The sequence below is a fragment of the Streptomyces sp. NPDC031670 genome (assembly GCF_055580545.1).
Genome location: NZ_JBVILC010000021.1, coordinates 57,672 through 113,625 on the forward strand (window position 1 = coordinate 57,672; position 55,954 = coordinate 113,625).

Below are 55,954 nucleotides of genomic sequence, written 5' to 3' on the forward strand. Positions count from 1 at the left end.
CGTCCCGCTCCCGGGCAAGGGTATGTGCGGGGCGGCTACTGGACCGCGCCGTCCTCCTGGCTGCGGTTGGCCTCCAGGCGGGCCTTGGCCGACTCCACCTTGGTGACGATCTGCGCGGACATCTCGTCGCGCTGCTTGCGCAGCAGTACGAAGCTGAGCGGCGCGGACAGGACCAGCGCCAGCAGCACGACCCAGATCGCGTTGGCGTCCCCGAGGCCCGCGGGCATGATCTTGAAGTGGACCAGCAGGGCGACGAACACCATGCAGGCGACGAAGACGGCGACGCGCATCGCGGTGTACCGGACGGTGGCGCTCGGCTTGGCGATGTTCACGGCTGACCTTCTCTCTCGTACGGCGACCCTGCCCGACCAGTGAAGCACGTCCGTTATTGGATCAATTCAGCGGGAGCAGCATCGTGATGTCGTCGCGGTCGTCCCCGTCCGCGACGCGGATCGCCCCCGGCACCCGGCCGACCTCCCGGTAGCCGCAGGAGGCGTAGAAGCCCTCCAGGCCCAGACCGCCGCGGCAGGTCAGGCGGACCGCCTCGATCCCGTCCAGCGAGCGGGCGGCGCCGGCCAGCGCCGCCATGAGGTCGCGGCCGTGGCCGCGGCCCTGGCGGGCGGGGTGCACCATGACGGTGTACGCCCATATCCAGTGCCGCATCAGCCGGTGCGTGTTGCGCACCAGGAACGCGGTCGCGGCGACGGCCCCGTCCTCGTCGAGGCCGACCAGCAGCCGTATGCGCCCCTCGGCCATCCCCGCGAGATGGCGCACCAGCTCGGCCCGGACGTCCTCGACGGCCACCGGAGGCACGAACCCGACCGCGCCCCCGGCCTCCGACACGTCCACCCACAGCCCGAGGACCCCCTCGCGCAGCTCACGGGTGAGGGGCGGGTCGAGCGTGAAGGTCAGCGCCACGGAATCAGATCCGCATGGCCTGGGGCGACTCGCGCAGCGCCGGGTCCGGGCCGTCGTACTCGCGGATGATCTCGTAGCGCGTGTTGCGCTCCACCGGGCGGAACCCGGCCTCGCGGATCAGGTCGAGCAGGTCGTCACGGGTCAGCTTGTTGGGCGTGCCGTAGTTGTCCGCGTCGTGCGTGATCTTGTACTCGACGACCGAGCCGTCCATGTCGTCGGCGCCGAACTGGAGCGCGAGCTGCGTGGTCTGGACGCCGTGCATGACCCAGAAGCACTTCACGTGCGGCACGTTGTCGAAGAGCAGCCGCGAGACCGCGAAGGTCTTCAGGGCCTCCGCGCCGGTCGCCATCGTGGTGCGCGCCTGGAGCTTGTTGCGGACCTTGCCGTCCTGCATGTCCACGAAGTCGTGCTGGTAGCGCAGCGGGATGAAGACCTGGAAGCCGCCGGTCTCGTCCTGGAGCTCACGCAGCCGCAGCACGTGGTCGACCCGGTGCCGGGGCTCCTCGATGTGCCCGTACAGCATCGTCGCCGGGGTCTTGAGACCCTTCTCGTGGGCGAGCCGGTGGATGCGCGACCAGTCCTCCCAGTGGGTGGAGTGGTCGACGATGTGCTGACGGACCTCCCAGTCGAAGATCTCCGCGCCGCCGCCGGTGAGCGATTCGAGGCCCGCCTCGATCAGCTCGTCGAGGATCTCGGAGGCGGTCAGCCCCGAGATGGTCTCGAAGTGGTGGATCTCCGTCGCCGTGAACGCCTTCAGACCGACGTTCGGCAGGGCCTCCTTGAGGGCCTTGAGCGAACGCGGGTAGTAGCGCCAGGGCAGCGTCGGGTGGAGCCCGTTGACGATGTGCAGCTCGGTGAGGTTCTCGTTCTCCATCGCCTTGGCGAGGCGGACGGCCTCCTCGATGCGCATCGTGTACGCGTCCTTCTCGCCCGGCTTGCGCTGGAACGAGCAGTACGCGCAGGACGCGGTGCACACGTTCGTCATGTTGAGGTGCCGGTTGACGTTGAAGTGGACGACGTCACCGTTCTTGCGGGTGCGCACCTCGTGCGCGAGGCCGCCGAGCCAGGCGAGGTCGTCCGACTCGTAGAGAGCCACGCCGTCCTCACGGGACAGCCGCTCACCGGCTCGGACCTTCGCCTCCAGCTCGCGCTTGAAGCCCACATCCGTGATCGATGCGGTCATGCGGCGGCCTCCCAATGCCTTGCGTACAAAACCTCCACCACGGTACGCCCCCCGCTATTCCGGCAGCTCTCCGACCCGGTTCTCCCACTTGGTGGAGAGGACGATGGTCGTCCGGGTGCGCGAGACGCCCTTGGTGGAGCCCAGGCGCCGGATGGTCTTCTCCAGGCCGTCCACGTCGGAGGCACGGATCTTGAGCATGTACGAGTCGTCGCCGGCGATGAACCAGCAGTCCTCGATCTCCTCCAGGTCGCGCAGCCGGCGGGCGACGTCCTCGTGGTCGGCGGCGTCCGAGAGCGAGATGCCGATGAGGGCGGTCACGCCGAGGCCGAGCGAGGCGGCGTTGACGGTGGCGCGGTAACCGGTGATGACCCCCGCCGCCTCAAGGCGGTTGATGCGGTCGGTGACGCTGGGCCCGGAGAGACCGACGAGCCGGCCGAGTTCGGCGTACGAGGCCCTGCCGTTCTCCCGCAGAGCCTGGATGAGCTGCCTGTCCACGGCGTCCATATGCCTGAAGCCTTCCATTATTCAGCAGTACCGCGATTTTAGGTGTAAATCTAAGGCACACAGGGCCGACACCCTGCGATCCCTCAGCAAGACGTTCCCGGGGGCAGTCACGCGCTAACCGGGGCGGGAGCCTCCCCCGAGCTCTCCCTCCCACCGGCGGTACAGGCCGTGCGGCACACCCGCCGCGTCCAGCACCCGCCCGGCGACGAAGTCCACCAGATCCTGGATGTGCGTGGCCCCGGCGTAGAACGCCGGGGAGGCCGGCAGCACCACGGCCCCCGCCTCGTCCAGCGCCACCAGGTGCTTGAGGGTCTGCCCGTTCAGGGGCGTCTCGCGCACCGCGACCACCAGCGGGCGCCGCTCCTTGAGCGTCACGCTCGCGGCCCGCTGCAACAGGTCCTTCGACAGCCCCAGCGCCACCCCGGCCACACAGGCCGTGCTGGCCGGCACGATCAGCATCCCCTTGACCGGGTACGAGCCGGACGACGGCCCGGCGCCGAGATCCCCGGCGCTCCAGTGCCGTACGGCCTCCAGCGCGGCATCGGCCACGTCGAAGGTCCCGGGCTTGCCGTCCGCCCCCCGCGCCAGCCACTTCGCGAGGTCCTCGCGCCAGTGGGCGTCACGGAAGGCGATCCCCGTCTCGTCGAGCAGGGTGAGCCGCGAGGCCCGCGAGACCACCAGGTCGACGCTCTCCCCCGCCGCGAGCAGCCCGCGCAGCACGGCCGCCGCGTACGGCGTCCCGGACGCGCCGGAGACCCCGACGACCCAGGGCGTGCGCGGTCGCGGCGTATCGCGCCCGCTGTCTGCGTTCACCTGCTCCACGTGCCCGAGCCTATCCGGCCGCCCGGGGGCGGGAACCGTCACACCGAGAGCCCGCGCACCAGCAGGTCCAGGAGCGCGCAGACGAAGAGCGAGATCCCGATGAAACCGTTGGTGGTGAAGAACGCCCGGTTGAGTCGGGACAGGTCGTGCGGCTTGACGATGGTGTGCTCATAGACGAACGCCGCCGCCACGATCACCAGCCCGGTCCAGAACAGCGCCCCGGCGCCGGTGGCCAGCGCGTACCAGACGAGCAGCGCCGTGGTGACGGCGTGACAGGCGCGGGCGCCCCGGATCGCGTTCGGCACGCCGAACCGGGCCGGCACCGACAGCACCCCGCACTCGCGGTCGGACTCGACGTCCTGGCAGGCGTAGATCAGGTCGAAGCCGCCGATCCAGATGCCGACCGCGAGACCCAGGACCACCGCGTGCCACGACCACTCCCCGGTGATCGCGAGCCAGCCGCCCACCGGCCCCATGGCCTGCGCGAGCCCGAGGATCGCCTGCGGGAAGTTGGTGAACCTCTTGCCGTACGGATACACCACCATCGGGATCACCGCGATGGGGGCGAGGGCCAGACAGAGCGGGTTGAGCAGTCCGGCGGCGCCCAGGAAGACGACCAGCGCGATCAGCGCGCCGGTCCAGGCGGAGCGCACCGACACGGCGCCGGTGACCAGTTCCCGCTGGGCCGTGCGCGGATTGCGGGCGTCGAGCTCGCGGTCGATGATCCGGTTGCAGGCCATCGCGAAGGTGCGCAGCCCCACCATGGCCACGGTGACCAGGAGCAGCTTCACCCAGTGGATGTCCCCGTCCAGCCGGAACATCGCGGTCAGGGCGGCGATGTAGGCGAAGGGCAGCGCGAAGACCGAGTGCTCGATCATCACCAGCCGCAGGAAGGCCCTGGTCCGGCCGGGCTGCGGGACGGCGGCGGCAGCGGAGGCGCTCACAGTCCGTACTCCTTCCACCGTCGGGTCACCCGTTCGGATGTCTGCGGGTCCGACTCGACCATGTGCGGCCAGCCGCCGTCGCGGGTGTAGCCCTCCTCGGGCCACTTCGCGGTCGCGTCGATCCCGGCCTTGCCGCCCCAGAACTGCTGGTACGAGGCGTGGTCGAGGTGGTCGACCGGCCCCTCGACGACCGTGAGGTCACGGGCGTAGTCGGTGTTGCCGAGCGCCCGCCAGGACACGTCGTGCAGATCGTGGACGTCGCAGTCGGCGTCGACGACGACGATCAGCTTGGTGAGCGACATCATGTGCGCTCCCCAGATCGCGTGCATCACCTTCTGCGCGTGCTTGGGGTACTTCTTCTCGATCGAGACGATCGCGCAGTTGTGGAAGCCGCCCGACTCCGGCAGGTGGTAGTCGACGATGTCCGGCACGATGATCTTCAGAAGCGGCAGGAAGAACCGCTCGGTGGCGCGGCCCAGCGGTCCGTCCTCGGTGGGCGGGCGGCCCACGACGATGGACTGGAGCAGCGGGCGCCGGCGCATGGTCACGCAGTCGATGGTCAGCGCCGGGAACGGCTCCTGCGGCGTGTAGAAACCGGTGTGGTCGCCGAACGGCCCCTCGGGCAGCATCTCGCCGGGCTCCAGCCACCCCTCGATGACGACCTCGGCGTTGGCCGGGACCTGGAGCGGCACGGTCTTGCAGTCGACCATCTCGACGCGCTTGCCCTGGATGAACCCGGCGAGCATGTACTCGTCCATGTCCCCCGGCAGCGGAGCGGTCGAGGCGTAGGTGACGGCGGGCGGGCAGCCGAAGGCGATGGCGACGGGCAGCCGCTCACCGCGCCGGGCGGCCACCGCGTAGTGGTTGCGGCTGTCCTTGTGGATCTGCCAGTGCATCCCGATGGTGCGCTTGTCGTGGCGCTGGAGGCGGTAGAGCCCGAGGTTGCGCACGCCCGTCTCGGGGTGCTTGGTGTGGGTGAGACCCAGGTTGAAGAACGAGCCGCCGTCCTCGGGCCAGGTGAACAGCGCCGGCAGCCGGTCGAGGTCGACGTCGTCACCGGTCAGGACGACCTCCTGGACCGGGGCGTCCTTCACCTTCTTCGGCGGGACGTGGACCATCGAGCCGAGCTTGCCGAAGGCCTCGCGCACCCCGATGAAGCCCTGCGGCAGCTCGGGCTTGAGCAGCCCGCCGATCTTCTCGCTGATCTCGTCGTAGGAGGCGAGCCCGAGCGCCTTGAGCAGGCGCCGGTCGGTGCCGTACACGTTCATGGCCAGCGGCATGGCCGCGCCCTTGACGTTCTCGAAGAGGAGCGCGGGCCCACCGGCCTTGTTGACCCGGTCGACGATCTCCCCGATCTCCAGGTACGGGTCGACTTCGGCCTTGATGCGGATGAGGTCGCCCTCACGCTCCAGCGCCCTCAGGAGCGAGCGAAGATCGTCATAAGCCATGAGGTCAAGTATCGGGCACCGGTTACCCTGGGCCCGTCACCGGGGCTGCCACACACCCCGCCGCCGTTCCCTGGGGGGACCACCCGAACATGCTCAGGTATCTGCCGTTCCTGCTGGTCCTGGCGCTGTGGATCTACGCCTTCATCGACTGCCTGAACACCCCGGAGGAGGAGGTCCGCGGCCTCCCGAAGGTGGTGTGGGTCATCGTGATCCTGCTCTTCGGCGAGGTGCTGCTCGGGCCGGTCGCCTGGTTCTTCGCGGGCCGCCCGCGCCGCGTCGCCGGCCGCCGGGGCGGCTGGACCGCCCCGGACGACAACCCGGAGTTCCTGGCGAGCCTGAACCGGCCGAGGGACGACCCGCGGGACTAGGGCGCAGGTCATGCCCGGCGTTCGAGGACCACGTATCCGTACGCGACGCCGGTCATCGAGTACCGGGCGGACGGGTGCAGCTGACGCGCGTACTCCCGTGGGTCGCCCGCCCAGCCCGAGACGTTGTCGAGCGCGATGTAGTCCGGGGTCACCCGCCGGGCGTCGCCCACCCACAGGACCCGGCAGCGGGAGGTGAGCCGGGAGATCGGCCCGACGTTCGCCTCGACGGTGGCGCCGTCCGGGATCCGGTCCAGCAGCCGCTCGCGCGCGCTCACTTCGGCGCTCCTGGCGTATGTGGCCGGCTCGGTGAGCGCGGCCAGCGGCAGCGCGGTGGTCAGCGCGAGCGCGGCCGAGGCCGCGGCGGCGGGCAGCTGCCGGGTGTATGCGCGCAGCCACGGGCGCGGGCCGCGCCGGCCGCTGTCCACGGCGTCGGCGAGGGCGAGCGCCAGGACCGGCATCAGGACGGCGCTGTAGTGCCAGTCGGTCGACCAGTAGTGGTCGTCGTGGGACAGGAACCGCCAGCCGACCGTCGGCACGGCGGCGAGCACCAGCGGTGAGCGCAGCGCGAGCAGCCCGGTGGGGAGCAGCAGCCACAGCAGGGTGCGCAGCTTGGTGCCGGACGCGGCGAACGGCCCCGCTCCGCCGGTCTTGCTCCAGTAGTCGTACGCGCCGGTCGGGTTGAAGGCCGGTATCACCACCGTGAGGGTCACCACGGCGGCGGCGATCCCGAAGGCCGCGACCCCGGCCGCGTACGCGGCGGTGCGCGGCGAGGTCCGCCGGGCGCGCAGGGCGACCACGGCCGCGAGGGCCGCCAGTGTCAGCCCCAGGTCCTCCTTGACCAGGACGAGCGGCAGCGCCCAGCAGAGCGCGGCCCGCCAGCGCCGGGCGAGGACCGCTTCGAGGGAGAAGGCGATCAGCGGCACCGCGAAGCAGATCTCGTGGAAGTCGAAGTCGGCGGCCCGCTGCAGTCCCCAGGAGAGGCCGTGGGCGACGCCGATCGCCAGCCCGGCGCCCCGCCCGAGCAGCCGGGCGGCGGCCCGGGTCACCGGCACCGCCGAGAGCGCGAAGAGCGCGGACTGGGCGACAAGCAGCGTGACGGGGGTGGGGAAGAGCCGGTAGGCGGGGGCGAGCAGCGCGGTGGCCGGGCTGAAGTGGTCGCCCAGTATGTTCGTGCCCGGCCCCTTCAAGTCGGCGACGGGTGCCCGCAGACGGGCGTAGCCGCGGATGGCCTGTTCGAAGATCCCGAGGTCCCAGGAGAGCGTCTCCATCCGCCGGAACCGGAGCACGGAGACGGTCGCGTACGCGGCGAACAGCGCGGCGGCGAGGACGTACGGGTCGCAGGCGGCGGGTATGCGCAGGCGCCCTTTTGATCCCTTTTCGTCGGATATACGGGTGGGCCGGACCCGGTTTTCGGGCAGCGCGAGGAGAGCTCCGTGCACGGTGAGGTCCTTGAGTCAGCGGGTGCGGGTCAGCGGGTGCGGGTCAGCGGGTGCGGGTCGGGGTGGCGGTGGGGGTGCCCGTCGCGGTCCGGCCGGCCGAGCCGGCCAGGTCCGGTGGGGTGGTCGCCGGGGGCGGGCTGCTGCTCGGAGTGGCGCCGACGGGCCGGCCGCCCGGACCCGCCGGCGGCGGAACCGACGCGGACGGGCTGCCGTGGCCGGTCCCGCCGGACGCCGAGGCGGACAGGTCCGGGCTCGGGGACCCCGGCCGGTACGACTGCGACCAGGACGGTGACCCCGAGGGCGGCGCGGGCGACTGGGAGACGCGCCGGGTCGGGGTGGACGGGTCGGCCGGAACTGTCGCGTCCGGCCCGCTCTGGAGCCGCACCGCGGCCACCGCGCCGGTGCCCGCGACCACGCACACGACACAGGCGGCGGTCGCGGCCAGATTGCGCCGGCGCCTGCGCAGCCCGCGCTCGGCGACCCGGGCGGCCGGCTGCGGCACCACGCGCCGCCCGCCGTCGTCCGCCGCCCGCTTCAGAGCCCGGGCCAGTGCCGGATCGCTCTCGGGGCCGTCGCCGGGCGGGGCCGGCCTGTTCTCAGACACCTTGCTCCTCCTCGGAGGTGAGGCGGGGCCGCAGCGCGGCGCGCGCACGGGAGAGATGCGTCTTCACGGTGCCGGTGGACAGGCCGGTCTCGGCGGCCACCTGCTCGACGGTGAGATCGCAGACGTAGTGCAGGACGGCGACGCGCCGCTGGCGCTCGGAGAGCAGCCGCAGCGCGTCGACGAGGGCGACCGAGGAGGGGTCGGGGCCGAGCTCGGCCCCGGAACTGCCGCCGCTGTGCAGCAGCCAGGCCTCACCGGCCCGTTTGCCGCGCCGCCAGCGGCTCACCGCGAGCCGCCAGGCGACGGTGCGGATCCACGCCTCGGGGCCGGCCTCGCGCAGCAGCTTCGCGCGGCGCCCCCAGGCCCGTACGAACGCCTCCTGGACGACGTCCTGCGCCTCGTGGAGGTCGCCGGTCATGAGGTAGAGCTGCCCGACAAGCCGGGTGACCGAGTGAGCGTAGAACTCCTCGAACTCGTCGTCGGTCAAAGCGGCTCCCGTCGGCTGGACAGACCTGTCGGCGGACAGGTCTCACGGGATGTACGCCTGACGGCGGCCGTCCGGTTGACAGGCCGCCGTCATTTTTTCCAGGAAGTGTCCCGGGTGGGGTTCAGAGCCCGCTGTCGGCGTACTCCTTGCGCAGCTCCTGCCACCGCCGGGACGACCAGGTCGTCCAGTCCTTGGGGCGGCCCGCCAGCGCGTCGGCCAGGAACTCGAAGTGGTTGTGCCAGCCCGCCAGGCAGTCCAGGTGCAGGGCGTCGTCGCCGGGGAACTCGTTGGTGAAGCGCAGCACCGTGGCCGAGGGGCCCTCGGCCTCCAGATGGAAGCGGATCCGGCCGTGCAGGTCCACCGTGTACTCGGCGACCCGGTCGACGTCCCAGGCGGTGACATGGCCGTGGTGGATGCCCTCCGGCCCCGCGTTCAGCCAGCGCAGCGTCACCGCGCCGCCGAGCCGGGGCTCCAGGACGTCGGCCGCGCACAGCCACCCGGACAGGCCCTCGGGGGTGGCCACGGCCGCCCAGACCCGCTCCCGCGGGTGGGAGAGCGCGAGCTCGTAGCGGAGGAGCCGGGCGCCGTCGTGGGCCTCACCGGTGCCATGAGGGATCACATCCGTCATGGCACCAGTGTCACCCGAACGGGCGCGCGGCGCCCGCGCACGCCGTGGAGCGCGGGCGGGCGCGGGGTTACACGCCCGCGTACGAGTGCTTGCCGTTCACGAAGATGTTGACGCCGTAGTAGTTGAAGAGCCAGCAGCCGAAGGCCAGCAGGGCCAGCGTGGCGGCCTTGCGGCCCTTCCAGCCGGCCGTGGCGCGCGCGTGCAGGTAGCAGGCGTACGCGACCCAGGTGATGAAGGACCAGACCTCCTTGGGGTCCCAGCCCCAGTAGCGGCCCCACGCGTCGCCGGCCCAGATCGCGCCCGCGATGATCGTGAACGTCCAGAGCGGGAAGACCGCCGCGTTGACGCGGTAGGCGAACTTGTCCAGCGAGGCCGCGGCGGGCAGCCGCTCCAGGACCGAGGTGGCGAAGCTGCCCGGCCTGCCGCCCTCGGCGAGCTTGGCCTCGTAGCGGTCGCGGAAGAGGTAGAGCACGGTGGCGACGGCGCCCACGTAGAAGACCGCGCCGCAGAAGATCGCGGTGGAGACGTGGATCCACAGCCAGTACGAGTGCAGGGCGGGCACCAGCTGGTCGCTGGCGGTGTACAGGACGGTGACCGCGAGACCGAGGTCGAGCAGGACCGAGGTGACCAGCGGCAGGCCGAGCCAGCGCACGTTCTTCTTCAGCGCGAGGAGCGTGAGGTAGACGCCCACGGCGACGGTGGAGAAGGTGATGTTGAACTCGTACATGTTGCCCCACGGCGCCCGCTGCACGGACAGCGCGCGGGTGAGCACCCCGCCGGCCTCGACGAGGAAGGCGAGGACGGTGAAGGACACCGCGATGCGGCCGTAGAGGTCGCCCTTCACGTCTCCCGCCGCCGCGCCCGGGCCGTCCGGCACGTCACGGTTGCCGGCCGCGGAGCGGGTGACGACCTTGGGCCGCTCCAGGACGGCGGTGCCGCCGCCCTTCTTGGCGACCCGGACCTGCACCGTGCCCGCGCCGTCCTGTCCGGCGGCATCGGCGGTGAGGGCCGCCGCGGTACGGGCGACCTTGCTGCGGCTGCCGAGGATCCACTCGGCCATGTGCGCGAAGAAGGCCAGCAGATAGACCGCCATCGCCGAATAGATCAGGTAGTTGCTGGTGTGCGCCAGGCTCTCGTTGGTCGTGGCGGCGAGGATCACTTCTCGGCCCCTTCGGCTTCGGCGGGTTCTGCCACCTGGTCCCCGGCGGGCCCAGGTGCGGGATCGGGCGCGGTCGGCGCCTGCGGAATGAGCGTGACCGCGAGATCGGCCAGCTCCTCGGGGAGCTTCGCGGACTCGCTCCGCCCAAGCCCCGCCATCTCGACGACGGTCACGCCGTCCTTACCGGGCACGGCGCGGACCCATACCCGGCGCCGCTGGATGAACAGCGACCCGGCCAGGCCGGCGATCGCCAGGACCGAACCGGTCAGGGCCAGGTCGTTGCCCGGCTGCTGGGAGATCTGGAAGCTCGCCCACTGCTTGATCTCCTTGTCGAAGGTGATCGACCCGGCGCCCTCGGGAAGGTCCAGCGTCTCACCGGGCAGCAGGGTCTTCTTGAGGACCTTGCCCTGGTCGTCCTTGAACGGCTTCATCTTGTCGGTGTCGAGCTGGTACACGTTCTGCGGCAGCCCGGAGTTGACCCCGAGGCTGCCGTGGTACGCGCCGACGTTGAGGACGGGGAAGTCCAGCGCGGGGAACTGGGAGAACATCGTCCCGTTGCCCTTGCCGCCGTAGGTCGGCACGAAGAACGCGGCGAAGCCGAGCTGGTCCCACTTGCCCTTGGCGTCGGTGTAGCCGTCGTACACCTTGATCGCGCCGCTGGAGGAGATGTTGTTGTCGATGGGCAGCAGCGGCACCGCGCCGTGGAAGACGACCTTGCCCCGGCCGTCCTTGACGGTGACGGTCGGCGCGTAGCCGTGGGCCAGGAGGTAGACCTTGGAGCCGTCCACCACCAGCGGCTTGTTGACCTCGATGGCCTTCTTCTGCGGCTTGCCGTCGGCGCCCTCGGAGTAGGTGACGTGCGCTACGAACTCGCGGGCGGTGCCGCGGTTGGGCCCGTTGCGCTCGTAGGTGGCGTCGAAGCGGTCCAGGGTGAAGCTGAAGGGGGCGAGGTCGTCCGTCTTGAAGAGCGAGCCGGACTTGAAGTCGTCGTACTGGGTGAGGGTGTTGGAGAACCCGTCGCCCTGGACGATCAGCTTGCCGCCCTCGGACTTGAAGAGCTGGCCGACGGCGAACGCCACCAGGATCAGGATCAGCGAGACATGGAAGATCAGGTTCCCGGCCTCGCGGAGGTAGCCCTTCTCCGCCGCGACCGCGTCGCCCACCACCTGTGTACGGAAGCGGCGCTTCTTCAGCATCGCCGCCGCGGCCTCGCGCACCTGCTCGGGCTCGGCCTCGGTGCGCCAGGTGGTGTAGGCGGGCAGCCGGGTCAGCAGCCGGGGCGCGGCCGGCGGCCGGCCGCGCAGCTGCCCGACGAACTGCCAGGTACGCGGGACGATGCAGCCGATCAGGGAGACGAACAGCAGGATGTAGATCGCGGAGAACCACACCGAGCTGTACACGTGGAACATGCCGAGCTTCTCGTAGACCGGCGAGATCGTGTCGTGCCGCTTCTGGAAGTCGGCGACCTTCATCTCGTCCACATTGGTCTGCGGGATCAGCGAGCCGGGGATCGAGCCCAGGGAGAGCAGCAGCAGCAGGACGAGGGCGACCCGCATCGAGGTCAGCTGGCGCCAGAACCAGCGCACCCAGCCGAGCACACCGATGCCCACGGGCCCGTTCGACAGGTCCTCGGCCGGGGCCGTGGAGAGCTGGGAGCCGGCCGCGCCGAGGTCCCGCTCGTCGGCGGAGCGTTCCGCCGCCGTCCGCGGCGCCTCTTCGGGGGCCGCTTCGGTCTTGCTCATGTTCAGACACCCACCTGGAAGCCGTTGGACCACACCTGCACCTGCTGGATGAGCTCCGCCCAGGCCCCGGTGAGCAGCAGCAGACCGGTCGCGATCATCATCACGCCTCCGGTGCGCATCACCCACGCGTAGTGCCGCTTCACCCAGCCGAAGGCGCCGAGGGCCTTGCGGAAGGCGACCGCCGCCAAAACGAACGGCAGTCCGAGACCGACGCAGTAGGCGACGGTCAGGATGGCCCCGCGGCCCGCGCTCGCCTGGTCCATGGCCAGGACGTTCACCGAGGTGAGCGTAGGCCCCAGACACGGCGTCCAGCCGACGCCGAAGAGCGCGCCCAGTACCGGCGCCCCCGCGAGCCCGGTCACCGGCCGCTTGTGGAACCGGAACTCGCGCTGGGTGAGCCAGGGCATCAGGCCCATGAAGAAGACGCCCATCAGGATCATCAGCACGCCCAGGATCTTGGAGAGCGTGCCGTTGTAGTCCTGGAGCGTCTGGCCGAAGAAGCCGAACAGGGCCCCGCCGGAGACGAAGACGGCGGTGAACCCGAGGACGAACAGGCTCGCCCCGGCGACCATCCGGCCGCGCCTGGCCTCCGCGAGGTCGGTGCCGGTGACCCCCGTCACGTAACTGAGGTAGCCGGGCACCAGCGGCAGGACGCAGGGCGAGAAGAAGGAGATCAGCCCGCCGAGCACGGCCACCGGGAGGGCGACGAGCAGGGCACCGCTGAGGACCGTGTCGTTCACGCCGGACGTCGACTGGGCGGCGGCCAGAGCCGGGTGCGCGGCGGTGACGGTCAGGGTCGCGTCCACGACATCACTTCTCCGCGATCAGCGGGTCGATCATCTGGTGGAGCTTCTTGTCGTCGAGCGCCATCAGCGCCCGCGCCGCGATCTTCCCGTCCTTGTCGAGCACGATCGTCGACGGGATGGCCTGCGGATTCAGGCTTCCCTTGGGGAAGCGGAGGATCAGCTTGCCGATCGGGTCGTACAGGCTCGGGTAGTCCGCCTCGAATTGCTTCTCGAACGCGACAGCCGGGCCCTTGTCCGTGTCGCGGGTGTTTATCCCCACGAACTCGACGCCCTGCGCCCGGGTCTCCTTGGCGACCTTGCTGAGATAGGGCGCCTCGGCCCGGCAGGGCGCGCACCACGAGCCCCAGACGTTCAGCACGACGACCTTGCCCTTGAGGTCGGCGACATCGAGCTGCTTGCCGTCGACGGTCTCCCCGGAGAGCTTGGGCGCGGCGTGCCGGCCGCTCTTGGCGACGGTGGAGATGCCGCCGGTGCCGGTGACGAACTTGGTGTCGCCCGAGCCGCCGGAGGTACCGCCGGAGCCGCACGAGGTGAGGGTCAGCGCACCGGTGGCCGCGACTGCCGTGACCAGCAGGAAGGCGCGGCGGCGTGGAAGGGCAGGACTCACGGACATGTGAAAAGTTTCGCATGACCGTTTGGGGGATCTTGGGCACCCCCCTGAGTGCCCGTAAAGACCCTTGTCAAGGCCGTCTAAAGAGCCGCGCCGCCCGGACCTCACGCCTGCTGGAGGAACGCGTTCCAGCCGCCGGTGGGCTTCTGGCCGACGCCGAGCTTCCGCAGCTTGGCGAGCACCTTCGGGTCCTGGACGTCGAGCCAGTCGCAGTACTGCCGGAAGGAGACCAGGCGTACGTCCTTCTTGCCGGCCATCCCCTTGAGCGCCTCCTCGACGGCGTCCATGTAGATGCCGCCGTTCCACTGCTCGAAGTGGTTGCCTATGTAGAAGGGCGCGCGATTGGTCTCGTACGCGCGCGTGAAGCCCTTGAGGTACGCCTCGGTGGCCTGCTTGCGCCAGCCCGGGTAGTTCGCCGGCGGCGCCTTGGTGGAGTTCTTCGACTGGTTGGCGAGGATGTTGTAGTCCATCGACAGCACCTCGAAGGAGTGCCCGGGGAACGGGATCGCCTGGAGCGGCAGGTCCCACAGGCCGTGGCGCTTGACCGGCCAGACCTGGGTGCCGCCGGGCGAGGAGGCGTCGTAGCGCCAGCCGAGCTTCTGCGCGGTCGGCAGCAGGTTGTCCTGGCCGCGCAGACACGGGGTGCGGGCGCCCACGAGCTCGCGCTTGTAGTCGAAGGGCAGCGGGTCCTCGTCGGTCCAGCCGGTGTTCGTCTTCCAGTTGGTCACGAACGACATCGCCTGGTCGATCTCGCTCTGCCACTGGGCCGGGGTCCACTTGGCGACGTCGCCGTGGCCGGAGCAGAAGTGCCCGTTGAAGTGCGTGCCTATCTCGTGGCCCTCGTTCCAGGCCCGGCGCACATTGGTCAGGGTCGCCTTGACGTGGTCGTCGCTGAGGTAGCCGATGTCCGAGGCGCCGACCTTGTTGTTCGGCGGGTGGTAGAGCCGCTTCTTGGACTCGGGCAGCAGATAGAGCCCGGAGAGGAAGAAGGTCATCGACGCCCCGTGGTCCTTGGCGAGGTCGAGGAAGCGTGGGAAGAGGCCGTTGCCGACCTCGCCGGCGCCGTCCCAGGAGAAGACCACGAACTGCGGCGGGGTCTGACCGGGTTCGAGGGGGACGGGCTTGGGGGGCTGGTGCGGCTGCTTGCCGGTGTCGGCGGTCGAGCCGTCACCTATGAGCTTGGCGTCCGGCTTCTTGCCGGGGCCCTGGGTGCCCTTGCCGTTGCCGGAGCCGGCCTTGCCGCTGTCCGAACTGTCACCGCCACCGCAACCGGCCACACCGACCGCCGCCGCGGCCCCCAGTCCCAGCCCGAGCATTCCCCTTCGACTGATCCCACGCATACCGTTCGTCCCCATCGCATCGTCGTCCCCGGCGTCCACACCGGCCACAGCCCTGTGGACATCAGATGAGATGCCCGGGAGCCCTCGATGGTTCCGTACAGTCGCACAAAACTTCGCAAATCGTACGCGTCGTCAGTTTTGTTCTACGCAGGGCGACGAGGGGGGCGGGGCGGGAAGCGACGTTGCTCACGCCCGTCAGCCGTCCCCCCGCACCCCCGGATACCCAGGGGCGCGGGGAACCGCGCGACCAGCCCCCACCGGCCCGCAGCCAAAAAACAGCCCCCAGGCCCGAAGCCCTACGCCCCGAACCCCTTCGACTTCCCCTTCGCCGGCTTGGCGCCCGCCAGCAGGTGCGCCGGGACCAGGTCGCGGGCGGGCTCGCTGTAACCCACCGAGACGATCTTGTCGCCCCGGTAGGTGAACGAGGTGAGCGAGGCGAGCGTGCACTGCCGCTTGCGCGGGTCGTGCCACAGCCGCCGCCGCTCCACGAACGAGCGCACGGTCCAGATCGGCAGCTGGTGGCTGACCAGCACCGCCTCGTGGCCGCGGGCCGCGTCACGGGCCGCGTCCAGGGCGCCCATCATCCGTACGACCTGCTCGACGTACGGCTCGCCCCAGGACGGGCGGAACGGGTTGGTGAGGTGCTTCCAGTTGGCGGGCTTGCGCAGGGCGCCGTCGCCGACGCCGAAGGTCTTGCCCTCGAAGACGTTGCCCGCCTCGATCAGCCGGGCGTCGGTCCCGAGGTCCAGCCCGTGCGCCTTGGCGATCGGGGTGGCCGTCTCCTGGGCGCGCTCCAGCGGGGACGCCGCGACATGCGTGATGTCCCGGGCCGCCAGGTACTCCGCGACCCGGTCGGCCATCTGGCGGCCGAGCTCGGAGAGGTGGAAACCGGAGCGGCGGCCGTACAGGACGCCGTCGGGGTTGTGCACCTCGCCGTGGCGCATCAGGTGGACGACGGTGAACTCGCTGTCGGGGGTGCTGTCACTCATGCGGTGGCCTCCGCGGCGGCACGTGCGGCGGCGGGCAGCGCAGCCGCGACGCGCTCGATCGCGCGCTCGTCGTGGGCGGTCGAGACGAACCAGGACTCGAAGGCGGACGGCGGCAGGTAGACGCCGTTCGCCAGCATCGCGTGGAAGAAGGCGGTGAAGCGGAACGCTTCCTGCTTCTTCGCGTCCTCGTAGTCGCGTACCTCGTCGGGGGTGAAGAAGACGGAGAACATGTTGCTCGCCGTCTGGAGCCGGTGGGCGACGCCCTCCTTGCTGAGCGCGTCCGAGACCAGCTGCTGGATCTGGAGGGACACCGCGTCGACCTTCTCGTACGCGGCGTCGTCGAGCAGCCGCAGCTGGGCGAGGCCCGCGGCGGTGGCGACCGGGTTCCCGGACAGCGTGCCCGCCTGGTAGACGGGGCCGGCCGGGGCGAGGTGGGCCATCACGTCCGCGCGCCCGCCGAAGGCCGCGGCCGGGAAGCCGCCGCCCATGACCTTGCCGAAGGTCATCAGGTCCGGCTTGACGCCGTCGACGCCGTACCAGCCCGCCCTGCTGGTCCGGAAGCCGGTCATCACCTCGTCGGAGATGTAGAGCGCGCCGTTCTTTGCGCAGGCCGCCTTGAGCCCCGCGTTGAAGCCCTCGGCGGGCGGGACGACGCCCATGTTGCCGGGCGACGCCTCGGTGATCACACAGGCGATCTCGCCCGGGTGGGCGTGGAAGGCCGCGTGCACCGCGTCCAGGTCGTTGTAGGGGAGCACGATCGTGTCGCCGGCCTGGGCGCCGGTGACGCCCGGGGTGTCCGGCAGCGCGAACGTGGCCAGCCCGGAACCGGCGGCGGCCAGCAGCGCGTCGACATGACCGTGGTAGCACCCGGCGAACTTGATCACCTTGGCGCGGCCGGTGAAGCCGCGGGCGAGCCGGATCGCGGACATGGTCGCCTCGGTGCCGGACGACACCAGACGGACCTGCTCGACGGGCTCGATCCGCTCGACGATCTCCTCGGCGAGCGCGACCTCGCCCTCCCCCGGCGTACCGAAGGAGGTGCCGCGCGCGACCGCGGCCTGCACGGCCCCCACCACCTCGGGGTGCGCGTGCCCGAGGATCATCGGACCCCACGAACACACCAGGTCGACGTACTCGCGTCCGTCGGCGTCGGTCAGATAGGGCCCCGTACCCGACACCATGAACCGGGGCGTACCGCCCACGGCGCGGAAGGCACGGACGGGGGAGTTCACGCCGCCGGGCGTCACAAGGGACGCGCGGTCGAATAGCGTCTGCGAAACTGGGGCGTCGTATTCGTACGGATAGCTCACACAGCCATGGTGGCAGAGGCCCGGACGTTCTTGCGGACAGGTGTTTCACCGCACCCCGGTGGGGGAGGTCACTGACACGATGATCGGGTTGCGCGGCGGGGGTCGCGCCGTCTACAAAGCAGTCGGGCTACAAGCAATCGGGTGAAAGATATGCATCGCGGTGGCGGACTGGGCGAGGGGACCGATGACCGGGGTCCCGAACGCGCCCGTCGGCGGGGACGGCACCGGCGCGACGCGGAGGAACGGGTCGAACGGATCGAACGCATCGACCGCGTCACGGTTCCGGGAAACGGGAGTGGCCGAGTGGGGGTGACCTACAAGTACTTCGGCGCGCCCGACGGAGCCACCGCGGCCCGGGTGCCGATCTCGATGCGCCCCGAGGAGCTCGGCGGCGACGAGCTCGGCATGGGCGGCATGTTCACCAAGATCAAGCCGGAGACGGTCGCGGCGATGGTCCTCACGGGCATCCAGGGCATACCGCTGCACAAGGTCCCCCCGCTGGAACTGGTCGTCCTCCACCCCGACTACGCGGTGGTCAAGCTCCCGATGACGGTGGTGGACCCGCTGCGGGGCGTCGGCGAGGAGACGGTGGGCGCGGCGGCCTTCATCTGGTCCACGGTCCCGGACCGGGGCGGCCCGCGCGACGCGTTCAACGTGTACCAGCTGCTGCACGAGTGGCAGGACTTCTCGGTGCGGCTGCACGAGGCGGGGCATCAGCCGTACTGCCTTGTGTGGCCGTGACCGGCACGACCGGTTCCCGCTGACGATCCAGGACCTTTCCCAGGACGCCGTACGACGTCGACGCCGTGCGCACCCCGGCTTCCGCATGCCCCTGGCGCTTCCGCATGCCCCTGGAGCTTCCTCCATCCTCAGCCGCATCTGCGCCGTAGATAGCCCCAAAGCCCCTGTATCTGCGCCTTGAACTGGCCTATCTTGTGGCACATGCAGTCCTACACGATCGGCCAGGCCGCCCGTCTGCTCGGCGTCAGTGCCGACACCGCCCGCCGCTGGGCGGACGCGGGGCGCGTCGCCACCCACCGCGACGACAGCGGTCGCCGGGTCATCGACGGCCGCGACCTGGCCGCGTTCTCCGTCGAGGTCGCCCAGAGCGGCACCGACGAGGACGACACCTCGTACACCTCCGCCCGCAACGCCTTCCCCGGCATCGTCACCGCCGTGAAGCTCGGTGACGTCGCCGCCCAGGTCGAGATCCAGGCCGGACCCCACCGGCTGGTCTCGCTGCTCACCCGTGAGGCCGTCGAGGAACTGGGACTGGAGGTCGGCATGCGGGCGACCGCCCGTGTGAAGTCGACCAGCGTGCACATCGACCGCGTCTAGCCACCCGCTCGTACGCGCCTGCGCGTCCGTGTACCTCCGCCGATATCCCCGCACGTCCGTCTCCCAGCGGCGTCGCCGTCACCGGCGCGGCTCGGCACCGAAGGAGTTCCGTCCCATGACCCCCTTCCTGACCCGCCGCCGGACCACGGCTGCCGTCGTCGGCGTCGCCCTGCTCCTCCCCCTCACCGCCTGCGGCAAGGACGACGACAAGAGCGACCCGGGCGCCGCGACGGCGCCGGCGACGAAGCTGACCGTCCTCGCCGCCGCCTCGCTCACCGATGTGTTCAAGCGGGCGGGCGCCGCGTACGAGAAGGAGCACCCGGGCACCCGGGTGGCCTTCTCCTTCGCCGGGTCGCAGGAGCTGGCCGCCCAGGTCCGGCAGGGCGCCCCCGCCGACGCCCTGGTCACCGCGGACACCAGGACCATGGACGGCCTCAAGGCGGACACCGGCGCCCCGACCGTCATCGCCAGGAACCGGCTGGTCATCGCGACCGGCAAGGGCAACCCGAAGAAGGTGGGCGCGCTGGCGGACCTCGCCGACACCAAGCTGAAGGTCGTGCTCGCCGCGCCCGAGGTGCCGGTCGGCCGCTACAGCCAGAAGGTCCTGGACGCACAGAAGATCACGGTCAGACCGGTCTCGCAGGAGCCGAACGTACGGGCCGTCCTGACCAAGGTCGAGCTCGGCGAGGCCGACGCGGGCATCGTCTACCGGACGGACGCCGCCTCGGCCTCCGGCAAGGTCACCGCCGTGGAGATCCCGGACGCGCAGAACGCGGTCGCCCGGTACCCGGCCGCCACCCTGAAGTCCGCCGGGAACGCCGACGCGGCAAACGCCTTCGTACGGTGGCTCAGCGGCCCCGAGGCGCAGAAGATCCTCCAGGACGCCGGCTTCCAGAAGCCGTGACACCCCGTCCGGGGCGGCCCGTCGCGTACGGGGGCGCGACGGGCCGCCCCGCACTACCCCCAGGAAGCCGCGATGAAGATCAGCAGCCGGCCGCACCGCTGGAGCAGGAGTGCCCGAGCGGCCGGTCCGCGCGCCCCCGTCACGCTCCTGGTGCCCGCGCTGCTCGCCGTCGCGTTCCTGCTGATGCCGCTCGTCGGCGTCCTGGCCCGTACCTCCTGGAACGACCTCGGTACGCATCTGAGCAGCCCGGGCGTCACCGAGGCGCTGAAGCTGTCCCTACTCGTCTCGTTCTGGGCGCTCGGCCTGTCCCTCGTCCTCGGCGTGCCGCTGGCGTGGCTCCTCGCGCGCGTGGACTTCCCCGGCAAGGCGCTGGTGCGCTCGCTGGTGCTGCTGCCGATGGTGCTGCCGCCGACCGTCGGCGGGGTGGCGCTGCTGCTCTCCTTCGGGCGGCGCGGGCTGCTCGGGCCGTGGCTGGAGGACACGTTCGGCATCACGCTGCCCTTCCACACCTCCGGCGCGGTGGTGGCCGCCACCTTCGTGGCCATGCCGTTCCTGGTGATCAGCCTGGAGGGCGCGCTCGGCGGGCTGCGCCCCGGCTACGAGGAGACGGCGGCCTCGCTCGGCGCGTCCCCGTTCCGGGTCTTCCTCACCGTCACGCTGCCGATGGTCGCGCCCGGTCTGGCCGCCGGGGCCGCGCTGACATGGGCGCGCGCGCTGGGCGAGTTCGGCGCCACGATCACCTTCGCGGGCAACCTTCCCGGCACCACCCAGACCCTCCCCCTCCAGGTGTATCTGCTGCTCCAGAACTCCCCCGAGGCCGCGACCTCGGTCTCCCTGCTGCTCCTCGCCATCGCGATGGCGGTGCTGGTCGCGCTGCGGGGCCGGTGGACGGGCGGGGGAACGCGTTCCGGGACGGTACCTTCCGGGGCGGTACGTACCGGGGGGAGACGCACTGCCTCCGTACGGAGTGCCGAGGACAAGCGGGGCGAGGCGTACGAGTCCGAGCGGCCCGTGGCCGTCGACGCCCCCGCCTCCCCCGGCCCCTCCGCGAGATGGGCGCTGCACGCCGAGGTCACCGGGTACACCCGGCTGACCCTGGACGCGGCGCCCGGCACCACCATCGCCGTCGTCGGCGAGAACGGCGCGGGCAAGACCACGCTTCTGCGCGCCCTGCTCGGCCTCACCCCCCGCGCGCGTGCCGGACTGCGCCTGGGCGAGCAGGACGTCACCGGCCTACCCCAGCACCGGCGCGGGGTCGCCTGGGTGCCGCAGGACGGGGCCCTGTTCCCGCACATGACGGCCCTCGCCAACACGGCGTACGGGCTGCGCGCCCAGGGCGTCGCGCGCGCCGAGGCCCGGCGGCAGGCGCAGGCGTGGCTGGACCGGCTCGGCGTGGGGCGCCTCGCCCACCGCAGACCCGGCCAGCTCTCCGGCGGCCAGGCCCAGCGGGTCGCGCTCGCCCGGGCGCTCGCGGCCCGGCCCCGTCTGCTCCTGCTCGACGAGCCGCTCGCGGCCCTCGACCAGACGACCCGCGCCCACGTCCGGCACACCCTGCGCACCCATCTCGACGGCTTCGGCGGGGTCTGTCTGATCGTCACCCACGACCCCGTCGAGGCGGTGTCGCTGGCGGACCGCGTGCTCGTCCTGGAAGCCGGCCGTGCCCTCCAGGACGCGCCGCCCGCCGAGGTCACCCGCCATCCGCGCTCGCCGTGGGTGGCCCGGATGCTGGGCCGCAACGCCTGGCCGGGCGAGGCCGCCGCGGACGGGCTCACCCTGCCGGGCGGCGGACGGATCGTGGCGGCCGAGCAGCTGCCCGCCGGAAGCCGCGCGTTGGCGATCATCGCTCCGGAGTCGGTCTCGGTCCACCGCGACCGGCCCGGCGGCAGCCCGCGCAACACCTGGCCCGGCACGGTCCGCGAGGTCACCGCGTCCGGCAGCCGGCTGCGCGTCCTGATCGGCTCGCCCGACGCCCCCGACCTGGTCGCGGAGATCACCCCGCAGGCGGCGGCCGAGCTGCGGCTCGTGGAGGGTACGGCGGTCTGGTCGAGCGTGAAGGCGACGGAGGTCACGCTCGTACCGCTGTAGGACCCCGAAGACAGCACCGCGGCCCAGGTCAGGGGTGGTGTCAGTGGCCGCCCCTAGACTGGCCGCCTGAGTTCGTCGGGTACGTGACGTGATCGTGTACGTGACGTGATCGCGAGCGCGCGTGTACGGACGAGACCGGACAGGGGCATGGGCAGGAGGTGGCGGTGAAGAAGCTGACCGGTTCGTCGGGCGAGGCACCCGCCGACCCGTCCGCCGAGGTGCTCGGGGAGGCGGCCGGGGTCTTCGGGCTGCTCGCCTCGCCCGCGCGGCTGCACATCGTCTGGGCGCTCAGCCACGGCGAGTCGGACGTGACCGGGCTCGCCGAGCGCGTCGGCGGGGCGCTGCCCGCCGTCAGCCAGCACCTCGCCAAGCTCAAGCTCGCCGGTCTCGTCCGCTCCCGCCGCGAGGGCCGCCGGGTGGTCTATCTGGTGGCCGATCCGGAAGCCGCCGAGCTGGTGCGCTGGCTCGTGGCACGCCTCGGCGACCGGCTGGGGCCGGGTGCGCGTGCGACTCCGGGACTCGTCCGTGACCTGGGCGCCTGAGCGGCGCACCCCGCTACAGGTACTGCGCGCGCTCGACTCCGGGCCGCGCGGACTGCTGGAGGCCGAGGCCGACGCCCGCCTCGCGCGCGACGGCGAGAACATGCTGCCCACCCTGCGCACCCCCTCCTGGCCGGTCCGGCTCGTGCGGAGCCTGCGCGACCCGTTCACGGCGGTACTGGCGTCGCTAGCGGTGGTGTCCGCGCTGGTCGCGGCGTGGGGCACGGCCGCCGTGATCGCGGTGCTCGTGGCGGTGAGCTGCGTCCTGCGGGCGGCGGGCGAGTACCGGGCGGACCGCTCGGCGGCCGGGCTGCGCGAGCTGGTGGCGACCACGGCGACCGTGGTGCGCCGGGCGGGCCCGGACGCGGGCCCGGTGGCGCGCGAGATCCCGGTCGACCAGGTGGTGGTGGGCGATGTGGTCCGGCTGGGCCCCGGCGACCTGGTCCCGGCGGACCTGCGGCTGCTGCGCGCGACCGGTCTCACGATGCATCAGGCGGCGCTGACCGGCGAGTCCGCCCCCGTACGCAAGCACCCGGCCGAGGAGCCGTCCCCGCCGGGCCCGGACGGGACCGGCTTCGACCGGCCGGAGCTGTGCTTCCAGGGCAGCAGTGTGGCCTCCGGCAGCGGTACGGGAGTGGTCGTCGCGACGGGCGCGGACACGCGGTTCGCGGCGGCGCAGGGCGAGTGGGCGGACGACGGGGCGGGCGCCGGCGGGGCGGACGTTCGCGGGGCGGGCGGTTCCGGACCGGGCCGGGCCAGGCGGGTGCGTGGAGGCGACCGTCGCACGACCGCATTCGACCGTTCCGTGTACGGCATCTCCTGGATCCTGATCAGATTCATGCTGCTCACCCCGCCGCTGGTCCTGATGGCCAACGCGGCGCTGCGCGGACGGGGCCTGGAGACCCTGCCGTTCGCCGTGGCGGTGGCCGTCGGGCTCACCCCCGAGATGCTGCCGGTCATCGTCACCACGGCGCTGGCCCGGGGCGCGGCGACCCTGGCCCGTACGCACGGGGTGATCGTCAAACGGCTGCCCGCGCTGCACGATCTGGGCGCCGTGGACGTCGTGTGCGTCGACAAGACCGGCACCCTCACCCAGGACCGCCCGGTCCTCGACCGCGCCCTGGGCGCGTCCGGCGCCGAGGACCCGGAGGTGCTGCGCTGGGCCGCGGTCAACAGCCTGTGGACGCTCCAGCTCGCCGAGGTGCCCACCGCCGACGCCCTCGACGAGGCCCTCCTCGACGCCGCCGAGCAGCGGCTGCCGGGCGGCCTCGACGCACTGGAGCACGACCCGGTCGCCGCCCTCCCCTTCGACCCGGTCCGCCGGCTGTCCACCGCCGTCGTCCGCACCCCCGGCCGGCTCGGCACCCACACCCTGATCGTCAAGGGCGCGGTCGACGAGGTCCTGGAGCGGTGCGCGCTCGGCGCCGGGGAGCGCTCCCGTATCGGCGCGCTGGCCGCCGCCCACGCCGACGACGGGCTGCGGGTGCTGGCCGTGGCGCTCGCCGAGCGGCCCGCGCGGACGCGCGCGTACACGACGGCCGACGAGCGCGGACTCACCTTCGCCGGCCTGGTGGGGCTGCGCGACGCGACGGCCGAGACGGCCGCGGAGGCGCTGACCGCGCTGGCCCGTGGCGGCGTCGAGGTCAAGGTCCTCACCGGCGACCACCCCGGGACGGCCGCGCGCGCGTGCCGCGAGCTGGGGCTCGTGCCCGGCGAGGTGGTCACGGCCGACCGGACCGACGCCCTGACCGACCCCGAGCTGGCCGAACTCGCCGCCCGTACGACGGTGTTCGCCCGCTGCACACCGGGGCAGAAGGCCCGGATCGTCCGGGTGCTGCGCGAGCGCGGCCAGGTGACCGGGTTCCTCGGCGACGGCGTCAACGACCTGCCCGCACTGCGCGCCTCGGACGTCGGGGTCTGCCCGCGCGACGCGGTCGACGTCGCGCGCGAGGCGGCCGACGTGGTGCTCGCGGCGAAGGACCTGACGTCCCTGGCCCACGCGATCGCGGCGGGCCGCCGGGCCGGGGGCACGATAGCGGGCTACCTCCGCATCACGCTCTCCTCCAACCTCGGCAACGTCATAGCGATGCTGACGGCCGGGCTGCTGCTGCCCTTCCTGCCGATGCTCCCCGCGCAGGTCCTGGTGCAGAACCTGTGCTTCGACGCGGCGCAGTTGGCGTACGCGTACGACCGGCAGGACGGGGCCGTGCCGCTGCGACCGCTGCGGCTGCGGCCACGGGAGGTGCTGCGGTTCGTCACGGGCTTCGGGGTGCTCAACGCGGCGGCCGACCTCGCGACGTTCGCGGTGCTGGCATGGGTGCTGGGGGCGGGCGACCCGGGCGACCAGGCCGCCTTCCACGCGGGCTGGTTCACCGAGAACCTGCTGACCCAGGCCCTGGCGATGCTCCTGCTCCACACGGTCCGGACGGCGCGCCCCACGCCGGTCCCCCTGGCGGCGTCCGCGCTGGCGGCGACAGGCGTGCTGCTGCCTCTGACGCCGCTGGGCGCGGGACTGGGGATGGCGGCGCTGCCCGGGGTGTACTACGGGCTGGTGGGGGTGGTTCTGGTGCTGTACGCGGCGGGCCTGTTCCGGTACGGCCGGGCACACCGGGGCTCGGCCCCCGCCTAGAGTCGTTCCATGGACACCGCCGACACCCCCGACGCTCCCATCACCCTCACCCCCTGGTCCGCCGACGACCTCCCCCTCCTCCACCACTCCAACTCCCCCGCCATGACCGCCCACACCGGCGGCCCGGAGGACGAGGAGAAGCTGACGGCCCGCCAGCAGCGCTATGTCGCGCTGAGCGCGCGCGACGCCGCCGAGGGCCGGATGTTCCGGATCTCGCTCACGCAGAGCGGTGAGGCCGTCGGTTCCATCGGCTACTGGCCGCGCGAGTGGCAGGGCAAGGAGGTCTACGAGACGGGGTACGGGATCCTGCCCGAGTTCCAGGGTCGAGGGCTCGCCCTCGCCGCCCTCGTGGCCGTGGCGCAGGCCGCCCGGGAGGCCGGCGGTCCCCGGGAGTTGCACGCGTACCCGTCCGTCGACAACGCGAGCTCGAACAGCGTTCTGCGCAGGGCCGGTTTCCGCCTCCTGGGCGAGGTCGAGTTCGAGTACCCGCCGGGCCACCGGATGAGGTCGCACGACTGGTGCCTGGACCTGGCGGCGCCCCGGGCGTGAAGCGGCGCCCCGCACCCCGAGCCGCGCCGCTGCCCCTCAGTCCAGCTTCTTGTTGAAGTTGAACGCCGTGACCGCCATCCGCTCCCGGAAGTAGAAGCGGTGCGCGTCCGTCCGGTGCGTCCCGGAGTCCAGGTTCAGGGACGTGCAGCCGGCGGCGCGCGCGATCTCCTCCAGATGGGCCAGCAGCGCGTGGCCGACCCCCTGCGACCGTGCCGTCCCGGCCGTCACCAGGTCGTCCACGTACAGCTTGCGCACCGCGACCGTGGTGGCGACGATCCGCCACCCGGCCGCGCCCACGCACACCCCGTCCTCCCCGTACGCGGCGGAGAAGCGCAGGCCCTGCCCGCACCCCTCCGCGTAGATCTCGCCGAACAGGTCCTCCGTGAGGTGCGGGCGCAGCTCGCGCAGGACGGGCAGCAGGTCGTCCGCGAGGCGCGGATCGCCGGGCTCAAAATCGATGATCTCCATCAGCGCACTGTAGGCAGCCCGCTCCCCGGGTAGCCGGCGCCGCACCGGGCCCCCTCCCGGGCCCCGGAGACCGGGCCGCGCCCACAAGATCGGCCCTTGTTCCCGCCGCCCGGCACCGCCTAGAGTCCTAGCGGCCTCAGGGGAGTCGTACGGACAGCCATCAGCCCAACACCGGTCAGTCCAGGGGGATCACGTGCTGCTTGCCCAGATCAGCGATCTGCATCTCGACGGGGGCGCGCGAGCCGCAGAGCGCGCCGCGCGGGTCGTCACGTACATCAACGCGATGCACCGCCGCCCGGACGCCGTCCTCGTCACCGGCGACATCGCGGACCACGGCACCCCGGCCGAGTACGCCGAGGCGGCCGAACTGCTCGCCCGTATCGAAGCCCCGGTCCTGACCTGCCCCGGCAACCACGACGACCGCGCCGCGTACCGCAAGGGCCTGCTCGACCTGCCGGGCGGCCCGGGTGGCACGCCCCAGGACCCGTACGCGCCGGTCAACCGGCTGCACCGGGTGGGCGGTTACGCGATCCTGATGTGCGACTCGACGATCCCCGGCGAGGACGGGGGCTTCCTGGAGGACACCACCCTGGAGTGGATCGCCCGGACGCTCGACGGGCTCGGCGACACCCCGGCGCTGCTCGCCTTCCACCACCCGCCGACCGTGATCCACCACGAGTACCTGGACTCGATCAACCTCGGCAACGCCGACCGGCTGGCCGAACTCCTGGCGGGCCACGCTCACAAGCACGCCCAGGAGCACGCCCAGACGGCCACCGTCCCCGCCCCGCCACCCGTGACCGCCGGGGCCGCCGTGGCCGCCGTGCTCGTCGGCCACGCCCACACCTCCGGTGCGACCACCTTCGCCGGGCTGCCCCTGCTCGTCGCACCGGGGGTGACGTCGACGCTGCGGATGCCGTGGGAGGCGGGAGAAGGCCTGGTCAACATCGTCTCCCCGCCCGGCGTCGCCTTCCACTTCCTCGACGAGGACCGGCGGATCATGACGCACTTCCGGGTCGTGGAGCACCCGCACGACCACCACGCCGAGTAGGGCGGTCGGGAGGCCCACCGGAATCCGCTTGACCGGTGGGCCTTCTTCACGGATATTCATCTGCGTAACGCAGACTTTGCGCTACGCAGATCATACGCATGCGTGATCGCGCCCGGCGATCCGCGCGCTCTGCGCGCGTCGCCTCCCTCCCCCAGCCCCCAGCCCCCTCGAAGGAGAACCCCCATGACCGTCCTCGTCACCGGCAGCCGCGGCACCGTCGGCTCCACCCTCGCCTCCCGCCTGCACGCCGCCGGCACCCCCGTACGCGCGGCCTCCGCCGCCCCCGAGAAGCTGGACCTGCCCCCGGACATCGCGACCGTACGACTCGACCTCGACGACCCCGCCACCTTCCCGGCCGCCCTCACCGGGGCCCGCCAGGTCTTCCTGTACGCCAACCCCGCCCACATCGACGCCTTCCTCGACGAGGCCAGGACCGCCGGAGTGGAGCACATCGTGCTGCTCTCCTCCAGCTCCGTCCTGTACGCGGACGCGCGGGACAACCCGATCGCGCGCCGCCACCACGCCGTCGAACAGGCCCTGAAGGCCTCCGGCATCGACGCCACGCTGCTGCGGCCGGGTGCCTTCGCGGGCAACGCGATGGGCTGGGCCCGGTCGGTCAGGACCGCCGGCACCGTCGCCCACCCCTACCCCGGCACCCAGGCCAGCCCCATCCACGAGGCGGACGTGGCCGACGCCGCCCACGCGGTGCTCGCCGAGCCCCGGCTGCGCGGCGCCGCGTACCACCTGACCGGCCCGGACTCCCTCAGCGCCGCCGAACAGATAGCCGCGCTCGCCGCCGCGACCGGCCATGAGATCGCCGTCGAGGCGGTGAGCCCCGAGGCGTGGAAGGCGTCGATGGCCGCGTACATGGACAGCGCCGTCGCGGACGCGCTGCTCGCCTACTTCGCCGCCAACGACGGACGCCCCGACATCGTCACGCGCGGCGTCGAGGAGCTGACGGCCCGCCCGGCCCGTACCTTCGCGAGCTGGGCGGCGGAGAACGCCGAGTCGTTCCGGCCGTAGGCCGCGGGGGCGCCGGGGGCTGGTCGGTCGTCCAAATACGTGGCTCCCGTCCGCCACCCGATGGCATCCTGACCTCGTGAACGGACCGGAGATCCACTGTCGATTCGCCGCCGAGCTGCACCTCTTCGTCCCGGCGGCGCGCCGCGCGGGGAGCACGGCCGTCACCACGGACGGCTCCTCCACGCTCGGCCACGTCGTCGAGTCGCTCGGCGTCCCGCTGACCGAGGTCGGACGGCTGCTCGTGGACGGCCACGAGGTGCCGGTCTCACACATCCCGCGCGCGGACGAGAGCGTCGAGGTGTGCGCCGTCGACCGGCCCCAGCAGGTGCCCGGCGCCCCGCTCCGCTTCCTCCTCGACGTCCATCTGGGCACGCTGGCCCGCCGGTTGCGGCTCCTCGGCGTCGACGCGGCGTACGAGAGCGAGGACATCGGCGACCCCGCGCTCGCCACGCTCTCCGCGGCCGAACAGCGGGTGCTGCTCTCCCGGGACCGGGGGCTGCTGCGGCGCCGTGAGCTGTGGGCGGGCGCGTACGTCTACAGCCACCGCCCCGAGGACCAACTCCGCGACGTACTGGAGCGGTTCGCTCCCGTACTGGCCCCGTGGACCCGCTGCACCGCCTGCAACGCGCCGCTGCGCGAAGCGGACAAGGACTCCGTGCGCGAACTGCTGGAGCACGGGACGCGCAGCGCGTACGACGCCTTCGCGCAGTGCACGGCGTGCGAGCGCGTGTACTGGCGCGGCGCCCACCACGCCCGCCTGGAGGCGATCGTCGAGGAGGCGATGGCGGAGTTCGGCGGCGCGGCGGCGGCCCCGGGCCACTGACGTCCGGACCGACGTGCCGTCAGCGGGCGGGCGGGGTGCGGCGGTTCAAAGCCGCCCGCCCCTGAGCCGCTCGATCTGCGCGCCGGACAGTTCGACCGTCCGTCGCATATGGGCGACGAGCAGCTCGATCTCGCCGTCCTCGTACGCGTCGAACATCGCGAACCACGCCCCGTTCAGCTTCCCCCACACCGCCCCGAACTCGGCCATCCGCTCGGGGACCGCCTCCACCAGCACCTTGCGCCGGTCCTCGGTGTCGCGGCGCCGCGTGACGTATCCGGCCTTCTCCAGCCGGTCGACGAGCCGGGTGGCCGAGCCGGTGGTCAGCCCGGTCAGCTCCGCGATCCGCCCCGTGGTGACGGGCCCGGGCTCCAGACCCAGCAGGTTGAGGCACTGGAGGTCGGTGGGGTGCAGCCCCAGATGGTCCGCGAGCGCCTGGTTGAACAGGGCGTACGAGGCCATGTAGCGGCGGGACGCGACACCGAGCTCGGCCATGAGACGGGCCCGGTCCTCCTTCTTCTGCGGCATGCAGCAATTGTACGGCGCAGGGGCAGGCGCGGCCGGTGGGCGCCGGGGACGGGGACAGCGCACCAGCCGGGACGGGTGTTCAGTACGCGTACTTGTCCCCGGTGGCCGGTGCCAGCACCCGGTGGGTGTTGTTGTCCGGGTTGCGGTCGCCCGTCGTACCGCTCCAGGAGGTGTTGATGTTCACCACGACCTCGGCCGGGCTGCCGGCGATCGCCAGGTCCAGCGCGATCGGCGGCCCGGCCCCGGCCGCCCGCATCGGACCCGTGGAGCACAGCACCGTCTCCGCACTGCCCCGCAGGCACCCCGGGGGCAACGGTTCGGCGCCGGTGAGCGGCGAGGAGAACCGCAGCCGCACGGTGGCGTCCGGGACGGCGGTCGGCCCGTGGTTCGACGGCTCCACCCATACGCCCACCCGCCCGGACCAGAGGGAGATGTGCCCGTGGTAGGCGATATCGGCCTCGTTGCCGGGAGCGGCGGGGGCGACGGCGCCCGGGTCCAGAGCGGCGGGTGCGGCAGGCGCGACGGGCGCGGCCGGGGCCGGGGAGTCCGCCCGGGCCGAGTCCGAGGAGCCCGGAGCGGCCCGCGCCACACCTCCGTACGCCGCACCGCCATGCGCCACTCCCGCCGACAGTGACAGCCCACATACCGCCGCCACCAACACGGCACCGGCACCAACCGACAGCCCCCCGAACCCCTTGAACCACCTGAGCCCCTTGAACCCCCTACGCATCACAGCCATGTCCGGAACATACCTTTAGTCGCTTATATTCACGGGTTGCCACCCCGGACCGTGCGACCCTGTCCGCATGCTCGTCGCCCGCTCCGTCCTCCTCTTCCTCCTCGCCGCCCTCTTCGAGATCGGCGGCGCCTGGCTCGTCTGGCAGGGCGTCAAGGAGCACCGGGGCTGGCTCTGGATCGGCGCGGGGGTCCTCGCGCTCGGCGTGTACGGGTTCGTGGCGACCCTCCAGCCGGACGCCGAGTTCGGACGGGTCCTCGCCGCGTACGGCGGGGTGTTCGTCGCGGGCTCGCTGGCCTGGGGCGCGGTCGCCGACGGCTACCGGCCGGACCGCTGGGACATCACCGGCGCGCTGGTCTGCCTGGCCGGGATGGCGGTCATCATGTACGCCCCGCGCGGACGCTGAGACCGCGCCAGGCCCCGACACCCGGCCCCCCACCCGGCCCTCACCCCGTCCCGCCTATCCTGACCGCATTCCGATCATTCGCGCGAGGAGTACGCCATGACCGCCACCGGGACCCCCATCGCCGTCGTCACGGGCGCGAGCAGCGGTATCGGTGCCGCCACCGCGCGGCAACTGGCCGCCGCCGGCTACCGCGTGGTGCTCACCGCACGCCGCAAGGACCGCATCGAGGCGCTGGCCGCCGAGATCAACGCGGCGGGCCACCAGGCCACGGCGTACGCCCTCGACGTCACCGACCGCGCGGCGGTCGACGCGTTCGCCGGCGCCTTCCGCACCATCGCCGTCCTCGTCAACAACGCGGGCGGCGCCCTCGGCGCCGACCCCGTCGCCACCGGCGACCCGGCCGACTGGCGTCAGATGTACGAGACGAACGTCATCGGCACGCTCAACGTCACCCAGGCGCTGCTCCCCGCCCTCGACGCGTCCGGCGACGGCACGGTGGTCGTCCTGTCCTCCACCGCCGGCCACGGCACGTACGAGGGCGGCGCGGGCTATGTCGCCGCGAAGAACGGCGCCCGGGTCATCGCGGAGACCCTGCGCCTGGAGATCGTGGGGCGCCCGGTGCGCGTGATCGAGATCGCGCCCGGGATGGTGAAGACCGAGGAGTTCGCCACGACCCGCTTCCGGGGCGACGACGAGAAGGCGGCGAAGGTCTACGCGGGCGTGGCGGAGCCCCTGACGGCCGACGACGTGGCGGAGACGATCACCTGGGCCGTCACCCGCCCCCCGCACGTCAACATCGACCTCCTGGTGGTCCGCCCCCGCGCCCAGGCCTCCAACACGAAGGTCCACCGGGAGCTGTAGCCCACGGGCCCGGGACCGGCCGACCGAGGACCGAGGGACGGAACGGCCGAGGAGCCGGCGCCCCTCAGCCCTTCACGCAGACGATCTGCTTCAGCTTGGCCACGACCTCCACCAGGTCCCGCTGCTGGTCGATGACCTTCTCGATCAGCTTGTACGCGGCCGGGATCTCGTCCACGACGCCGGAGTCCTTGCGGCACTCCACACCCCGTGTCTGCTCCTCCAGGTCGCGGGTGGTGAACGCCCGCTTCGCCGCGTTCCGGCTCATCCTGCGGCCGGCGCCGTGCGAGGCGGAGTTGAAGGACGCCGGGTTCCCGAGGCCCTTCACGATGTACGAGCCGGTGCCCATCGAGCCCGGGATGATCCCGTAGTCCCCGGAGCCGGCGCGGATCGCGCCCTTACGGGTGACCAGCAGGTCCATGCCGTCGTACCGCTCCTCCGACACGTAGTTGTGGTGGCAGGAGATGACCTCGCCGAAGGTCACCCCGGCCTTCTTGAACTCACGGCGGACCACGTCCTGCGAGAGGGCCATCATGATCGCGCGGTTGTACTTCGCGTACTCCTGCGCCCAGAAGAGATCGTTGCGGTAGGCCGCCATCTGCGGGGTGTCCGCGATGAAGACCGCCAGGTCCCGGTCGACCAGGCCCTGGTTGTGCGGCAGCTTCTGGGCCTCGCCGATATGGAAGTCGGCGAGCTCCTTGCCGATGTTCCGGGATCCGGAGTGCAGCATGATCCAGACCGAATCATCCGAATCCAGACAGAACTCCCAAAAGTGGTTCCCCGAGCCGAGCGTCCCCATCTGCTTGACCGCCCGCTCCTGGCGGAACTTCACCGCGTCCGCCACACCCCCGAACCGGCCCCAGAAGTCGTCCCACCCCGCCGTGGCGAAGCCGTGGAAGCGGGAGGGGTCCACCGCGTCGTCGTGCATCGCGCGGCCGACCGGGATCGCCGCCTCGATCTTGGAGCGCAGACGGGAGAGGTCGCCCGGGAGGTCGTTCGCGGTGAGGGACGTCTTGACCGCGGACATCCCGCAGCCGATGTCGACCCCGACCGCCGCCGGGCAGACCGCCCCGTGCATCGCGATGACCGAGCCGACCGTGGCGCCCTTGCCGTAGTGGACGTCCGGCATCACGGCCAGACCCTTGATCCAGGGCAGCGTGGCGGTGTTGCGCAGCTGCCGCATGGCGCCCTCGTCGACCGCCGCCGGGTCCGCCCACATCCGGATCGGGACCTGAGCGCCCGGTACCTCTACGTACGACATGATTCCTCGTTCCCCCGAGTCTCCCGTATCTCCCGTGTCTCCACAGTCACCCGCGTTGAGTGATATGACCGGTTTTCCCGAAACATTCCTTTGCGCCATCATGCGCCTGGTGCGCAAAAACCGTCACCAAGGGCCACAAACAGGACAGTGGACCGGCGTTCACGGCAGCGCGTGCGATAGACATTGTGTCCAGCCGCCGCACTGCGGCGGCAACCGCTTTTCTCCCGAAAGGAGCCTGGGAACCGTGCAGCGAAAGGCGTACGTGTCCGGTGTGGCGCTCCTCGTGGCGCTGGTCGCGGGCTGCTCCTCGGGCTCCGGCACCGATGGCACCACCACGGACTCCAAGGCGGGCGTGCCCAAGGCCGCCGCCGCGCCGCCGGGCCGTTACCGCACACTGCCCGAGCCGTGCCGGGCCGTGAACAAGAACGTCCTCAAGGACATGCTGCCGGGCGCCGCCGAGCTGCCGGAGGACCAGCGGGCGAAGGCGTACGCGGGGGCCGCGGAGCTGACGTACGACACGGACCGGCGGGTGGGCTGCCGCTGGAAGGACGAGGCGGCGGACGGGGTGCACCGGCTGTACGTCGACTTCGAGCGGGTCGTGTCGTACGACCCGGCCGTCAGCGACGACGACCGGGCGAAGGCCGTCTACGGGAAGAAGGAGTCGGCCGCCAAGCTCACCGGCCCGAAGGACGGCGGCCGGGACGCCGCCCGCCCCGGCGGCACCGGGTCCAGCCCCGGCACCAGCACTGGCACCGGGTCCGGGTCCGGCAAGCCGGGGGCCAAGCCGGGGACCGGTTCCGCTTCCGCCAAGCCCTCCGCCGGGCTGCGCGTCCAGAACCAGGCCGCCTCCCCCGCCACCCCGCCTGCCTCGTCCGCCCCGCCGGCCTCCGCCACCCCGCCCGCCTCCACCCCGGCCGGGCTCCAGCCGCGTATCCTCACCGGGCTCGGCGACGCCGCGTATCTGGACGACGCGCTCACGGCGAGCGGGTCGGCCGCCCAGCGCCGTACCGTCACCGTCGTCTTCCGTACGTCCAATGTGATCGTGACCGTCGAGTACACGGAACAGCCCACGTCCTCGAACGCCGACCTCCCCGACAGCCAGGAACTCCAGGAGAAGACCCAGACCCTGGCCGCCAAGCTCGCCGAGCTCTTCGGCGAGTGAGCCCGCCGGGCCGCCCGGGCGGCCCCGACATGCGAACAGCCAGCAGCGACCAGCGAAGGAACGCGTAGAACCATGCACCGACCCGCCCCCGCCACCGCCCCGCGCACGCGGCTCGCCCGTGTGCTCGCCTGCGCCGCCGTCCCCGTGATGATCGTCGCCGTCGGCTGCTCGTCGGACTCCGGCGACGGGAAGAAGAAGGAGTCGGCGGCCTCCTCCACGGCGGCGACGCCGACCGGCAAGCAGTCCTCGTCGCCGTCGGTGGCCCCGGCCAAGTACGCCAAGCTGCCCGACCCGTGCAAGGCGCTGTCGGGGAAGACGATCGACAACCTGGTGCCCAAGGCGAAGTCGAAGTCGGGCACGGCGGGCAAGTCCACGGATGTGACCTCGCAGGGCACCTGCTCGTGGAACGGTCTGGACGACAAGGGCGTGAAGGGCTCGCAGTACCGCTGGCTGGACGTCTCGTTCAAGCGGTACGGATCGGACGCGGCGATCGGCAGCGGCGACCAGCGCGCGGCGAAGGAGTACGCCCGGCTGCTGGCCTCGACGAAGGCGACGGACGGTGCCAAGAACGTGAAGGCGGCGCCGGTCGACGGCATCGGCGACGAGGCGACGGCGGTCAGCTACGACCTGCACAAGACCGACGAGGACTTCAAGTACGCGGTGGTCGTGGTGCGTACGGCGAACGCGGCCGTCGTGCTCGACTACAACGGCGCGGGCTACCAGGGCGCGGACGCGCCGGACGCCGGTGATCTGATGAAGGACGCGCAGAGCGCGGCCAAGGAGGCGGTGGCGTCGGTCGCCGCCGCCAACGGCGCCGGCCAGTAAGAACTGCCGGTAACAACTGCCGGTAAAGACTGCCAGGAGCGACCGCCAGGGCGGAAGCGGCCGGTAACGAGCCGAACTCGATACGGAGTCCTGCCCTCCCCTGTGGGTGGGACTCCGTATCCATGTGCCAGGCTTTGCGCGCCGGTTGTCGACAACGGAGGGGGATCGCGGGTGGCCGCGACGGAGCTGACGCGCACGCATCGCATACTCATCGGGGTGGTGGTCGCGGGTGCGGTGGTCATTGCCGGGATCGGGTTCGCGGGTTCTTACGCGGCGGTGCGCGCCCTCGCGGAGAAGAAAGGTTTCGGGAACTTCTCCCTCGTCTTCCCGATCGGCATCGACGCGGGCATCTGTGTGCTCCTCGCGCTCGACCTGCTGCTGACCTGGATCCGCATCCCGTTCCCGCTGCTGCGGCAGACGGCGTGGCTGCTGACGGCCGCGACGATCGCCTTCAACGGCGCCGCCGCCTGGCCCGACCCGCTCGGGGTCGGGATGCACGCGGTGATCCCGGTGCTGTTCGTGGTCGCCGTCGAGGCGGCCCGCCACGCGGTCGGGCGGATCGCGGACATCACCGCCGACAAGCACATGGAGGGCGTCCGCCTCACCCGGTGGCTGCTCTCCCCCGTACCGACGTTCCGGCTGTGGCGCCGGATGAAGCTGTGGGAGCTGCGCTCCTACGAGCAGGTCATCAAGCTGGAGCAGGACCGGCTGGTCTACCGCGCCCGGCTCCAGGCCCGCTACGGCCGCGCCTGGCGCCGCAAGGCGCCCGTGGAGTCGCTGATGCCGCTGCGTCTCGCCCGCTTCGGTGTCCCGCTGGCGGAGACCGGCCCGGCGGGTCTCGCCGCCGCCGGTATCGAGCCGACGCTGCTGCCGACGGCGCCGCCGGTGACGCCGGTGGTGAGCGCGACCCCGCAGCCGGTCGAGCTCCCGGCGGGCCCGCAGGCCCAGGTTCCGGCCCAGGCCCCGGCCCAGGTTCCGGTTCAGGGCGGGCCCGCGCCCGTGCCGCAGCAGGGGTACGCCCAGGAGCAGCAGGCCCCACAGCAGCAGGCGCAGGCGCCGCAGCCCCAGCCGGCCCCGGCACCGGAAGAGGTCGTTCCGGTCGAGAGCCCCTGGTTCGCGGCGCAGCAGCTGTCCCAGGAGGCGTACGAGGGCACGTACGACCCCCAGTACGTCGAGGGTCTGGAGCCCACCCCGGTGATGGTCCCGGCGGGTCCGGGCCGGACCCGTCCGCTGGGCAGCGCGCCGGACCAGCAGGCCCCGGTGTACGCGGAGGAGGCGACGCCGGAGGACGTGGCGTTCGCGGACATGGCGTACAAGGTCTTCGTCGAGTACGTGAACGAGCTCAGCGACTATCCGACGGTCGAGGCGCTGGAGATACACCTCGCGGACGGGCAGGGCGTGACGCACCCGCGCGGGGCGGCGCTGCTGCGGCGTCTGATGCCGGAGTTCAAGCAGCGCTACCACGCGGAGCTGGAGGCGGACCACATCGCGTAGGGCTCCGCGGGGGGCGGTTGTTCGCCTACTCGGCTGCGGCGGACCACCCGGGCGAAAGGGGGCCCGGGGCGAAAGCCCCGGGCCCCCTTGTCGTGCGGCTACGCCGCCAGCAGCTTGCGGACCCGGTCCGCTCCCACGGCGAGGAGCAGGGTGGGCAGCCGCGGGCCCGTGTCACGGCCCACCAGCAGGTGGTACAGGAGCGCGAAGAACGTCCGCTGAGCCGTCTTGATCTCCGGCGGCAGCTCCTTGGGCGTGGCGTCCGCCGAGAACCCGGCCTGGACCTTCGGCACGCCGTAGACCAGGTGGGTCAGCCCGTCGAGCGACCAGTGGTCGTCGAGGCCGGCCACGAGCAGGCGCAGCGACTCGCGGGCCTGGTCGTCGAGGGTGGCGAGCAGCTCGGTGTCGGGCTCCTCGCGCACCACGGTCCGCTGGTCGGCGGGGACCTGGGTGTTGATCCAGGCCTCGGCCCGGTCGAGCCGGGGGCGCACCTCGTCCAGGGAGGACAGCGGGTTCGCCGGGTCCAGGTCGCTCAGGATGCGCAGCGTCTGCTCGTCGTGGCCCGCGGTGATGTCGACGACCGAGGCGAGCGTGCGGTACGCCATGGGGCGCGGGGTGCGCGGCAGTTCACCGGCGGCGGTGCGGGCGGCGCGCGCGTGGGCCGCGGCGTCGGCGGGCAGCGCGCTGCCGTCGGCGACCTTGGCCTCCAGCTTGTCCCACTCGTCGTAGAGCCGCTGGATCTCCTGGTCGAAGGCGATCTTGAAGGACTGGTTGGGCCTGCGGCGGGCGTACAGCCAGCGCAGCAGCTGCGGCTCCATGATCTTCAGCGCGTCGCCCGGGGTGGGCACGCCGCCCTTGGACGAGGACATCTTGGCCATGCCGCTGATGCCGACGAACGCGTACATCGGGCCGATCGGCTGCTCGCCGCCGAAGATCGACACGATCTGGCCGCCGACCTGGAACGAGGAGCCCGGGGACGAGTGGTCGACGCCGGACGGCTCGAAGATCACGCCCTCGTACGCCCAGCGCATCGGCCAGTCGACCTTCCAGACCAGCTTGCCGCGGTTGAACTCGCTGAGCCGGACGGTCTCGGAGAAGCCGCACGCGGAGCAGGTGTACGTCAGCTCGGTGGTCTCGTCGTCGTAGGCGCTGACGACCGTGAGGTCCTTGTTGCAGCCGCCGCAGTAGGGCTTGTACGGGAAGTAGCCCGCGGAGCCCGTGCCGTCGTCCTCGGCGGCGGCGCCGGAGCCCTCGGCGGCCTCCAGCTCGGCCTCGTCGACCGGCTTCTGGCCCTGCTGCTTCTTGGCGGGCGCCTTCTTGGTGCGGTACTGCTCCAGGATGGCGTCGATGTCACCGCGGTGGCGCATGGCGTGCAGGACCTGCTCGCGGTAGGCGCCCGAGGTGTACTGCTCGGTCTGGCTGATCCCGTCGTACTCGACGCCGAGGTCGGCCAGGGCCTCGGTCATCGCGGCCTTGAAGTGCTCGGCCCAGTTCGGGTACGCCGATCCGGCCGGGGCCGGGACCGAGGTGAGCGGGCGGCCGATGTGCTCGGCCCACGACTCGTCGACACCGGGGACGCCGCCCGGCACCTTGCGGTACCGGTCGTAGTCGTCCCAGGAGATCAGGTGGCGCACCTCGTACCCGCGCCGGCGGATCTCGTCCGCGACCAGGTGCGGGGTCATGACCTCGCGGAGGTTGCCCAGGTGGATCGGGCCGGAGGGGGAGAGTCCGGACGCGACGACGACCGGTTTGCCAGGCGCACGACGCTCCGAGTCGGCAATGACCTCGTCCGCGAAACGGGAGACCCAGTCGGTCTCGGTGCTGCTCTGAGCCACGGTCGGCACGTCCTTCTTTCAGTTACGCCTTGAAGAGGCTGGCCCGCCCATTGTCCCAGACGGAACCACCGCCTCCGGGGTTGCGCGTATTCCCGGAGAAGTGGAAGACGCTCGCATGGGAGAATCCCCCTGTACGCATCCCGTCCGCAAACCCTTTCGCGGGCGGCCGACCGACAGGAAACGGAACCCATGGCTTCGGTCCCTTCCCTCGCTTCCACTGTCCAGCAGCGCCTGGCGGACGCTCTCTCGGCAGCCCTGCCGGAGGCCGGCTCCACCGACCCGCTGCTGCGACGAAGCGACCGGGCCGACTTCCAGGCCAACGGCATCCTGGCGCTCGCCAAGAAGCTCAAGGGCAACCCCCGTGAGCTGGCGGCGAAGGTCACCGGCGCGCTGGACTCGGGCGACCTCCTGAAGGAGGTCGAGGTCTCGGGCCCCGGCTTCCTCAACATCACGCTCACCGACGCGGCGATCACGAGCACGCTGGCCGCGCGCGCCGACGACGACCGGCTCGGCGTGCCGCTGAAGGAGAACCCGGGCATCACGGTCGTCGACTACGCCCAGCCGAACGTGGCGAAGGAGATGCACGTCGGCCATCTGCGCTCGGCCGTCATCGGCGACGCGCTGCGCGGCATGCTCGACTTCACCGGCGAGAAGACGATCGGCCGGCACCACATCGGCGACTGGGGCACCCAGTTCGGCATGCTCATCCAGTACCTGATCGAGCACCCGGACGCGCTGGCCCCCGCGGACGAGGTCGACGGCGAGCAGGCCATGTCGAACCTGAACCGGGTCTACAAGGCCTCCCGCGCGGTCTTCGACACCGACGAGGAGTTCAAGGAGCGCGCCCGCCGGCGGGTCGTGGACCTCCAGTCCGGTGACAAGGAGACGCTGGAGCTGTGGCAGCGGTTCGTCGACGAGTCGAAGGTCTACTTCTACTCGGTCTTCGAGAAGCTCGACATGGAGATCCGCGACGACGAGATCGTCGGCGAGTCCGCGTACAACGAGGGCATGCCCGAGACCGCCCGCCTCCTGGAGGAGATGGGCGTCGCGGTGCGCTCCGAGGGCGCGCTCGTGGTGTTCTTCGACGAGATCCGCGGCAAGGACGACCAGCCCGTCCCGCTGATCGTCCAGAAGGCCGACGGCGGCTTCGGCTACGCGGCCTCCGACCTGACCGCGATCCGCAACCGCGTCGCGGACCTGCACGCGACCTCGCTGATCTACGTCGTGGACGTGCGCCAGTCGCTGCACTTCAAGATGGTCTTCGAGGCCGCGCGCCGCGCGGGCTGGCTGACCGACGACGTCACCGCGCACAACATGGGCTACGGCACGGTGCTCGGCGCGGACGGCAAGCCGTTCAAGACCCGTGAGGGCGAGACGGTCAAGCTGGAGGACCTCCTCGACGAGGCCGTCGAGCGGGCCACCGCCGTCGTCCGCGAGAAGGCCGAGAAGGTGGGCCTGACCGAGGAGGAGATCGTCGAGAACGGCCGGTACGTCGGCATCGGCGCCGTGAAGTACGCGGACCTGTCGACCTCGGCCAACCGCGACTACAAGTTCGACCTGGACCAGATGGTGTCGCTCAACGGCGACACGTCCGTCTACCTCCAGTACGCCTACGCCCGGATCAGGTCGATCCTGCGCAAGGCCGACGACGCCAGGCCCGCCGCTCACCCTGAGCTGCCCCTCGCCCCGGCGGAGCGCGCCCTGGGACTGCACCTGGACGCCTTCGGCGAGCTGCTCGCGGAGGCGACCGCGGACTACGCGCCGCACAAGCTGGCCGCGTACCTGTACCAGCTGGCGTCGCTGTACACGACGTTCTACGACCAGTGCCCGGTCCTCAAGGCCGAGTCGCCGGAGCTGGTGGAGAACCGCCTGTTCCTGTGCGACCTGACCGCCCGGACGCTCCACCGGGGCATGGCCCTGCTCGGCATCCGGACGCCCGAGCGCCTCTGACCGGCCCCGGGTGGGAGCGGCTCACGTGGTGAGCCGCTCCCACACGTTGGTGTCCCCCCGGTATTCGTACGCCGGACGGCCCTTGACGGCGCTGCTGTGGAACGGCCTGCCGCCCTCGTCGTAGACCGGGATCTTCCCGAAGCGGTCGCCGCTGCTCCACTCCACTTCCAGGTACCAGGTCACCTCGTGCGCGTCGGTGTGCACATCGAGGTTGAGCACCTGCGGGTCCGTCGTGGACACCTTGTACGGGAAGTCCGTGGCGGGCACGTGGCTCTCGCCCTGCGTGCCACCGACCGGCCTCGTGCGCGGCTGCGCCTTGTCCAGGTCGATGTCGAAGAAGCCCGGGGTGACCGCGCCGCCGCACCCCGAACCCATCGAGTACGCGGTCCAGTCGAGCGGCGCGTCGCGCTCTACGACCTTCACGTTCACGGCGTTGATGACGACCGACTCACGGGTCTTGCCGGTCGCGGTGAGCTGGAGGGTGAGATGCCCGCCGTCGACCCCGCCGAGCACCGAGGCCCAGGGACGGCTCTCGTACGGGTCGGGCGGCTTCGGCACCGCGTTCGGTTTCTGGTCCATCAGATAGAACTTCCCGCACGGCCCGTCCCACTGGTACGAGCTGACGCCGACGCCGACCGGGGCCTGGGCGGCCGGAACGGGCTTGCGGACGGCCGACGCCGACGGGGCCGGGCTGCCGGAGCGGGTGGCGCGGCCCGACGGGCTCGGCGAGGAGGTCTTCGGGCTCGGGGAGCCGGACGTGGGGGGTGTGACGCTCGGCGTGGTGGGCCTGGTCCCCCGTGCGTCGGCGACGGCCGAGCTCTTGGTGTCCTTGTCGTCGTCGTCCCCGGAGCCGCCGGACAGGTTCGCCACGGCCACGGCCGGAACGGCGAGGGCCGTGACGGCGGCGGCCCCGATGAGCGCGAGCCGGGTGCGCTTGGTGAGCCGCTTGCGGAGCGGGGCGGTGGACGCGCCGGTGACCGTGCGGACGAGGGGAGACTCGTGGGAACGGACCTCGGATTCGCCCGCCTCGGATTCGCCCGCCCCGGAGACGGGCGTGGGGGCGGGGCCGACCCCGGCGGGCTTGACCGGAACCTCTACCTCCGGTTCCGTTTTCGATTCCGGTTCGGGTGCGGTCGCCGGCACCGGGGCGGGCGGACGCGCCGCCTCCGCCGCTGCCGCGCCGCGTGCTCGGCGCCGGGCCTCGTCGGCCAGGATCCAGCGGCGGTGGAGCTCGACCGACTCCTCCCGGGTGGCCCCGCAGAGCCGGGCGAGCCGGTCCACGGGGGCGTACTCATTGGGCACGGCGTCGCCGTTGCAGTACCGGTGGAGCGTCGACGTGCTCACGTGGAGCTTGCCCGCGAGGACGCCGTAACTCCGTCCCGAACGGTCCTTCAACTCCCTGAGCAACGCCGCGAACTCCTCGGACTCAGCCGTAGCCACGAGCCGTTTCCCTCCCCTGTCCGTCCCGGGAACGCGTTCCAGGGGAAGGCAGTTTCCCCAGGTCAGAGCATGTTCCCGCGTTCCAGCTTCCCCCATTGTCCCTTGCTGATTGCGGTCGGCGCAGACCGGCCCGCAAGGTGAGTGCAGCAACCAGCCAAACCGGCCCACCGGGGGGAGCAGGCAATGCGATTCCGTATCCGGGTCAACCTGGCGGACTCGATGGCCGCCGCGATGCTGGCCGCCTCGGTGGCCACGGTGATCGCGCTGGTCCTCAGTCTTCAGAGCTGACCCCGGTTCACACCGCTCAGCACGCACCACGCACCACTCACCACGCACCACTTACGTACGACTCACGCACCTAGCAACGGGGAGCCGATCCACCATGCGCACCAACCTCCGCATCACCGCCGCCGCGACCACCGCGCTGATCGCCGCGCTGTCCCTCACCGCCTGCGGCAGCGACTCCGAGCCCAAGGCGGCGGACAAGGCGTCCAAGCCGGCGGCCTCGGCGCCCGCCTCCACGCCGGCTCCCTCGACCGGCGGGGACGCGGCCGGGACGACGGGCAGCACGGATGGCACGGGCAGCACGGGCGGCACGGGGTCGGCGGGCGGGTCCGGCTCGGCCGCCGGTGGCCACGGGACGGCCAAGCCGGCCAAGTCGACCGGCAAGCACACGGGCGGCCAGTCCGGGTCCGGTACGTCCAAGCACGTCACCTGCACCGGCTCCAACATCAAGCTGACGGCGACGCCGGTCTCCCGCCCGATCAACCACGTCCTGCTGACGGCCACCAACATCGGCAAGACGGTCTGCGACGCGTACGACGCTCCGGCGGTCAAGTTCTCCAACGCCCAGTCGCCGATCGCGGTCGACAAGGACACCATCCCGCAGGCGGTGGTCTCGCTGGCGCCGGGCCGGTCGGCGTACGCGATGGTGCGTACGCAGGGGGAGCCCGACGGCACCGACCCGTACATGACGAGCCAGGTCGTCGTGTACTTCCGGGGCGCGGTCGGCATGGAGTCCGTGGGCCGCTCGGCGTACGCGTCGCTGCCGAAGCCGGTGGGGGTGGTGGACGCGCAGGCGATGGCCACGTACTGGCAGTCGGACCTGGGCGCGATCAGCGCCTGGTAACCCCCGCGCGGGGCTACGCCCCGAACCCCTCTTTCGCCTGCGGACCGTGCCGGCTTGCTCGCGCAGTTCCCCGCGCCCCTGGGTAGTCAGGGGCGCGGGGAACTGCGCGCTCAGCCACCCGACCCACCCCGCCCGCGGACAACCGACCCGAAAGGCCGCACCCCCCACCCCCCACCCCCCTCGTTAACCCGGAAAAGGTCAACCGTGGGAGTGGCTGTGCACCGGGACGAGGATCCGTGGGGGGACGGCGGAGGAGCCGTGCGGGCGGAGTTGGCCGTGCACCCCGCCGCCACCTGGCTGTACGTCGGCGAGCCGCACGGCGTCCTGCGCATCCCTCTCGGCGGGGACGGCCGCCCGGAGGCCCCCGCCGAGTGGACCCCGGGCGTACGCCCGTACGGGCTCGCGGCGGACCGGACCGGCACCTGCCTCTACGTCACCGACCCGCCCGGCAGACGCCTGCTGTGGCACGCCCTGGACCCCGCCGGCCGCCCCGTACGCGGAGTCGGCTGGCAGGTGTACACCCCCACCCGCGCGGACCCCGCCGCCACAGTCGTGGCCCACCCCTCCCTCCCCCTCCTCTACGTCGCCGACCGCGACGAGAAGACGGCCGTCACCTGTCTGCCCCTGGGCCACGGCGGCAGACCCGACGACGAGGGCACGACGGCGCTCTGGGTGCGCGGCACCGCCCCGCACCACAAGGGCCTCGCCGTCCACCCGGCCGGCACCCACCTCTACGTCAGCGACCCGGACGGGCGCGCCCTGAACGTCTTCGCGCTCCGCCCGGACGGCCGGGCGGACTCCGACGGCCCGTCGCTGACCCTTCAGGTACCGCCCGCCCCGGGCCCGCTCGCGGTCCACCCGGCGGCGGGCTGCCTCTACTTCGCGGACCGCGAGACGGGCACGCTCCACCGCGCCACCCTCGCCCCCGACGGCCTGCTCGCCCCGGACACCGGCCCCGAGCCGCTGCCGGGGCTCAAGGCCCCGCACTGCACGGGGGTCGCGGTGCACCCCCGCGGTACGTACCTCTACGCCTCCGCCACGATCACGCTCGCGGTGACGGAGCTGGACCCGCACACGGGCCGCCCGTCCGGGCGCCCGGTCACGCTCCCGCTGCCGCGCCACCGACCGTGACGGTGATCTCGTGCACCGAGTTGCGCACCCCCGGCGGCGGCTGGACGCGCCCCTCGCGGTCGGTGGCGCGGGCGCGGACGCGGTGCCAGCCGGGCGGCAGCCGCAGGGTGAGGGTGAAGGGCTGCCAGGCGGGGTCGGGCCCGAGGGGTTCGAGGGCGGCGGGCCGCCAGGGCCCGTCGTCCACGCTGACGTCGAGCGAGACGACCTCCCCGACGCTCCACGCCCGCCCGACCAGCTCCACGGACTCCCCGGGCAGCCGCTCCCCGTCCCGCGGGCTGAGGATCTTGCTGCCGACGTCCACCGCGCGTACCGGACGGGCCGTGGACTCGCCCGGGTGGACGCGGGTGTAGAAGCGTGTGGTGAACATGTGGTCCGGCCGCTCCTCGGCCAGGACGATCCGGGTCAGCCACTTCACCGAGTTCGTGCCGAACATCCGGGGCACCACGGTCCGCAGCGGGTGCCCGTGCCGGGCGGTGAGCGGCTCGCCGTTCATCTCGTACGCGAGGAAGACGTCCCGCCGGGCGGTCTCCAGGGGCAGGTCCTTCACGTACGACAGCCCGTCCTCGCCGTCGAACGAGCCGGTGTCCGCGCCCTCGAACCAGACGTGCCGCGCGGCGGCGAGCGGTACGGCCCGGTCGAGGAGGGCGGACAGGTCGAACCCGGTCCACCGCAGGTTGGCCACGGCCCGGGTCGGCACATCGGGCGCGAACGGGTTGCCGAAGCACTCGTGGAACGCGGTGAAGCGGCGGGCGGGCAGCGCCAGGACGTCGTCGAGACCCAGCCGCAACGGCTGCTCGACGAGCCCTTCCACGGACAGGCTCCAGGAGCCGACGTCCAGGTCGGGCACGCCGAGATGGGCGCGGACGAAGACGTGGTCGACGGGGGTGAGGTAGTCCGTGACATCGGCGAAGTCCCGTACGTCCAGCGCCTGTTCACCCATCGCCCGCCCCCGTCGTCGCCGTCTACAGCCCGCGGGCGACCTCCGTCGCCCAGTACGTCAGGATCATGTTCGCACCCGCCCGCTTGATTCCCGTCAGAGTTTCGAGGATCGCCCGGTCGCGGTCGATCCAGCCCTTCTCGGCGGCGGCCTCGACCATCGCGTACTCACCGCTGATCTGGTAGGCGGCGACGGGCACGTCCACCGACTCGGCGACCCTGGCGAGGACGTCGAGGTACGGTCCGGCCGGCTTGACCATGACCATGTCGGCGCCCTCTTCGAGGTCGAGGGCGAGCTCGCGCAGGGACTCGCGGACGTTGGCGGGGTCCTGCTGGTAGGTCTTGCGGTCCCCGCGGAGGGAGGAGCCGACGGCCTCGCGGAAGGGCCCGTAGAAGGCGGAGGAGTACTTGACGGTGTACGCGAGGATGGAGACGTCCTCGTGGCCGGTCTGGTCCAACGCGTCGCGGACCACCCCGACCTGACCGTCCATCATGCCGCTGGGGCCGACGACGTGGACGCCGGCGTCGGCCTGGACCTGGGCCATCTCGGCGTACCGCTCCAGGGTGGCGTCGTTGTCGACGCGGCCCTCGTCGTCGAGGACGCCGCAGTGGCCGTGGTCGGTGTACTCGTCGAGGCAGAGGTCGGACATGACGATGAGGTCGTCGCCGACCTCCTCCCGCACCGCGCGGATGGCCACCTGGAGGATCCCGTCGGGGTCCGTCCCGGCGGTCCCGAGGGCGTCCTTCTTGTCGTCCTCGGGCACCCCGAAGAGCATGATCCCGGCGACCCCGGCCTCGACGGCCTCGACGGCGGCCTTGCGCAGGGTGTCGAGGGAGTGCTGGACGACGCCGGGCATGGCCTCGATGGGCACGGGCCGGTCGATGCCCTCACGCACGAAGGCGGGGAGGATCAGGTCGGCGGGGTGCAGCCGGGTCTCGGCGACCATGCGGCGCATTGCGGGGGTGGTGCGGAGGCGCCGGGGGCGGGTGCCGGGGAAGGATCCGTAGCTCATGCCACCACGCTACGCCGGTGGGCGAAGCCCTTTTGCCCCACCCCGGGGGGCTGTATTGCCGGGGGTTCGTCTGCGGGCCGGTGGCGGGCTGATCGCGCAGTTCCCCGCGCCCCTTTTCGGCCGGGGGGTCGTCTGCGGGCCGGTGGACGGTTGCTCGCGCAGTTCCCCGCGCCCCTCTTCGGCCCGGGGGTCGTCTGCCGGCCGGTGGACGGTTGCTCGCGCAGTTCCCCGCGCCCCTGATAGGGCCGGGACTTTGACTGCGGGTGTGTGGGTGGCTGGTCGCGCCGTTCCCCGCGCCCCTTCAGGGCCCTGGCTGAGCGCGCAGTTGCCCGCGTCCCTGGGCAGTTAGGGGCGCGGGGAACTGCGCGAGCAACCCAGCACGGTCCGCAGACGAAAACAGCGGGGCGCAGGGGCCGCAGGCCCCGCCAGGGGGGCCGGGGGTGCAGCCCCCCGGGTAGACCCCGCCCACCCCCGGAGGGTCTAGGGAAGGGGCGGGGCGGGGCAACTCACGTCGTGCGGCGTCGCCTCGCCCCGGGACGGCGCTCGCTCGGCCGGGTCACATGCTCCCCCGCCTCCACGGCGGCATCCCGCCGAGCCGCCCCGAACTGCGCCAGCGCCTCCGCCAGCTTCAGCACCGACGGCTCCGGAGCCATCACGTCCACCCGCAGACCGTGCTCCTCGGCCGTCTTCGCCGTGGCCGGGCCGATGCACGCGATCACCGTCACGTTGTGCGGCTTGCCCGCGATGCCGACCAGGTTGCGGACCGTGGACGAGGAGGTGAAGAGCACCGCGTCGAAACCGCCGCCCTTGATCGCCTCCCGCGTGTCCGCCGGCGGCGGCGACGCCCGTACCGTCCGGTACGCCGTGACGTCGTCCACCTCCCAGCCCAGCTCGATCAGCCCCGCCACCAGCGTCTCGGTGGCGATGTCGGCGCGCGGCAGGAAGACACGGTCGATCGGGTCGAAGACCGGGTCGTAGGGCGGCCAGTCCTCAAGGAGGCCGGCCGCCGACTGCTCGCCGCTCGGGACGAGGTCCGGCTTCACACCGAACTCCACCAGCGACGCCGCGGTCTGCTCACCGACCGCCGCGACCTTGATCCCCGCGAACGCCCGCGCGTCGAGCCCGTACTCCTCGAACTTCTCGCGCACCGCCTTCACGGCGTTGACCGAGGTGAAGGCGATCCACTCGTAGCGGCCCGTCACCAGGCCCTTGACCGCCCGCTCCATCTGCTGCGGTGTGCGCGGCGGTTCGACGGCGATCGTCGGCACCTCGTGCGGCACCGCGCCGTAGGAACGCAGTTGGTCGGAGAGGGACGCGGCCTGCTCCTTCGTCCGCGGTACGAGCACCCGCCAGCCGAACAGCGGCTTGGACTCGAACCAGGACAGCCGGTCGCGCTGGGCCGCGGCGGTGCGCTCCCCGACCACGGCTATGACGGGCTGGTGGCCGTCCGGGGACGGCAGCACCTTGGCCTGCTTGAGGACCTGCGCGATGGAGCCGAGCGTGGCGTTCCAGGTGCGCTGGCGCGTGGTCGTACCGGCGACGGTGACCGTCATCGGGGTGTCGGGCTTGCGGCCCGCCGCGACGAGTTCGCCGGCCGCCGCCGCCACCGTCTCCAGGGTCGCGGAGACGACGACCGTGCCGTCGCTCGCGCCGACCTCGGTCCAGCAGCGCTCGCCCGCGCTGCGCGCGTCGACAAAGCGGACGTCGGCGCCGCCCGGGTCGCTGAGCGGGACACCGGCGTACGCGGGTACGCCCACCGCCGTCGCCACACCGGGCACGACCTCGAAGGGGATGCCCTCCGCGGCGCAGGCGAGCATCTCCTCGCCCGCGCTGCCGTCGAGCCCGGGGTCACCGGAGACGGCACGGACGACCCGCCTGCCGGAGCGCGCGGCCTCCATGACAAGATTGGCCGCGTCCCGCAACACGGGGACGTTGAACGTGCTGCCGGTCGCTGACGTGTCGTCAACAACCGTCAGCTGAGGCGTGTCCACACCTGCCCGCGCATGCGCGCGGACCACGTCGAGCACAGCGGGCTCGGCGATCAGGACATCGGCCGACGCCAGCGCTTCCACGGCGCGCAGCGTCAGCAGCCCCGGGTCCCCGGGGCCGGCACCGAGGAAGGTGACGCACCCGTGCGCGGAGACGGCGGGAAGGTTCGAGGACATGGTGGGGTTCAAAGTGCTCGCTCCCCCATAAGACCGGCCGCACCCTTGGCAAGCATCTCGACCGCGAGTTCGCGACCGAGCGCCACGGCTTCGTCGTGCGACGCAGGTACGGGACCGGTGATGGACAACTGCACCAGCGTCGAGCCGTCGGTGGTACCGACGACGCCGCGCAGGCGCATCTCATGAACAATCTGTCCGTCGGCCAGCAGGTCGGCGTAGGCACCCACGGGTGCGGAACAGCCGGCCTCCAGGGCGGCGAGCAGGGACCGCTCGGCGGTCACGGCGACCCGGGTGTACGGGTCGTCGAGCTCGGCGAGCGCGGCGGCGAGCTCGGCATCGGCTGCCGCGCACTCGATCGCCAGTGCCCCCTGGCCGGGGGCGGGCAGCATGGTGTCGACCGGAAGGAAGTCGGTCACCTCACCGGTCCTGCCGATGCGGCTGAGTCCGGCGGCGGCGAGTACCACCGCGTCGAGCTCCCCGCTGTGCGCGAATCCGATCCGGGTGTCGATGTTCCCCCGGATCGGCACGGTTTCGACGGCCAGGCCGTGGCTGCGCGCGTAGGCGTTCAGCTGGGCCATGCGCCTCGGCGAGCCGGTGCCTATGCGGGCCGGGCGGCCCGCGCAGGCGGCGGCCAGCTCGGTCAGGGTGAGCCCGTCGCGTGCCACCAGCACGTCGCGCGGGTCCTCGCGGACCGGCACGGCGGCGAGGACGAGGTCGTCGGGCTGCGCGGTGGGCAGGTCCTTGAGCGAGTGGACGGCGAAGTCGACGTCGCCGCGCAGCAGCGCGTCGCGCAGCGCGGTCACGAAGACGCCCGTACCGCCGATCTGCGCCAGGTGCTCGCGCGAGGTGTCGCCGTACGTGGTGATCTCCACCAGCTCGACCGGACGCCCGGTCAACCTCCGTACGGCGTCGGCCACCTGGCCGGACTGGGCCATGGCGAGCATGCTCCGCCTGGTCCCCAGCCTCAGTGCTTTCTGGGTCATGACCGCCCTCGGTTCTTCGCGTCTCGGTTCTTGACGTCGACGTCGTTCAGGTCGGCCCGTGACACGGCGGCGACCGTCTCCGGGTCGAGGTCGAAGAGTGTGCGCAGCGCGTCCGCGTATCCGGCGCCGCCGGGCTCGGCCGCGAGCTGCTTGATCCGCACCGTCGGCGCGTGCAGCAGCTTGTCGACGACGCGGCGCACGGTCTGGGTGACCTCGGCGCGCTGCCTGGCGTCCAGGTCGGGCAGCCGTCCCTCCAGCCGCGCCACCTCGCCGGCCACCACGTCGGCGGCCATCGCGCGCAGCGCGACGACGGTGGGGGTGATGTGCGCGGCGCGCTGGGCGGCGCCGAAGGCGGCGACCTCGTCGGAGACGATCGAGCGGACCTGGTCGACGTCGGCGGCCATCGGCGCGTCGGCCGAGGCGTCGGCGAGCGACTCGATGTCGACCAGCCGCACCCCGGGGATGCGGTGGACGGCGGCGTCGATGTCGCGCGGCATGGCGAGGTCGAGCAGCGCGAGCCGGACGGGGCCGGCCTGCGCGGGGATACGGGTGCGGGCGGCGGGCCGGGCGCCGGTGGCGTTCTCGGCCCAGCTGCCGTGCAGCTCCAGGGAGTCGGCGTCGACGGGCTCGCCCTGCCCGGCCGCGGCGTCGGCCTCGGCGACCGCGCTGTACGCGGCGAGCGAGGCGCCGGCGGCGGCCGTCGCGGCGAAGTCGGCGGGGCAGCCGCCGGAGACGGCGGGCGGCTGGCTCACGGGGGCGGCGGCCTGGGCGCCGACGGCGTCGCCGACAGTCTGCGCGTCCAGGACCAGACCGGTCGCCCCGGTGCAGGACACGGCCACGTCGACTCGTGTCAGTTCGCGTGCCACGTCGGCCATCGCCACCGCGCGGGCGGGCGTGCCGGACTCCGTGAGGATCTCCGCAAGGCGCTCGGCGCGGGCGGACGTGCGGTTGGCGACGATCACCTCGCGCACCCCGGCGCGCGCCAGCGTGGCCGCGGCCAGGGAGGACATCGAGCCCGCGCCGATCACCAGGGCGCGCTTGTCCTTGGCCCAGGTCTCCACCGGCGTGCCCAGGGCGAGCTGCTCCAGGCCGAAGGTGACCAGGGACTGCCCGGCCCGGTCGATACCGGTCTCGCTGTGGGCGCGCTTGCCGACCCGCAGGGCCTGCTGGAACAGGTCGTTGAGGAGGCGGCCGGCGGTGTGGAGCTCCTGCCCCTGCGCCAGGGTGTCCTTGATCTGGCCGAGGATCTGGCCCTCGCCCACGACCATCGAGTCCAGCCCGCACGCCACCGAGAAGAGATGGTGGACGGCCCGGTCCTCGTAGTGCACATAGAGATATGGGGTGAGCTCCTCCAGACCGACGCCGCTGTGCTGGGCGAGCAGGGTGGAGAGCTCGGCGACGCCCGCGTGGAACTTGTCCACGTCCGCGTACAGCTCGATGCGGTTGCAGGTGGCGAGCACCGCCGCCTCGGCCGCGGGCTCCGCGGCGAGGGTGTCCTGAAGCAGCTTGACCTGCGTGTCCGTGGAGAGCGAGGCCCGCTCCAGGATGCTGACGGGTGCGCTGCGGTGGCTGAGGCCGACGACCAGGAGGCTCATGCCGGCATCACGGCGGGCATGTCCCCGTCGGGTCCCTTCCGGTCCACGGCCGCGCCGCCGCGCACCACGGGGGCCGCGGGCGCCACCATGTCGGCGGCCTCCGCGGCGGCGGCGTCCTCACCGGCCTTGCGCTGCTCGTGGAAGGCGAGGATCTGCAGCTCGATGGAGAGGTCGACCTTGCGTACGTCGACGCCCTCGGGCACCGACAGGACGGTCGGCGCGAAGTTCAGGATGGAGGTGACCCCGGCGGCGACCAGCCGGTCGCAGACCGGCTGCGCGGCGCCCGCCGGCGTCGCGATGACGCCGATGGAGACACCGTTGTCGCTGATGATCTTCTCCAGGTCGTCGGAGTGCTGCACCGGGATCCCGGCGACGGGCTTGCCCGCCATCGCGGGGTCCGCGTCGATCAGCGCGGCGACCCGGAAGCCACGGGAGGCGAAGCCGCCGTAGTTGGCGAGGGCCGCGCCGAGGTTGCCGATGCCGACAATGACGACGGGCCAGTCCTGCGTGAGGCCCAGCTCGCGGGAGATCTGGTAGACGAGGTACTCGACGTCGTAGCCCACGCCCCTGGTCCCGTAGGAACCGAGGTAGGAGAAGTCCTTGCGCAGCTTCGCGGAGTTGACCCCGGCCGCCGCGGCCAGTTCCTCGGAGGAGACCGTGGGTACGGAGCGCTCCGACAGTCCGGTCAGCGCACGCAGATACAGCGGAAGCCTGGCGACGGTGGCCTCGGGAATTCCTCGGCTACGGGTCGCCGGTCGGTGAGTTCGGCCAGTTGCCACGGTGCTCCTGCGGGATGAGCGAGGCAGGCGGCCATGTGTCCCAGGACCGCCCCGTCGAATGCAGGCTATGTCTTTGTGAACGCGTGCACAAAGATGGTGTCCGCTTTGTCCGAGCAAAGTGACCGGGCTCACGCGAACCGGTGCCGATTTACGGGAACCGACAGCGAAGTCGACCCGTTGAAGACCCGAAGGGGGCAAAACCGTACACACCTCTCCACGATGTCACCCCCGAACGCGACAAAACGACCTCGATGGTAACCACAACTACCGCTGATCACCCACTCGATCACCGGCCCCCGGGACCACGGACGGGGCACGCGCGCCCCACCCGCCTCAACCGCCCAGGGCACTCCTGAGCCGCGCGGGGTCCACGCGCCAGAAGGTGTGCTGCGCGCCGTCGACGAGCACAACCGGAATCTGCTCCCAGTACGCGCGGTGCAGCGCCTCGTCCTGAGTGATGTCCTTCTCCTCCCACGCGGCACCGGTCTCGGCGCAGACGCTCTCGATCACGGCACGGGCGTCGTCGCAGAGATGGCAGCCCGGCTTGCCGATGAGCGTGACGAGCGGCGGGGAGGAGGGGTCGGCGCTGCGCGGGGACTTCCCGCGCCGGAAGAGAGGACTCATGGATCCATTCTCCGCCCACGTGAAGGCGGCCGTCCGCCGCCGCCTCCCAGAGTTCACGCCCCGGCATCCCGGCGTGTCGGGCGGTACCGAACAGACTGGCTATGCTCACGACATGGCCGTACTGGGATGGCTCACCCCGCGTAGGCGCTCGGCGACAGCCCGCAGCGTGCTGGCCGGCGAGGCCGCAGCCGAGGCAGCCCGCAAGTCCGAGCAGGAGCTGGCGGAACTGGCGGAAGCGGAAGCCAGAGAAAAGGCGAAGGCCGAAGCCTCCTCGCCGCCCTCCCCGTCCTCCTCCCCCTCCTCTCCGTCCGAACCGGACTTCCCCGTGGTCGGGGACGATCTGGCGGCGGCCTTCTTCGACCTCGACAACACGGTCATGCAGGGCGCGGCGATCTTCCACTTCGGGCGCGGCCTGTACAAGCGGAAGTTCTTCCAGCGCCGTGACCTGGTGCGGTTCGCCTGGCAGCAGGCGTGGTTCCGGCTGGCCGGGGTCGAGGACCCGGAGCACATGCAGGACGCGCGCGAGAGCGCCCTGTCGATCGTCAAGGGCCACCGCGTCTCCGAGCTGATGACCATCGGCGAGGAGATCTACGACGAGTACATGGCGGACCGCATCTGGCCCGGCACGCGCGCGCTGGCCCAGGCGCATCTGGACGCGGGCCAGAAGGTGTGGCTGGTGACGGCGGCACCGGTGGAGACCGCGACGATCATCGCGCGCCGGCTGGGCCTGACAGGCGCGCTGGGCACGGTCGCGGAGTCGGTGCACGGCGTGTACACCGGCCGCCTGGTGGGCGAGCCGCTGCACGGCCCCGCCAAGGCGGAGGCGGTACGCGCGCTGGCGGCGGCGGAGGGCCTGGACCTCTCGCGCTGCGCGGCGTACAGCGACTCCCACAACGACATCCCCATGCTGTCCCTGGTGGGCCACCCCTACGCCATCAACCCCGACGCGAAGCTGCGCAAGCACGCGAGGGCGAGGGAGTGGCGCCTGCGGGACTACCGGACGGGTCGCAAGGCGGCGAAGGTGGGGATTCCGGCGGCGGCCGGGGTGGGAGCGCTGGCGGGCGGCACGGCGGCGGCGATCGCACTGCACCGGCGGAGGCGCTGAGGGGCGGGCTCGTCTGTGGCTGGCTGATCTGTGGCTGGTCGGCCGCTCTGTGGCTGGCTGATCTGTGGCTGGTCGCGCAGTTCCCCGCGTCTCTTGGCAGACCGGTAGGCGTCCGTGGTTTGTCTGCGGGTGCTTCGTGGCTGGTCGCGCAGTTCCCCGCGCCCCTGGGCAACTCCAGCCCGGCGGACCGGAGCACTTCAGCCCCTCCGGCGTTTGAGGAGCGGGGTCCGGGGCGGAGCCCCCGCTTAGGGGTGCAGGGGCGGAGCCCCGCCAGGGGTGCAGGGGGCGGAGCCCCCGCTTGGGGGGCTGGGGGCGGAGCCCCCGGGGGTCGCTGTTTCTGCTGCACCCACCCCCACCCCCGGAGGGTTTAGGGAAGGGGCGGGGTGGGGCCAGATCCGGGACCACATACCCGCGCCCAACCCCCACCAGTCCCCCACCCCCCACTCGGCCACATCCCACCCCCCAACCGATCAACATCGATCAGCATCACATCCACACCCGCTCACACTCCGCTACCCAAACCGCCCCATAGACGTAACAGAAGCGACGGAATCGACGATTTGAGCAACTGGGTGTAGCGCTCCCTGCACGAAGCGTTATTCTCCTCAGACGCATACCGGAACCCACACATCGCCACGGCGGGTGAACGGTCCCGCACTGCACGTGATGGAAGCTCTGCCTCTGGGAGTCCCGTGTACCCACACGTCGGGGTTGACGCCTCGGGCCTGGCTACGCTCCGCGCAGCGGTCGTCGACCGTCTGCGCGGTTTCGTCCCCACCGCGTACGCCACCGCCCCCGCCTTCGCCTTCGCCACCGCCTCACCCCTCGGTGCCTGCTACGCGCTGGCCGAGGGCGGTGCCGCGGTCGGAAGACGAAGCGGTGGCCGCAGCACGGGCACGTCCGCGACGCCGACCGCCCGCCGCCCCAGCGCGGACAGCGACAGCGCCCGCATGATGGACCTCGTCGAACGCGCCCAGGCGGGCGAAGCCGACGCCTTCGGACGCCTGTACGACCAGTACAGCGACACGGTGTACCGGTACATCTACTACCGCGTCGGCGGCAAGGCCACCGCCGAGGACCTCACCAGCGAGACCTTCCTGCGCGCGCTCCGCAGGATCTCCACCTTCACCTGGCAGGGGCGCGACTTCGGCGCCTGGCTGGTCACGATCGCGCGCAACCTGGTCGCGGACCACTTCAAGTCGAGCCGCTTCCGCCTGGAAGTGACCACAGGCGAAATGCTCGACGCCAACGAAGTGGAGCGCTCACCCGAGGACTCCGTCCTGGAGTCCCTCTCCAACGCCGCGCTCCTCGAAGCCGTACGCAAGCTCAACCCGCAACAGCAGGAGTGCGTCACCCTGCGCTTCCTCCAGGGCCTCTCGGTCGCCGAGACCGCCCGCGTCATGGGCAAGAACGAGGGCGCCATCAAGACGCTCCAGTACCGAGCCGTGCGCACCCTCGCCCGACTCCTCCCCGAAGACGCCCGCTGACACCCCACTGGCGCCCCGCCCACACCCCACGGACGCCCCGCCGGCACCCGCCGGCACCCGCCGGCACCCCTCGGCGCTCCCCGCTGCCCCGCCGGGCCGCTCCCCGTCCCCGCGGGGCAGCGGCACCCCGGCAGCCATCGATCCGCCCCTCCCGGCGCCCCTCGCTCACGGCCGGTGAGCACTTCGTGCCGCCCTCGTCACACTGTGGTCCGATCATCCTTCGTCCGTAACCCAAGTGCCGCGTCCCTCGTTGTGCCGGATGCAGGCTCCCTGTGGTCACGTCATGCTCACAGCCGCTCACTCGATCGTGTGGATGTGCTCAAGACGTGCAACCTTCCAGGCCCCTTGGGGAGTCGACCGTGATGACGAGAGGAGGTGCCGCCAGTGATCGCGAACGTATCGGCGCACCGGCGGGCGAACGCCTTCGCCCAGGCCCTGGAAGAAGCCTCGGCGGCCCAGCAGTCACCCGCCACCCCGGCCGCCCAGGCCGAACAGGCGGCGGAGGCCGACCTGTTGACCCTGGCGACCGTCCTCGGCGACCTGCCGAAACCGGAGCTGGACCCACAGGTGAAGGTGGAGCAGCGGGCGCTGCTCGTGGCCGCCATGGAGCAGATGTTCGCTTCTGGTGGCGCCGCCGACCCTCAGGTGCCCGAGCAGCGGGCCGGCCGGGGAGCCCACCGGGCGGCCCCACTCCGGAAATTGCGCCCCCGCTCCCGCTGGTCGAAGGGCATCGCTGCGGGCGGCCTCAGCATCGGTGTGGCCGCGGGCGCGTTCAGCGGCGTGGCCGCTGCCAGCTCCGACGCCCTCCCCGGTGACTCGCTGTACGGGCTGAAGCGCGGCATGGAGGACCTCAAGCTCAACCTGGCGGACGACGACGCCGACCGCGGCCGGATCTACCTCGACCAGGCCTCCACCCGGCTCAGCGAGGCCCGCCGCCTCATGGAGCGCGGCCGGGCCGGCGCCCTCGACCACGAGCAGCTCAGCGAGGTCCGCCGCGCCCTGAGCGGTATGCAGCACGACGTGTCCGAAGGCCACCGCCTCCTCCACGCCGCCTACGCCAAGGACGGCTCGCTCGGCCCCATGGCCGCCCTGTCGTCGTTCGCCTCGGCACACCGCGACAGCTGGAGCAGGCTGCGCGACAAGCTGCCCGCCCAGCTCACCGACGTCGGAGATCAGGTCACCTCCGTCTTCGTCGCCATAGACCAAGAGGTCGAGCCGCTGCGCTCGATGCTCCCCGCGCCCAAGACCAGAACCCACGGGCGTACGGACACGACGCACCACGGCGAGACGAGCCACACGGCCCGCCCGGCCCCGGCCCCCTCGTCCCCGGCGCACGGCACGGCGAGCGGCGGCGGCACCAAGTCGCAGCAGCCCACCACCCCGGGCACCAAACCCAACGAGGGCCTGCTCGGCGGCAACACCGGCGGTCTGCTCGACCCGCCCGCCAAGAGCACCCCGCCGACCTCCGGCACCACCCCGGCCAAACCGCCGGCCCCGGACGTCACCCTGCCCCCCCTGCTGCCCGGCCTGCTCCCGGGCCTGGGCATCGACGGCGAGGAAGCGAAGTAGCTCCACCGGACACGGGTGTGGGGCTCGCCTTCACACGAAGGCGAGCCCCACACCCGTGAACCCCACACCCGTAAAACGTCTGCCCAGCGGCTACCAGCGGTACGGGCGGTACATGCGGCTAGAAGAACACCGACCGCCGCTGCACCAGCAGCTTGTACAGCGTGTGCTGGATCTGCTCCCGCACCTGGTCCGTCAGGTTGAACATCAGCATCGGATCCTCCGCCGCCTCCGGCGGATAG

54 protein-coding genes (1 of these 54 running past the window's edge) are annotated in these 55,954 nt (G+C 72.1%); 22 read left to right on the forward strand and 32 right to left on the reverse strand.

The genetic code is table 11. The features are described 5' to 3' along the window. Positions 1 to 35: 35 nt before the first annotated feature. The 7 genes from ACZ5ID_RS29905 to ACZ5ID_RS29935 form a co-directional block, all read right to left on the reverse strand. A complete protein-coding gene (locus ACZ5ID_RS29905) occupies positions 36 to 332 on the reverse strand; it encodes a DUF4229 domain-containing protein (RefSeq protein ID WP_406553571.1) in 297 nt (98 codons plus the stop codon). Positions 333 to 393: 61 nt separating this feature from the next. After that, positions 394 to 918, reverse strand: a complete 525-nt coding sequence (locus ACZ5ID_RS29910) for a GNAT family N-acetyltransferase (RefSeq protein WP_468904019.1) — start codon at positions 916 to 918, stop codon at positions 394 to 396. Between the two features lie 4 nt (positions 919 to 922). Then, on the reverse strand, positions 923 to 2,101 hold the full coding sequence (gene mqnE / locus ACZ5ID_RS29915) for an aminofutalosine synthase MqnE (protein ID WP_468904020.1): 1,179 nt from the start codon (positions 2,099 to 2,101) through the stop codon (positions 923 to 925). A gap of 54 nt (positions 2,102 to 2,155) precedes the next feature. Further along, positions 2,156 to 2,605: an Lrp/AsnC family transcriptional regulator gene (locus tag ACZ5ID_RS29920; RefSeq protein ID WP_067160265.1), complete on the reverse strand. Its 450-nt coding sequence runs from the start codon at positions 2,603 to 2,605 to the stop codon at positions 2,156 to 2,158. Between the two features lie 114 nt (positions 2,606 to 2,719). Next, the gene (locus tag ACZ5ID_RS29925) at positions 2,720 to 3,427 is read right to left on the reverse strand and encodes a UbiX family flavin prenyltransferase (RefSeq protein WP_468904022.1); all 708 of its coding nucleotides are present in this window, start codon (positions 3,425 to 3,427) and stop codon (positions 2,720 to 2,722) included. Between the two features lie 38 nt (positions 3,428 to 3,465). After that, positions 3,466 to 4,371, reverse strand: a complete 906-nt coding sequence (mqnP, locus tag ACZ5ID_RS29930) for a menaquinone biosynthesis prenyltransferase MqnP (protein ID WP_468904023.1) — start codon at positions 4,369 to 4,371, stop codon at positions 3,466 to 3,468. Further along, a complete protein-coding gene (locus ACZ5ID_RS29935) occupies positions 4,368 to 5,819 on the reverse strand; it encodes a menaquinone biosynthesis decarboxylase (protein ID WP_468904026.1) in 1,452 nt (483 codons plus the stop codon). Before ACZ5ID_RS29935 ends, mqnP begins: the two co-directional genes overlap by 4 nt. Positions 5,820 to 5,908: 89 nt before the next feature. Between ACZ5ID_RS29935 and ACZ5ID_RS29940 the strand changes: the two genes are divergently transcribed. Further along, complete coding sequence (locus ACZ5ID_RS29940; RefSeq protein ID WP_468904029.1) at positions 5,909 to 6,187, forward strand: PLD nuclease N-terminal domain-containing protein; 279 nt, start codon at positions 5,909 to 5,911, stop codon at positions 6,185 to 6,187. An 8-nt stretch (positions 6,188 to 6,195) separates the two neighbouring features. Here ACZ5ID_RS29940 and ACZ5ID_RS29945 read toward each other — a convergent pair whose 3' ends face one another. The 11 genes from ACZ5ID_RS29945 to hemL all read right to left on the reverse strand — a co-directional run bounded on the left by ACZ5ID_RS29945 (position 6,196) and on the right by hemL (position 17,301). Then, positions 6,196 to 7,575, reverse strand: coding sequence for a DUF2079 domain-containing protein (locus ACZ5ID_RS29945; protein WP_468904149.1), 1,380 nt, complete (start codon positions 7,573 to 7,575; stop codon positions 6,196 to 6,198). 94 nt (positions 7,576 to 7,669) lie between these two features. After that, the gene (locus ACZ5ID_RS29950; protein ID WP_468904031.1) at positions 7,670 to 8,230 is read right to left on the reverse strand and encodes a hypothetical protein; all 561 of its coding nucleotides are present in this window, start codon (positions 8,228 to 8,230) and stop codon (positions 7,670 to 7,672) included. Continuing rightward, complete coding sequence (locus ACZ5ID_RS29955; protein WP_468904033.1) at positions 8,223 to 8,717, reverse strand: SigE family RNA polymerase sigma factor; 495 nt, start codon at positions 8,715 to 8,717, stop codon at positions 8,223 to 8,225. The genes ACZ5ID_RS29950 and ACZ5ID_RS29955 overlap by 8 nt, the downstream gene beginning before the upstream one ends. 121 nt (positions 8,718 to 8,838) lie before the next feature. After that, positions 8,839 to 9,345 carry an SRPBCC domain-containing protein gene (locus ACZ5ID_RS29960; RefSeq protein ID WP_468904035.1) on the reverse strand — a complete coding sequence of 169 codons (507 nt, stop codon included), beginning with the start codon at positions 9,343 to 9,345 and terminating at the stop codon, positions 8,839 to 8,841. Between the two features lie 67 nt (positions 9,346 to 9,412). Then, entirely contained in the window at positions 9,413 to 10,504 is a 1,092-nt protein-coding gene (gene ccsB, locus ACZ5ID_RS29965) for a c-type cytochrome biogenesis protein CcsB (protein ID WP_468904037.1), read from the reverse strand. After that, complete coding sequence (resB, locus tag ACZ5ID_RS29970; RefSeq protein ID WP_468904039.1) at positions 10,501 to 12,246, reverse strand: cytochrome c biogenesis protein ResB; 1,746 nt, start codon at positions 12,244 to 12,246, stop codon at positions 10,501 to 10,503. The genes ccsB and resB overlap by 4 nt, the downstream gene beginning before the upstream one ends. A gap of 2 nt (positions 12,247 to 12,248) precedes the next feature. After that, entirely contained in the window at positions 12,249 to 13,013 is a 765-nt protein-coding gene (locus tag ACZ5ID_RS29975; protein WP_468904152.1) for a cytochrome c biogenesis CcdA family protein, read from the reverse strand. 43 nt (positions 13,014 to 13,056) lie between these two features. Continuing rightward, the gene (locus ACZ5ID_RS29980; protein WP_406555400.1) at positions 13,057 to 13,665 is read right to left on the reverse strand and encodes a TlpA family protein disulfide reductase; all 609 of its coding nucleotides are present in this window, start codon (positions 13,663 to 13,665) and stop codon (positions 13,057 to 13,059) included. Positions 13,666 to 13,766: 101 nt separating this feature from the next. Next, positions 13,767 to 15,002, reverse strand: coding sequence for a polysaccharide deacetylase family protein (locus ACZ5ID_RS29985; protein ID WP_468904042.1), 1,236 nt, complete (start codon positions 15,000 to 15,002; stop codon positions 13,767 to 13,769). A gap of 296 nt (positions 15,003 to 15,298) precedes the next feature. Beyond that, positions 15,299 to 15,991 carry a histidine phosphatase family protein gene (locus tag ACZ5ID_RS29990; RefSeq protein WP_468904044.1) on the reverse strand — a complete coding sequence of 231 codons (693 nt, stop codon included), beginning with the start codon at positions 15,989 to 15,991 and terminating at the stop codon, positions 15,299 to 15,301. After that, positions 15,988 to 17,301, reverse strand: coding sequence for a glutamate-1-semialdehyde 2,1-aminomutase (gene hemL, locus ACZ5ID_RS29995; protein WP_468904046.1), 1,314 nt, complete (start codon positions 17,299 to 17,301; stop codon positions 15,988 to 15,990). Before hemL ends, ACZ5ID_RS29990 begins: the two co-directional genes overlap by 4 nt. A 150-nt stretch (positions 17,302 to 17,451) precedes the next feature. Here hemL and ACZ5ID_RS30000 point away from each other — a divergent pair, with 150 nt between their 5' ends. The 7 genes from ACZ5ID_RS30000 (at position 17,452) to ACZ5ID_RS30030 (ending at position 25,345) form a co-directional block, all read left to right on the forward strand. Then, positions 17,452 to 18,042 (forward strand): hypothetical protein, encoded by a 591-nt coding sequence (locus tag ACZ5ID_RS30000; protein ID WP_406555925.1) that lies wholly within the window; start codon positions 17,452 to 17,454, stop codon positions 18,040 to 18,042. A gap of 201 nt (positions 18,043 to 18,243) precedes the next feature. Beyond that, a complete protein-coding gene (locus ACZ5ID_RS30005; RefSeq protein ID WP_468904048.1) occupies positions 18,244 to 18,639 on the forward strand; it encodes a TOBE domain-containing protein in 396 nt (131 codons plus the stop codon). Positions 18,640 to 18,754: 115 nt separating this feature from the next. Beyond that, on the forward strand, positions 18,755 to 19,543 hold the full coding sequence (gene modA, locus ACZ5ID_RS30010; RefSeq protein ID WP_468904051.1) for a molybdate ABC transporter substrate-binding protein: 789 nt from the start codon (positions 18,755 to 18,757) through the stop codon (positions 19,541 to 19,543). 72 nt (positions 19,544 to 19,615) lie between these two features. Continuing rightward, the gene (locus ACZ5ID_RS30015) at positions 19,616 to 21,628 is read left to right on the forward strand and encodes an ABC transporter permease (RefSeq protein WP_468904054.1); all 2,013 of its coding nucleotides are present in this window, start codon (positions 19,616 to 19,618) and stop codon (positions 21,626 to 21,628) included. A 173-nt stretch (positions 21,629 to 21,801) separates the two neighbouring features. Beyond that, a complete protein-coding gene (locus tag ACZ5ID_RS30020; RefSeq protein WP_406557048.1) occupies positions 21,802 to 22,170 on the forward strand; it encodes an ArsR/SmtB family transcription factor in 369 nt (122 codons plus the stop codon). Further along, positions 22,154 to 24,796: a magnesium-translocating P-type ATPase gene (gene mgtA, locus ACZ5ID_RS30025; protein ID WP_468904056.1), complete on the forward strand. Its 2,643-nt coding sequence runs from the start codon at positions 22,154 to 22,156 to the stop codon at positions 24,794 to 24,796. The genes ACZ5ID_RS30020 and mgtA overlap by 17 nt, the downstream gene beginning before the upstream one ends. A 9-nt stretch (positions 24,797 to 24,805) precedes the next feature. Next, a complete protein-coding gene (locus ACZ5ID_RS30030) occupies positions 24,806 to 25,345 on the forward strand; it encodes a GNAT family N-acetyltransferase (RefSeq protein ID WP_468904058.1) in 540 nt (179 codons plus the stop codon). A gap of 36 nt (positions 25,346 to 25,381) precedes the next feature. Here ACZ5ID_RS30030 and ACZ5ID_RS30035 read toward each other — a convergent pair whose 3' ends face one another. Next, entirely contained in the window at positions 25,382 to 25,813 is a 432-nt protein-coding gene (locus ACZ5ID_RS30035; RefSeq protein ID WP_468904061.1) for a GNAT family N-acetyltransferase, read from the reverse strand. A gap of 193 nt (positions 25,814 to 26,006) precedes the next feature. On the opposite strand from ACZ5ID_RS30035, the gene ACZ5ID_RS30040 reads away from it, so the two are divergent. The 3 genes from ACZ5ID_RS30040 (at position 26,007) to ACZ5ID_RS30050 (ending at position 28,710) form a co-directional block, all read left to right on the forward strand. After that, a complete protein-coding gene (locus tag ACZ5ID_RS30040; RefSeq protein WP_468904063.1) occupies positions 26,007 to 26,864 on the forward strand; it encodes a metallophosphoesterase in 858 nt (285 codons plus the stop codon). Between the two features lie 183 nt (positions 26,865 to 27,047). Beyond that, positions 27,048 to 27,887: an NAD(P)H-binding protein gene (locus ACZ5ID_RS30045; RefSeq protein WP_468904065.1), complete on the forward strand. Its 840-nt coding sequence runs from the start codon at positions 27,048 to 27,050 to the stop codon at positions 27,885 to 27,887. A gap of 76 nt (positions 27,888 to 27,963) precedes the next feature. Next, positions 27,964 to 28,710 carry a Mut7-C RNAse domain-containing protein gene (locus tag ACZ5ID_RS30050; RefSeq protein ID WP_468904068.1) on the forward strand — a complete coding sequence of 249 codons (747 nt, stop codon included), beginning with the start codon at positions 27,964 to 27,966 and terminating at the stop codon, positions 28,708 to 28,710. A 45-nt stretch (positions 28,711 to 28,755) separates the two neighbouring features. Here ACZ5ID_RS30050 and ACZ5ID_RS30055 read toward each other — a convergent pair whose 3' ends face one another. Beyond that, positions 28,756 to 29,235, reverse strand: a complete 480-nt coding sequence (locus tag ACZ5ID_RS30055; protein WP_468904070.1) for a MarR family winged helix-turn-helix transcriptional regulator — start codon at positions 29,233 to 29,235, stop codon at positions 28,756 to 28,758. 79 nt (positions 29,236 to 29,314) lie between these two features. After that, complete coding sequence (locus ACZ5ID_RS30060; protein ID WP_468904072.1) at positions 29,315 to 29,854, reverse strand: hypothetical protein; 540 nt, start codon at positions 29,852 to 29,854, stop codon at positions 29,315 to 29,317. Positions 29,855 to 30,041: 187 nt separating this feature from the next. Between ACZ5ID_RS30060 and ACZ5ID_RS30065 the strand changes: the two genes are divergently transcribed. Both ACZ5ID_RS30065 and ACZ5ID_RS30070 read left to right on the forward strand, forming a co-directional pair. Further along, on the forward strand, positions 30,042 to 30,377 hold the full coding sequence (locus ACZ5ID_RS30065) for a YnfA family protein (protein ID WP_406557592.1): 336 nt from the start codon (positions 30,042 to 30,044) through the stop codon (positions 30,375 to 30,377). A 96-nt stretch (positions 30,378 to 30,473) separates the two neighbouring features. After that, positions 30,474 to 31,238, forward strand: a complete 765-nt coding sequence (locus tag ACZ5ID_RS30070) for an SDR family NAD(P)-dependent oxidoreductase (RefSeq protein WP_468904076.1) — start codon at positions 30,474 to 30,476, stop codon at positions 31,236 to 31,238. Between the two features lie 64 nt (positions 31,239 to 31,302). On the opposite strand, the gene ACZ5ID_RS30075 is transcribed toward ACZ5ID_RS30070, so the two are convergent. Beyond that, positions 31,303 to 32,496, reverse strand: a complete 1,194-nt coding sequence (locus tag ACZ5ID_RS30075) for an RtcB family protein (protein WP_468904078.1) — start codon at positions 32,494 to 32,496, stop codon at positions 31,303 to 31,305. Positions 32,497 to 32,740: 244 nt separating this feature from the next. Between ACZ5ID_RS30075 and ACZ5ID_RS30080 the strand changes: the two genes are divergently transcribed. The 3 genes from ACZ5ID_RS30080 to ACZ5ID_RS30090 all read left to right on the forward strand — a co-directional run bounded on the left by ACZ5ID_RS30080 (position 32,741) and on the right by ACZ5ID_RS30090 (position 35,977). Then, positions 32,741 to 33,658: a DUF3558 domain-containing protein gene (locus ACZ5ID_RS30080; RefSeq protein WP_468904080.1), complete on the forward strand. Its 918-nt coding sequence runs from the start codon at positions 32,741 to 32,743 to the stop codon at positions 33,656 to 33,658. 72 nt (positions 33,659 to 33,730) lie between these two features. Next, entirely contained in the window at positions 33,731 to 34,483 is a 753-nt protein-coding gene (locus tag ACZ5ID_RS30085; protein ID WP_468904083.1) for a DUF3558 family protein, read from the forward strand. A 171-nt stretch (positions 34,484 to 34,654) separates the two neighbouring features. Further along, complete coding sequence (locus tag ACZ5ID_RS30090; protein WP_468904085.1) at positions 34,655 to 35,977, forward strand: DUF2637 domain-containing protein; 1,323 nt, start codon at positions 34,655 to 34,657, stop codon at positions 35,975 to 35,977. 98 nt (positions 35,978 to 36,075) lie between these two features. Here the strand turns inward: ACZ5ID_RS30090 and lysS are convergent, their stop codons facing one another. Then, entirely contained in the window at positions 36,076 to 37,818 is a 1,743-nt protein-coding gene (gene lysS, locus ACZ5ID_RS30095; RefSeq protein ID WP_468904087.1) for a lysine--tRNA ligase, read from the reverse strand. A gap of 180 nt (positions 37,819 to 37,998) precedes the next feature. On the opposite strand from lysS, the gene argS reads away from it, so the two are divergent. Continuing rightward, positions 37,999 to 39,759: an arginine--tRNA ligase gene (argS, locus tag ACZ5ID_RS30100; RefSeq protein WP_468904090.1), complete on the forward strand. Its 1,761-nt coding sequence runs from the start codon at positions 37,999 to 38,001 to the stop codon at positions 39,757 to 39,759. 21 nt (positions 39,760 to 39,780) lie between these two features. On the opposite strand, the gene ACZ5ID_RS30105 is transcribed toward argS, so the two are convergent. Then, complete coding sequence (locus ACZ5ID_RS30105) at positions 39,781 to 41,199, reverse strand: helix-turn-helix domain-containing protein (RefSeq protein WP_468904092.1); 1,419 nt, start codon at positions 41,197 to 41,199, stop codon at positions 39,781 to 39,783. A gap of 382 nt (positions 41,200 to 41,581) precedes the next feature. Between ACZ5ID_RS30105 and ACZ5ID_RS30110 the strand changes: the two genes are divergently transcribed. Together ACZ5ID_RS30110 and ACZ5ID_RS30115 are read left to right on the forward strand one after the other, a co-directional pair. Beyond that, the gene (locus ACZ5ID_RS30110) at positions 41,582 to 42,328 is read left to right on the forward strand and encodes a DUF4232 domain-containing protein (protein ID WP_468904094.1); all 747 of its coding nucleotides are present in this window, start codon (positions 41,582 to 41,584) and stop codon (positions 42,326 to 42,328) included. Positions 42,329 to 42,586: 258 nt separating this feature from the next. After that, positions 42,587 to 43,459, forward strand: a complete 873-nt coding sequence (locus tag ACZ5ID_RS30115; protein ID WP_468904096.1) for a lactonase family protein — start codon at positions 42,587 to 42,589, stop codon at positions 43,457 to 43,459. On the opposite strand, the gene ACZ5ID_RS30120 is transcribed toward ACZ5ID_RS30115, so the two are convergent. The 7 genes from ACZ5ID_RS30120 to ACZ5ID_RS30150 form a co-directional block, all read right to left on the reverse strand. Beyond that, complete coding sequence (locus ACZ5ID_RS30120) at positions 43,428 to 44,399, reverse strand: molybdopterin-dependent oxidoreductase (protein ID WP_468904099.1); 972 nt, start codon at positions 44,397 to 44,399, stop codon at positions 43,428 to 43,430. The two genes, ACZ5ID_RS30115 and ACZ5ID_RS30120, sit on opposite strands and share 32 nt — an antisense overlap. 22 nt (positions 44,400 to 44,421) lie before the next feature. Beyond that, on the reverse strand, positions 44,422 to 45,408 hold the full coding sequence (hemB, locus tag ACZ5ID_RS30125; protein ID WP_468904101.1) for a porphobilinogen synthase: 987 nt from the start codon (positions 45,406 to 45,408) through the stop codon (positions 44,422 to 44,424). Positions 45,409 to 45,914: 506 nt separating this feature from the next. Next, on the reverse strand, positions 45,915 to 47,573 hold the full coding sequence (locus ACZ5ID_RS30130) for a bifunctional uroporphyrinogen-III C-methyltransferase/uroporphyrinogen-III synthase (RefSeq protein WP_468904103.1): 1,659 nt from the start codon (positions 47,571 to 47,573) through the stop codon (positions 45,915 to 45,917). An 8-nt stretch (positions 47,574 to 47,581) separates the two neighbouring features. Further along, on the reverse strand, positions 47,582 to 48,556 hold the full coding sequence (gene hemC / locus ACZ5ID_RS30135) for a hydroxymethylbilane synthase (RefSeq protein WP_468904106.1): 975 nt from the start codon (positions 48,554 to 48,556) through the stop codon (positions 47,582 to 47,584). Beyond that, positions 48,553 to 50,151: a glutamyl-tRNA reductase gene (locus ACZ5ID_RS30140; protein WP_468904108.1), complete on the reverse strand. Its 1,599-nt coding sequence runs from the start codon at positions 50,149 to 50,151 to the stop codon at positions 48,553 to 48,555. The genes hemC and ACZ5ID_RS30140 overlap by 4 nt, the downstream gene beginning before the upstream one ends. Further along, a complete protein-coding gene (locus tag ACZ5ID_RS30145) occupies positions 50,148 to 50,930 on the reverse strand; it encodes a redox-sensing transcriptional repressor Rex (RefSeq protein ID WP_468904111.1) in 783 nt (260 codons plus the stop codon). The genes ACZ5ID_RS30140 and ACZ5ID_RS30145 overlap by 4 nt, the downstream gene beginning before the upstream one ends. A gap of 333 nt (positions 50,931 to 51,263) precedes the next feature. Further along, on the reverse strand, positions 51,264 to 51,554 hold the full coding sequence (locus tag ACZ5ID_RS30150) for a glutaredoxin family protein (protein ID WP_468904113.1): 291 nt from the start codon (positions 51,552 to 51,554) through the stop codon (positions 51,264 to 51,266). A 112-nt stretch (positions 51,555 to 51,666) separates the two neighbouring features. Here ACZ5ID_RS30150 and ACZ5ID_RS30155 point away from each other — a divergent pair, with 112 nt between their 5' ends. The 3 genes from ACZ5ID_RS30155 to ACZ5ID_RS30165 all read left to right on the forward strand — a co-directional run bounded on the left by ACZ5ID_RS30155 (position 51,667) and on the right by ACZ5ID_RS30165 (position 55,715). After that, positions 51,667 to 52,659: an HAD family hydrolase gene (locus ACZ5ID_RS30155; protein WP_468904116.1), complete on the forward strand. Its 993-nt coding sequence runs from the start codon at positions 51,667 to 51,669 to the stop codon at positions 52,657 to 52,659. Positions 52,660 to 53,351: 692 nt separating this feature from the next. After that, positions 53,352 to 54,146, forward strand: coding sequence for an ECF subfamily RNA polymerase sigma factor, BldN family (locus ACZ5ID_RS30160; RefSeq protein WP_406557475.1), 795 nt, complete (start codon positions 53,352 to 53,354; stop codon positions 54,144 to 54,146). 384 nt (positions 54,147 to 54,530) lie between these two features. Continuing rightward, positions 54,531 to 55,715, forward strand: coding sequence for a DUF5667 domain-containing protein (locus ACZ5ID_RS30165; RefSeq protein WP_468904119.1), 1,185 nt, complete (start codon positions 54,531 to 54,533; stop codon positions 55,713 to 55,715). A gap of 118 nt (positions 55,716 to 55,833) precedes the next feature. On the opposite strand, the gene ACZ5ID_RS30170 is transcribed toward ACZ5ID_RS30165, so the two are convergent. After that, on the reverse strand, positions 55,834 to 55,954 hold the end of the coding sequence (locus tag ACZ5ID_RS30170) for a lysophospholipid acyltransferase family protein (protein WP_468904122.1). Its footprint extends 974 nt past the window's final position; the window shows 121 of its 1,095 coding nt (coding positions 975-1,095); its start codon lies beyond the right edge, outside the window; its stop codon occupies positions 55,834 to 55,836.

What these genes read in the sequence shown, in the direction of transcription:
- argS (WP_468904090.1), top strand. Translation starts at nt 37,999, where the DNA reads ATGGCTTCGGTCCCTTCCCTCGCTTCCACTGTCCAGCAGCGCCTGGCG.
- ACZ5ID_RS29940 (WP_468904029.1), top strand. Translation starts at nt 5,909, where the DNA reads ATGCTCAGGTATCTGCCGTTCCTGCTGGTCCTGGCGCTGTGGATCTAC.
- ACZ5ID_RS29985 (WP_468904042.1), bottom strand. Translation starts at nt 15,002, where the DNA reads ATGCGTGGGATCAGTCGAAGGGGAATGCTCGGGCTGGGACTGGGGGCC.
- ACZ5ID_RS30045 (WP_468904065.1), top strand. Translation starts at nt 27,048, where the DNA reads ATGACCGTCCTCGTCACCGGCAGCCGCGGCACCGTCGGCTCCACCCTC.
- ACZ5ID_RS29920 (WP_067160265.1), bottom strand. Translation starts at nt 2,605, where the DNA reads ATGGACGCCGTGGACAGGCAGCTCATCCAGGCTCTGCGGGAGAACGGC.
- ACZ5ID_RS30005 (WP_468904048.1), top strand. Translation starts at nt 18,244, where the DNA reads ATGCAGTCCTACACGATCGGCCAGGCCGCCCGTCTGCTCGGCGTCAGT.
- ACZ5ID_RS29935 (WP_468904026.1), bottom strand. Translation starts at nt 5,819, where the DNA reads ATGGCTTATGACGATCTTCGCTCGCTCCTGAGGGCGCTGGAGCGTGAG.
- ACZ5ID_RS30130 (WP_468904103.1), bottom strand. Translation starts at nt 47,573, where the DNA reads ATGTCCTCGAACCTTCCCGCCGTCTCCGCGCACGGGTGCGTCACCTTC.
- ACZ5ID_RS30155 (WP_468904116.1), top strand. Translation starts at nt 51,667, where the DNA reads ATGGCCGTACTGGGATGGCTCACCCCGCGTAGGCGCTCGGCGACAGCC.
- ACZ5ID_RS30120 (WP_468904099.1), bottom strand. Translation starts at nt 44,399, where the DNA reads ATGGGTGAACAGGCGCTGGACGTACGGGACTTCGCCGATGTCACGGAC.
- ACZ5ID_RS29960 (WP_468904035.1), bottom strand. Translation starts at nt 9,345, where the DNA reads ATGACGGATGTGATCCCTCATGGCACCGGTGAGGCCCACGACGGCGCC.
- resB (WP_468904039.1), bottom strand. Translation starts at nt 12,246, where the DNA reads ATGAGCAAGACCGAAGCGGCCCCCGAAGAGGCGCCGCGGACGGCGGCG.
- ACZ5ID_RS30055 (WP_468904070.1), bottom strand. Translation starts at nt 29,235, where the DNA reads ATGCCGCAGAAGAAGGAGGACCGGGCCCGTCTCATGGCCGAGCTCGGT.
- ACZ5ID_RS30070 (WP_468904076.1), top strand. Translation starts at nt 30,474, where the DNA reads ATGACCGCCACCGGGACCCCCATCGCCGTCGTCACGGGCGCGAGCAGC.
- ACZ5ID_RS30035 (WP_468904061.1), bottom strand. Translation starts at nt 25,813, where the DNA reads ATGGAGATCATCGATTTTGAGCCCGGCGATCCGCGCCTCGCGGACGAC.
- ACZ5ID_RS30030 (WP_468904058.1), top strand. Translation starts at nt 24,806, where the DNA reads ATGGACACCGCCGACACCCCCGACGCTCCCATCACCCTCACCCCCTGG.
- ACZ5ID_RS30085 (WP_468904083.1), top strand. Translation starts at nt 33,731, where the DNA reads ATGCACCGACCCGCCCCCGCCACCGCCCCGCGCACGCGGCTCGCCCGT.
- ACZ5ID_RS29990 (WP_468904044.1), bottom strand. Translation starts at nt 15,991, where the DNA reads ATGAGTGACAGCACCCCCGACAGCGAGTTCACCGTCGTCCACCTGATG.
- ACZ5ID_RS30075 (WP_468904078.1), bottom strand. Translation starts at nt 32,496, where the DNA reads ATGTCGTACGTAGAGGTACCGGGCGCTCAGGTCCCGATCCGGATGTGG.
- ACZ5ID_RS30000 (WP_406555925.1), top strand. Translation starts at nt 17,452, where the DNA reads ATGCATCGCGGTGGCGGACTGGGCGAGGGGACCGATGACCGGGGTCCC.
- ACZ5ID_RS29980 (WP_406555400.1), bottom strand. Translation starts at nt 13,665, where the DNA reads ATGTCCGTGAGTCCTGCCCTTCCACGCCGCCGCGCCTTCCTGCTGGTC.
- hemB (WP_468904101.1), bottom strand. Translation starts at nt 45,408, where the DNA reads ATGAGCTACGGATCCTTCCCCGGCACCCGCCCCCGGCGCCTCCGCACC.
- hemC (WP_468904106.1), bottom strand. Translation starts at nt 48,556, where the DNA reads ATGACCCAGAAAGCACTGAGGCTGGGGACCAGGCGGAGCATGCTCGCC.
- ACZ5ID_RS30140 (WP_468904108.1), bottom strand. Translation starts at nt 50,151, where the DNA reads ATGAGCCTCCTGGTCGTCGGCCTCAGCCACCGCAGCGCACCCGTCAGC.
- ACZ5ID_RS30110 (WP_468904094.1), top strand. Translation starts at nt 41,582, where the DNA reads ATGCGCACCAACCTCCGCATCACCGCCGCCGCGACCACCGCGCTGATC.
- ACZ5ID_RS30150 (WP_468904113.1), bottom strand. Translation starts at nt 51,554, where the DNA reads ATGAGTCCTCTCTTCCGGCGCGGGAAGTCCCCGCGCAGCGCCGACCCC.
- ACZ5ID_RS30065 (WP_406557592.1), top strand. Translation starts at nt 30,042, where the DNA reads ATGCTCGTCGCCCGCTCCGTCCTCCTCTTCCTCCTCGCCGCCCTCTTC.
- ACZ5ID_RS30015 (WP_468904054.1), top strand. Translation starts at nt 19,616, where the DNA reads ATGAAGATCAGCAGCCGGCCGCACCGCTGGAGCAGGAGTGCCCGAGCG.
- modA (WP_468904051.1), top strand. Translation starts at nt 18,755, where the DNA reads ATGACCCCCTTCCTGACCCGCCGCCGGACCACGGCTGCCGTCGTCGGC.
- mqnE (WP_468904020.1), bottom strand. Translation starts at nt 2,101, where the DNA reads ATGACCGCATCGATCACGGATGTGGGCTTCAAGCGCGAGCTGGAGGCG.